This is a genomic window from Yersinia alsatica, assembly GCF_025133195.1.
In the GTDB taxonomy this organism is placed as follows: domain Bacteria; phylum Pseudomonadota; class Gammaproteobacteria; order Enterobacterales; family Enterobacteriaceae; genus Yersinia; species Yersinia alsatica.
This window is the reverse complement of sequence record NZ_CP104006.1, coordinates 2768227-2824921: the sequence shown is the minus strand read 5'-3', so window position 1 is coordinate 2824921 and position 56695 is coordinate 2768227. Positions and strand designations below refer to the sequence as shown.

Sequence of the window (56695 nt, the reverse complement as noted above, 5' to 3'; positions counted from 1 at the left end):
TCCCTTACGGGCAGGATCAGGTCGGTGATTACCCTGACTATCCGTCAATAATGGCCCCCAGCCGCGAAACTCTTCGACGTTCTCCAACATCAGAAAGCGTGGACGTACTGCCAGCGCCCAGCGCAACACCACCCAGGCTAAACCACGAATTTCTTTCTTAACTGGCGTGCCGCCCTTGGCTTTGGAGAAATGGCGGCAATCAGGGCTGAACCACCCCAGTAATACCGGCAGACCACCGGTAGATATCAGCGGGTCAACGCTGAAAATATCCTCAGGATAATGCAACGTGCGTGGGTGATTGATGGCATGCATCGCCATTGCCACAGGGTTATGATTCATGGCAATGTGTGGCTCATAGCCTAATGCTTGCTTAATGCCCTCACAGCTCCCGCCACCACCAGCGAACCCCACGACAACCAGACCATCCTGTAAATCAGGCCGCGCTACAGTGATTTCTTTACGCCGCGCCCATGCATGAGCCGCCTGTTGGATATGCTGCGGATTATCTCGATTTAAAAACATCTGGTTCATTTGGAGCAAAAGCTGTTGCTGGTGGTCGGGACTCAAAGCATGTACCGGTATAACCGATGAGGCACATTGATTTACTTCAGTCGGCCAGATCATTGAGCACCCCCGCCTTTAGTTTTAGCCCTGAGTATCGAATCCGCATAAAAACGCTCACTGACACTGTGCAGGGTAAATTCCGCTACCGGTTTTTCATGACGGGTAATGTCAACATGCGGCGATTTCATCAAGCCAATCATACGCATCTGCAACATGCGCAGCGTAATGCCGTGATCCGGATAGGATTTATCAAGCGCGGCAAGAATGCCGGTATAGGTCAATGTTTTACCCAGCATCACTGCCACCAGCTCACTGGCTTTTAGCCGCAGTGCTGATGATGTGTTAGATTTTTTGGCCGCTTTAAGCTTCTCTGATTTCGTTGCTGCCGATGTAGGAATTGCTACTTTTTTCGGCTTTACCGGCGGCGTGTAAGGTGCACGGCATCTGGCGCGGGCCGCCATTCCCCAGGCATCAATGATGCAGGACGAATGATCACATTTGTCGTCAATAACTGGCCGGCTGTCATTGATAAAACTATTGCAGTTGTTAATTTCCATTGGTCATACCTCGCTTATTTAACGTATCGGTTTCCTGCTGCTAGTTGCTGTGCCGGGGTTAATCCTGATGGTCGGTCAGGTGTTTTCAATTGGCGGCGAATGGGAGGGATTGGTGCACCACTAGCAACGCGCTTTTGCCACTTGGCCAGCTCGATACCTGCCTGTGTTTCTAGTCCGGTATCAGTAAGCCTTTTTTCAATTCCAAGGCGCTTAAGGTCTACGCAGATTTGATATAAAACCGGGTGGCGCCAGTTGAATTCCTCAGCACAACTGTATTTATAAAATTCATTCCGGTAGCGCTTAAGCTCGGCGAGAACATCAATCACGGTTAAGCCCAGATGACCGCCGCCATGTTCAGCAACGAGAGTGACAAACTCGGCAAAATCTGGAGGCCAAGAGTTACCAGATTCACAACGTTTCATGCATGCAGTGCAGACTCGCTGGAGTTGGTCACCGGTCATTGTGTTAATCTGACGTTCCCACAGTTCAGACGGGCGATTGCCATTCTTCGCAGTCCAGCGGTTCGCGTAGATTTTGATCATGAGATCCCATAGGTTCCATGCCTGTGATCTCCTGTTGTTGTTCCCAACTGAGGTATTGCTCAGAGTACGGTCGTGGGTCGCTCTGGTTGAATCTGAATTCCACATGATTTTCTCCTGTGCTTACTTGCCACTCATCGTCGAAATGCTGCGACGGTCCAAAAAATGTTTTCGCCTGTTTGATAAATTCCGTACCAACTTTCCCCGTCGCCTTAACGAACGCCGCATAGCGCCTCACCCCTTCCAACATCGCATCAGTCGTTACGCCGTCTCGCAGTCTGGCGTTCCAAGCTTTGAAAGCACCGTGTTTGTCAGGGCTTCCCGGTCGACGGGGATATATCAACCAAGCCGCCTCGAATTCTGGCGAGTACTCATGCCGCTTGTTTTTGCCACCGGCCTCTTGGGGATCCGGTTCGGAATTCGGAGGCAAATTATTTTCATTCGGTCCCGTGGCGTTATTTTCGCCATGGGACAATAGGGTTTTATCTTTTAGTTCTTTATCTTCTTCTAACTCTTCCTCTGGTAACGCTTTTTGATCCTGCTGTGTAACGCCGCCAGCGTTACCCTTAACGTTACGTTTTGCCTTGGAATCTCTGAATTCTGTAACACGTCTGCTTGTAACTGCCCGTTTTTTAGAGCCTTTTCCGTTATGGCGATCAAAGTCAGGAAAGTATATTTTCCCGCCGTCATGTTTTAACCATCCAACTGTTATCAGTGCATCAGCAAAGCCAGTCATAAAAGTGATACGGTCAATGCCAATTCTTGTAACGCTGGCCGCGTTACCATCTGCGTTACCGTCGATGGTCTGTTGATCAGCCCAGACCCAAACACGGATTAACTTTCCAAGTACGGTATCCGGGTCAATATTCAGGATTTCAGCCAGTTGAAAGATCTCCGGTTTATCTGGAGTTATCACTTCGACTTTTATCCAACTTGATGCCATACCTACCCCGACTCAGTGCTTTTCTGTAACGCTGAACACGTTACATTTGGCGTTACTAATATTAAAAAGAGCGTGAAATGCTCTCCGTTGGCATTGCATGGACTCGCGTGCAACTTGCCGTAAAACCACCCGTGCCATATTCGATGTAATAGGCATGTTTCCGTAGCGATAGCCATTGCACCAAGTGAGTTTTTTAGACATGTGGTGTCCTCCATGACTTATTAGGTTTAACCACTTTCTTCGCCGGTTTATCCCGAATACGTTTGTAAGGTTTGGCGTATGTTTTTGCCCAAGCTAAAGCACTTGAGAATGTGGAGTTAGGTACTTCGGTGTAATGCTTGCCTCCTTGAATTGCTGCTGATCTGGATACGGATTCCGTAAGCCCAGCCCTCTGCAGTTCATCTCGTAATTGTTGTTCGACTTGTTCTCTGGAAAATCTGGCCATTGGTCATACCTCGTTATGCAATCAACTGCTGTGTTACTGGGATCAATGCATGTATCGCCTCGGTAGCTTTTATTAACTTCTGTGACATATCAGAACAGCCCAAAAAAACTGCACTCATGGCTAGCGAGAAATCTCGCAATGCTTGTGCGGCTAAATAATTCACTGAATTTGGATTTTCTAATCTGGCTCGACGCTCTCCGGGCAATGCACGGAGGATTGCCGGGGTAAGCTCTGCGATTTTTGTCCTTGACCTGTCCGTGTCACTGTCAATCCATCTAAATAGGCGTTGCTTGTTGTTGTGCGTAGCGTGTTCATCGTTAACAGGTGTCAATGGAAGATCCCCTCCCCCCAAAGCGAAATAAGCCTGTGCTATTTCTGCCGCTACAATTTCCTGTTTGGTTTCCGCTGCCCAACCACGCAATTCCGCGCAGATGGCATCATGTTTTAATTTCACAGCTATCTCCTTGTGGAAACTGATTTTTAAAAATCAGTTCTTACTGGGCTGATGTATTAGATTGATAATCAACAGGTAACCCATCTGTTGGATTAGGGTAAATATCCGGTCGTAACTCATGCGGAGTAATTCCTGAAACTGCAAAAATTTCTAAAACTCGCGCATGAGGGATAATTCCCTTTCGCTTATTTTTCCATTTACCGATTGACTGCTGAGAGATTCCCAGCTGTTCGGCAAGGGATTTAGTGGAACCCACCGCATCAATTACGCGGTGGAGAGCATCTTTTGACATATTAGTTTCAATCCTTATCGTGGTTGCATTCAAATTAAACCATAGGGTTACATACAAATACAACCATAAGGTTATTCTTAAGGGTAAACCTTTGGGTTATAATGTTGAAATGAATAAAGAAAATAATTCAAAAGAACCGGCTATCGCAGGTCGTCTCTACCAGTTGATGAGTAAGACCGGAATAAACAAATCTGGTTTAGCTCGTATATGTGGGGTTAGCCCACAGGCTGCGGGGCGTTGGTTCACTAAAGGAAAAATGAGTAAAGATTCGGCTTTGAAGCTATCCGAAGCATTCGGTGTATCGCTCGCCTGGTTGCTTAGTGATGATAGTGAAGCCGAGGAGCGCTCATTAGATAACCCTATGGTTTTAGATGAGCAGCATAGAGAGCTACTTAACCTATTTGATAGACTTCCAGAAAGTGAAAAAGATAATCATATCGCCTCACTGAGAAGCATGATTGAAAATTACGATAGATTGTTTGGTGAGTTAGTAAAAACGCGTAATATCAAAGACATAATAGAAGCAAAGAATAATAAATAATCGTCTCTCTCCTATAGAACCGGCTTATGCCGGTTTTTTTTCGCCTAAAAATCAACAAATTAACCCATAGATTTAAATTAAAATAACCCAATGGTTGATTGTAGGTGTAACCCTGTGGTTTAATTGCTCCCATCAACGGCACAACAGCCGCTTAGGTAAGCAAGTTCTGACAATCTGAAAGCAGATAAAAAGGGATAGACGATGGGAAAACTATTGGATGACCACAATAAATACGTTGCACAAGCTAAAGCTAAGGGGGTGAATTTCATCACTCTTAGCTGCCCAATATGTAATAAAGAAATTGAAACACGCAGAGGAATAGATAACACAGTTTGGGATTCACTGGCGACTTGCCCTTATTGCGAATCGATTTATCTAAAAATTACTGATGGTGGGAAAGCAACTGCCGAGATAATTTAACCCTTAATATTCAGGAAATTTATGGAGCAACTACTATTCGCTTTAGTTGTATCGGTATGCCCTGCTCATGAAATTTGTAGAGATATTGTCTATGAAGTTTATGACACCCAACAAGAGTGTGAAAAAGTAATTTTCGAAAATAGGTTATTCAACGGCAACTGTTATCCAGTCGATGCCATGATTCATCAAAAATAACGAGGTATGACCAATGAAATTTAAAGAAATTAAATTATCTATTAAACCACTTCATGATGCTGTTGCTCAATTATCAACAGATAATGAAATCATCGGGTATGCAGTTAAAAATACAAATTCAAAATTACCTGCCGCATCTATTGTATTACCTAATGGTGAAACGTTGGGTGATTACCATTGTATGGGATGCGCAATTAAAGCTGCCGCCAAAAATTATATTGGCATTGGTGAAGATGAAGCAATTGAAGCCAATTTTAGTCTCGGTAAGAAACAAGTCCGTGATTTGTTATTAATCGCTTTGCTATCAAAATTTGTAAATGATTTAGCACCTCAGGAAAAACATTAACTTTAGTAGCTAACACCGTGAAACAGTCATCAATCTCAGCTAATTAAAGTGGGTAAAACGCTGCTAAATAGCGTGAGTGACAGCAACTCATTCTTGTCATTCTGCTTTGGGGATGTAAAAAAGCCCGCGCAAGGCGGGCTATCTTACCGGCTTAACGTCCCGGTGACGGCTGAGTCAGCGACCAAACCGACTCCAGCGAGGTATGACCAATGGCTTCCACCACTGGACGCCAAAATTATATAGGGATCTTTATGCAAAAGACAACATTAAGAATCCTGGCTGATTCTATTACTATTGTTAATACGGCTAAATCTCCAGCACTAGTAGAGGTTGGAGCAAACTCTGATGCCATTATGGGAACAGTTACGGACCTTATTGAAACAGGATCTGTTGATGTACGTGATTTAATTTCTCTCGCCTTAGAGCAAATTAAAAAGTGTGATTCTGAGACTTTAAGACACGTATTACCAACCGATAAATTAATCGAATTTACCGATTGTTATTATCAGATTAAAAATAATTAGCGAGGAATGACCAATGAGCTTATTTATATGTGGGTTTGTACCCAAAAAATCTGCCATGGCAAATGGTGCTGTCGCCATGGCAATTACTGTTGATGCCAAAAATCAAAAAATGGCAACAATGAAATCCACCATGTTATTAGAGGGTGAATTCCCCGGTTCAAGTGGTAATTTCTTTGCGCCTAAAGTTTGTGCTGATCGTGTCGGCTCCCCGCGCCCACCAGTTCATGATGACTCTGATGATAATGCCATATTTAGCACTGAATGGATGGAGCATAATCAGTGGAACGATGAGTCTAAAGAATTTGAACCTATCCCTATTCAAAATAATGATGAAATTGAAAACATAAAGGATATATTCAATTTACCAATAGAAGTGAGAGTTGCTTATATCTTGTTATACGGGGTAGAACCAGAAACAGTAGATAGCCATTTATTGTCAAATGCTTATGACTTAATTAATGACGATGAATCGGAACCTTTGTATCGAGCAATAATTGATGGTCTCCCGCGCCTACCCCAAATTAAACACATGTTGATTACTTCCTTGGCCCAGTTGATTGATGATATTCAGGGCCACACGCCCCCCTTTAAGTCATGGCCAGACGTCAATAAATTTGCTGAAAAGTGGATTATGTCCCGCCCGGATGAGCGTGAACACCCTACCAGCCAAGCTAATGAACCAGCCAATTCATCGCCTACGCCAACGGGTCATCGTAAACGCGATTATAAGCATGATTACGCCTCTCTCGATCTTGAAGTCGCCTGCGCCCTGTTTCCCGGTGATTATGATGTTTGGGAAGTGCCATCATCCATTTATCGGGGCGCTAAAGAAAAAGTAGAAAAAGGTGATGAGGCTTGGCGACGCTGGTCAACTGCTTTACGGATTATCCCTGCCATTTTAGCGGTTTCCCGTGATGATCTGTTTGCAATGATCCGTGGTGCTGAATTGGATATTCATAAAGACCCAGCCAAGCTGAAAACCTATATCAATCAGTGTTTACAGCTTGATGTAATCAAAGCCGATGATGTGAAAGTAGCAAACCTTGGCGATGGCAAATTTAGCGTTGATGGCTTGACAGCCGCAGCCAACGATTCACCGGCGAATACCAGCACAATCGAAAAACCAAAAACTGATACAAAAGTGCCAAAAGGCGCAACAGAACAACCAAATCATGCATCGAACATTGCCAATAGCACCATTAATGATGAAACAGCGAGCATTAATGCCGAGACACATACCAGCGAGCAGATAGAGCCTGAATCACCGCTTCTTGCTGCAGATGAGTTCCAGCAACGTGCATCACAGATTGATCAGGATATCTCTAAGTTACCAAAAGAGTCTCAGGATAATTTAAGTATCTGGAAATCAGTACAGCGCACCGATCCAGCACGTACCAAGCGAAAAGACACTACCAAAAATGGCAAAGTCATTCGCTCTGTGACCAGCATCAATCCTACCTATCAGACAATGAGAGCCACAGAGATTTTTGGCCCCTTTGGTAGCGGCTGGGGCGTGGATATTATCAGTGAAGAATTTATACCCGGCATTCCATTTATGGAGTCGGTTCTGGATAGCAACAATCGAGAAATCGGGCGTAAACCAATGCGTGATGGGGATGGCACCATTCTACGGACATCCAACCACACTATGCGGATTGAACTGTGGTACCAGCACGCAGGAGGTCGGGGTCGCTTCCCTGCTTTTGGTCATACCAAACATATTTATCAAAGTACCAACGGTTTCATTTGTGACGATGAAGTCAGTAAAAAAAGCCTAACGGACGCCACGACCAAAGCATTAGCACAGCTTGGTTTCAGCGCTGATGTGTTTATGGGGCTGTTTGATGATGCTGAATACACCGCCGACAATAATATTGAGTTCGGTATTAAAAATGCCAGCACTAAAGCTGATGATGTGGTTCGTCTACGTAAAGAGTTAGATGACAAATTCAAAGCCAATACCGAGACGATGAAAACAGCAGTCACGGCGAATGAAGTGACAAAAATCAGCACTTCACTAACACGCACCATCGGGGTTCATCTCAAGAATGCCGAATCATCCCATGATGATGAGCACGTCAAATATCTGACCGGACGCCTAACCCGTTTGAATCAAATCAAAGATGAGTGCCTGGCAAAATTTGTCACTGGGGGAGAAAAGGCATGAGCACAAGCGCCATATCATTAGCCACTGATTACCGAAAATTGCAGGAAATGGCCGATAGCGGTGATGAACTCACCCCCGAAATGGTCGCTGATACCCTCTCTGGCATTGAGGGCATGCTGGAAGATAAGTTCGATGCTTTGATGGCATTGGTTCGTAACACGCAGGGTCAGGCAGAGATATGCGCCAACGAAGCCAAACGGATGAGTGCACGCAAGAAAAGTTTTGATAATCAGGCTGAGATCTACCGTAAATATATATTGGAATGCATGATTCAGACCGGTAAAGACTCGATCAAAACGGCGTCCAATACCTTTACTGCCCGAAAAGGGGCAAAAAAACTCGTCATCACCGATGTGAATTTGTTGCCTGATGAATATGTGGACTCCGTTTCTCAGGTGCAAATTATCACCACACCAAAAGCCGATGAAATCAAAGCTGCCTTAAATGAGGGCCTATTGATAGCCGGTGCCAAGTTCGAAACTGGCGAACGTTCGTTAGCCGTCCGCTAACTGATTTTTAAAAATCAAAACTGAACCGGTCAGCGCGTTACTATGCTGGCCGGTCATATCGAGGTATGACCAATGGCTAAATTAATGACATTAACCGAATGGTGTGATGAAACGTATGCGACTGACAAGCCGACGATTCAAACACTCCAACGCTGGGCCAGAAACGGTAACTTTTACCCTGCAGCAGAAAAACACGGCAGACAATATCGCGTGCGGCCTGGCGCCATTTATATACAGCCCAAAAGCTACAGAATGGCGAAAGCGCTGAATATTTCACATTCTACGATACCGCCAATATTGGAGAAGATGGGTTATGGCAAAAAGGCCGGGAAAGTATGACGCTAATTTGCCCAAAAACCTCACCTTTAGGCGTGTTCAACAAACTTTCTATTGGCGCAACCCGCTAACTGGAAAGGAATTATCTCTCGGCAAAATTGCCCGACGAGACGCTATATCCCAAGCCATTGAGGCCAATAATTTCATTGAACAAAACTACACTCCTGTCGCACTACTAGAAAAGCTCAAAGGCACGCAGGAGTACACACTGGCAGCATGGCTAAAACGATATGACGTCATCTATAAGCGTCGGGAATTGGCCGAAAACACCTATAAAGTTCGCAAGGGACAAATAGCCATGATCAGCGAAAAATTGGGCAGCAATGTATTAACAAAAATCAGCACGCGCCATGTTGCTGAGTTTTTGGAGTTCTGGGTAGCGCAGGATAAAAAGACTATGGCTGCCACCATGCGATCGGTTCTGTCAGATATCTTTAGGGAAGCGATTGTCGAAGGTCATATAGAGAACAACCCGGTGACACCGACACGTTCCGCTAAACCAGTGGTAAAACGTGAGCGCCTGGAACTGGATCAGTATCTTGCCATTCGCAATGTTGCTAATACATTACCGGCATGGTTTGGGCTATCAATGGATCTGGCGCTGGTGACTGGCCAACGGCGTGAGGATTTAACATTGATGCGCTTTGACCAGATTGTTGATGGCAGATTACAGATAGATCAGGGAAAAACCGGAGCCATGATCTCCCTGCCCTTAGAACTTGAGCTTAAAGCCGTTGGCCTACGTCTTAGCTCCGTGATTGAAAGATGCAGATTAACCAGTAAAACAGATTTTATGATAAGTGCCGGTATCCGGAAAAATAGCCCTGATGGATCACTACATCCAGACAGCCTGACTAAGAAATTCGTAACGGCGAGAACAGGAACAGATTTTCGTTTTGATGAAAGTCCGCCAACTTTTCATGAGATCAGAAGCCTAGCCGGACGATTGTATGAAAAGGAAAAAGGTAAGGAATTTGCGATGAAACTGCTGGGGCATAAATCGGAGAAAATGACGAATAAGTACCTTGATACGAGAGGGAAAGAATACGTGATGCTATAAAAGACCGAATATCAGATTTCGATAAAATTTCGATAAATTTCGATAAACCCAAAAATTCACCTTTAAAATCAATAAATTAAAAAAAGACCGAATACGATTCCTATATTCGGTCTAGGGAAATGGCTCTTGGGAGAGAGCCGTGCGCTAAAAGTTGGCATTAACGTAGGCTTATTCAGCCGTACTCCTTAAGCGTAGTCGAGTACATGTGTTTCGCCAACTTAGCAGCAGAAGTAATTAATAACGGCTATAAACTAATTTGAGTGAGGGAAAGCTCGTCCCTATGCCAAAGAAGATAATTATCTGTTAAACATAGGCTAATACCGCTAAATACCCCGGCTCTGTGCTCGGGCTTACTTTTGACACAATGTCATGGCGCGTTGCTGGAAAGGCTCCAGACTCATCTTTTGACCCGGTTTTTGGCTGTCATCCAACAGCAGAATATCTAATGGTTTTGCCAGAACATAACCCGACTTCATCTGTTCAGTCGCAATATCATTTAGCGGATATTGCGCTAGTGTGCTTGGATTTATCACAAACAAGGCATTACCGGAGCGGCATTCCAGCATCACTTCTTCGCGATTAAATGCCCATTGTTTGCCAAACTCAAACTTGCTGACCGTGATAATCTTTCCGGCAGCCATAGCGTTAGCGGATAACATGAGTAACGACAACGTCAGCACAAAACCCTTCATCTTAATTACCCTTAATTAACTGATTATTTAGATTTTCTCTCATAGTGAGGCGTGGATGCAAGCTTGCTGGCGCTGTTTGTTAGATCTATCCCGCCCTATACCGGTGCCATCGTGGCAAAAATACTGACCAACAGCAGTACCCCTGCACCAAGGATTATCTCGACGCAGCTGTTAACCACCAGCCAATAGTGGCCTTTCACCGGCAACCTTCGCAGCATTGGGACAATCCAATAGCGGTTAATCAGTGCGACAACAATCATGAATAACACCAATATTACTTTGCAGAGCAATAACATCTGATAGGTGGATGTTAATGTTAAAGAGGTCTCCCGCAGTATAATAATGCTGTTAATAATACCGGTCACTAAAACCAAGGTTACCGCTAAATGCCCCCAACTGGAAAAGCGAATCAATGTCGTGATAGCTTCGCGTTTCACATCACTATGGCGGGTATAAGCAAGACAAATTAAGAGTGGTGGCAGACATCCCAGCCAATAACCCGCGCTGAGTAAATGTATCACTTGATTGATTTGATGAATCCATCCCAAGGCACCATCGTGCATCGCCGCATGCCCGGTAAAAGCCAGACTTGCCAGTAATACAGTGGAACACCCGGCCATTAACCGGTAATAAATACGGGTTGAACCCAGCAATACGATCCACATGCTCAAGATGGATAGGCCAAGATGCCATTGCCATATCTGACCAAAGCGGGTGCCAAATACTGCCCACCAAACACTCAGTCGGTAGGTATCGGCCCAGCCATCCCCCATCATACCGGCTTGAATCGCCAAAAGTCCGACAGCAGAAGCTAGCCCCAGAAAGGTACTGAAGATAAGCAGAGGCGATAAACGCGGTTTGAGTATCGAAGAAAAACGGTCTGGTGCTAATAAGGCGGTGAAAATACTGATGCCAAACATCAACATCACCGCCAAAAAGTGCAGAAAGCGACACAGAACGAATAGAGTCGCCAGAGACATATTATTTCACTGTGAAGCTGTATGTGCCTTTGGTTTTATGGCCATCAACAGAGACGACATGCCATGAAACGTTATATTTCCCTGCTTTTAACGCATCATCAATTGGTAAAATCAATTGCGTATTATTGACTGGGTCTAATTTTAGCTCACCAGTTTTTACCACATCATTATCCGGGCCAGTCACTTTCACACCACTGAAATTCAGCTCAATTCCTTCAGAGAACCCCAATGTCAGGGCTTCCGGCGCTGAACCTATGGTGGTATCGGCGGCAGGTGACTCAATTTTTAAATGTGCGTGGGCCAGCGCTTGCTGGCTGGATAACCCAACAAACAACACAATAAGCGCCGACAGCATGCGGCAAGAAGAACGTACTTTACGAATAAACATAATGTCCCTTAATCGATGGGGGAGAATAATCAATCTGCTACCAACCATATCCTATATTGGCAGCGTGAACCCCTATCACTTCCAGTGAATTGCACTACCTGTGAGGTAGGACACAAAATAAAACGCCAAATTCTGAATAGCGATTGAAATATCACCAATTGTCGAACAGCTATTAAGCTCACGAGCTTTTGTTGTTATTGCAAATGATAACGATTTGAATATGGCAAGTCGAGAAACCATAGCTAAACAACTCGTTATTAGCACGAAACAATAAAATGAGAGGAAGGAGTGCGGATAAATATCATGCGGTTACAACGAAAACCGCAGCTCCGAGTTCCACCAGTGGGAATCAGAAACTGCGGCAAATAGTCTGTCAGTGCTAATCAAGCCAAGTATTAAGCCTGAATGTGGCTCTGAGCCGCCATTGTTTTCAAATCTTTATCAACAAAGAACAATGAGTTACCGCTATTACCCACCAGTGCCAATTTATCCAGAATAGATTTGAACAGTTTTTCTTCTTCATGCTGTTCAGCCACATACCATTGCAGGAAATTGAATGTCGAGTAGTCGTGAGTGGTCATTGCTACATGGGCAAGCTCGTTGATTTGAGTCGTGATCAGTTGCTCATGCTCATAAGTCAATTTGAATACATCCGCCAATGACGCAAAATCGATTGGCGGCGCAGTGATGGTACCCAACACCGGCATAGAACCCGTGCCGCTGAGGTATTCAAACAAACGTTGCATATGTTGCATCTCTTCCTGAGAATGCTCTTTTAAAAATGCCGCCGCACCTTCAAACCCTTTATCGCTGCACCAGGCACTCATCTGCAAATAAAGATTGGCAGAGTAAAATTCTAGATTCAGCTGCTCATTGAGCTTTTGTGCCATTTCTGTCTTCAACATAAATGATTCCCTAATATTTATAATGCAGGTAAGCAACGATTAACTTGGCGTATTATGCCAAGTTAAAAACAAAATAAGAACACCCTATTCACATTAATACTTTATAAAAATAAGATAAACGATTAACACGATGATTTTAAACAAAAAAATAAATCTCGCTGGATTTATTTAATTATTATAGTAATCATTATCATTACCGTGCAAATACTAAAAAGAATGATTCCTATTTGAGTATTAATTAAATGAAAATAAGTCTTTCGCCTGAAGGTTAATATAATTTCCGGCTGAAAGTTTAGAAATAGACATTGCTTGATAATCCTCACCACTTGCCAATCACGACCGTCTGCATTACCTTTTGCGCCATAACCTCCCACCAGCCAAGAAGGAGAAAAGAATGGGATATAATTTGGCAGAGCTTTCTGACGAAGAAACAGCAAAAATGAACGTTGACCTGGCCGCTTCAGGGGTCGCATTTAAAGAGCGCTACAATATGCCGGTGATCCCTGAAATGGTGGCAAGGGAGCAACCAGAGGAGCTGCGCGACTACTTTTTGCAGCGTTTGGCGCATTACCGTAGCGAATCGAATAAATTCTCTCGCTTGCCGTATGAGCCGAAGATGAAGTGATGAACAAAATGCTCCCGCAAAGCTGGCTCTGCGGGAGTTAATCAGATGAAGTGCTAGGATTTACGCGCAAACTTATCCGTTGCCAGAATCAATTGATGCAAGATCCCCGGTTCATCAAAGGAGTGCCCTGCCCCTTCAACCAGATGCAATTCAGCCTCCGGCCAGGCTTGGGCTAAATCCCACGCATTCTGTGGCTGACAAGCCATATCATAGCGGCCGTGAATAATAACCGCAGGAATATGGCGAATACGTGTCACGTTATCCAGTAGCTGGTTATCGCTATCCAAAAAGCCCATATGGGTGAAGTAGTGATTCTCAATGCGGGCAAAAGCTAGCGCAAAGTCATCTTCACCGAAAGAAGCCGAACTCTTGGTGGGTAACAGAGTGACAGTCTCGCCTTCCCATAAGCTCCAAATTTTAGCCGCCTCGAGCTGCACAGCCTTGTCCGGTGATGTCAGGCGTTGACGATAAGCGGCAATTACATCACCCTGCTCTTCTGGCGACAAAATAGAGAGCACTCGTTGCCATTTATCTGGGAAGAAACGTGAAGCGCCATCCTGATAATACCAATACAGCTCTTTTTTGCGCAGAGTGAATATCCCACGCAACACCATCTCACTGACCCGGTCGGGATGGGTCTCGCCGTAAGCTAATGCGAGTGTCGATCCCCAAGAACCACCGAATATCAGCCACTTATCGACACCAGCCATTTTACGTAGCCGCTCGATATCATCGACTAAATGCCAGGTCGTGTTGTTATCCAGACTGGCGTGAGGTTTTGAACGCCCGCATCCACGCTGATCAAACAACAAGACTTTGTATTTTGTGGGGTTGAAAAGCTGCCGGTGATACGGCGCAATCCCACCGCCGGGGCCACCATGGATAAATACCGCAGGTTTACCCTCCGGGTTGCCACACAGTTCCCAGTAAATCTGGTGACCGTCGCCTGTGTCTAACAAGCCACTGTCGTAAGGTTCATACGCTGGATAAAGCCCACGTAACTGTTCCATTATTTTTCCATGTTTGTTAAGACATTAAAGTTATCAAAGCCTATACAGCACGCAGGGTCAACGATAAAACATTACATTTACGCCAATCAGTCAATTAATTCCATCAACTGGCGATAATTGCATCATATCTCAATGAGTTTTTAGAAGTAGCATCACAAAATAACAACTATTAAACACTAATAAGAGAGATTAAGGTTTAATAATACTCTTGCTAAACAATACATTAATCATAGTGATGCTTTCTTCCCTTGCAACTCGCGCTCATAAGGTGGTTAATAGGGGGTGCGTACCAACCTAACCGAAGGTAAAGAGAGGCAAGCCATGAGTAAGGGAATGGACAGCAAAAAGAACGCGAAGAAAAAGCCACTAAAAACGCCAGCTGAGAAAAAAGCTGAGAAACGCGCTAAGAAGTCATCTTCCACTAGCGCAGAATAACGGATTTTTCGTCTCGTTAGTCAACCCGCCACGATAGGCGGGTTTTTTGTTGCTAATATTTAAGGATTACAGGAGGTAAGCATGTACTTTCGTGTCATTGATACTGAGACCTGCGGCTTAGAGGGCGGCATCGTCGAAATCGCATCTGTTGATGTGGTTGATGGGGTATTGAACAACCCTATGAGTGACCTGGTCAGCCCTGATAGGCCAATCAGTATTGATGCTATGGTGATTCACCATATCACTGAGGATATGGTGGAGGGCAAACCACGGATTGCTGTGGCGGTGAGGAAGTATCAAGGCAGCCCTTACTATGTTGCCCATAATGCCCCCTTCGACCGTGGCGTGTTACCCGAGATGGGCGGCCAATGGATTTGTACTCTTAAGCTGGCGCGGATGCTTTATCCTGATATTAAGCACAGCAATCAATATCTGCGTTACGCTTTGCGCCTGAATGTTTCAGTACCGGATAACCTCTACCCACACCGCGCTTTATATGACTGTTATGTCACCGCCGCGCTGTTACAGCGTATCATGCAAGACTCTGGGTGGAACGCCGAGCAAATGGTGGAGCTAACCCAGCAACCGCTGCTATTGCAGACCTTTAAATTTGGGAAGTATCGCGGGAAGAGTATTGAACAGATAGCCCGAGAAGATCCGGACTATCTGCGCTGGATGTTAGCGTCAATCTCTGACCTTACGCCAGATATGCGCCATACGCTGACACATTACCTGACGTAATGTTCTATGTGAGATTATGCCAAAGCCAATATGAATGCATATTCCAAGGCAATATCTTCATAAGCTTTAAAACGCCCTGATTTTCCGCCATGCCCTGAATCCATATCAGTATAAAGCAGTAACTGATGGTCATCTGTCTTCAATTCACGCAGTTTGGCGACCCATTTCGCTGGCTCCCAATATTGCACCTGGGAGTCATGCAAACCAGTGGTGACCAGCATATGCGGGTAGTCTTGAGCTTTGACCTGATCATATGGGCTATATTGCTTAATATAATCGTAATAAGTCTTATCGTTCGGATTACCCCACTCGTCATATTCGCCAGTGGTCAGGGGGATAGATTCATCCAACATGGTGGTGACCACATCAACAAATGGCACTTGCGCGACAATACCTTTATATAATTCAGGAGCCTGATTGATTATCGCCCCCATCAGCAAGCCTCCGGCACTGCCACCCATGGCGAAGACGCGGTCAGCATCACCATAACCTTCAGCAACTAAGGTTTTGGTGACATCAATAAAGTCGCTAAAGGTATTTAACTTATTAAGCAATTTGCCATCTTCATACCACTGCTGGCCCAACTCACCACCGCCGCGAATATGTGCCAGTGCAAAGACAAAACCGCGATCCAATAGACTTAACCGACTGCCGCTGAATGCCGGGTCCATACTGCTACCATAGGAGCCGTAACCATAGACCAACAGTGGATTATGGCCTGAGACAAAGTGCTCGCGGTGATAAACCAGAGAGACCGGGACTTTGACGCCATCTGATGCGGTAACCCAAATTCGCTCGCTGCGATACTTTTCCGGGGTGAAATTTTTCACTTCTTGCTGTTTAAGCAACTGACGAGCACCGGTGTCCATATTCAGTTCATACATGGAACTCGGCGTGGTCATGGAAGAGTAGCCATAGCGTAGCAGTTCAGTTTCCGGCTCTGGGTTATACGCCAGCCAGGTGACATAAGTCGGGTCATCAAAAGTAATGGATTTCTCTTCATGGGTGACCCAATGAATTTGTCGCAGATGTGTCAGCCCTTCACTGCGTTCCTCCACCACCAGCCAGTCGCGGAATAGGCTGAACCCTTCCAACATCACATCAGTTCTTGGCGCAATTAATGAGATCCATTGCGATTCATCAGCAAAGTCAGATTGCACATGCCCTGCTTCGGCGATTTGGTACAGACCGAAATTCTTGCCATCTTTATTTGAGCGAATATAAAAATGCTGCTTATAGTGATCTAAACCATATTCATGATCTTTACGGCGAGGCGCAAACATCTGCGGTACTGGTTCGGGTTGATCGGCATCCAGCAATAAAATTTCAGACGTTGTGGTGCTGCTTAGGTGGATGACAATAAAACGCTCAGAAGTGGTCTTTTCCAAGCCGACATAGAAGGTATCGTCAGTTTCCTGATAAATCAGCTGGTCTAACTTAGGGTCGGTCCCCACAACATGGCGATAAACCTGATAGGGCAACAATGTTTTTTCATGCTTACGCACGTAATACAGCGTTTTTGAATCATTCGCCCACTCAAAATTACCCGACGTATTACTGATGACTTCTTCGTGCCAGGTATCACTTTGTAAATGCTTAACCCGAATATCATATTGACGACGTGATAAGAAATCCTCAGCCACCGCCAGCAGTTGGTTATCCGGGCTGACATCCAGCCCACCCAAGGTATAAAACTCGCTATCTGCCGCGCGCTGGTTACCATCCAACAGTGTTTCCCAACTGCTATCAGCCCAAACCGGCTGGCGCACATAAATGGCATATTCATTGCCCGGCTCAAAACGTGTTTGGTAGCGGTAGCCATTGCGCGTATAGGGAACGGACTCTTCCTGCGGCGGAATGCGGGAAACCATCTCCTGATAGAGGGTTTCTCGTAGCGGCTGCTGCGGTTTTAAAACCGCCTCAGTAAACTCATTCTCAGCTTGTAAGTAGTTCAGAACATCAGCGTCTGTGCGCTCATCATCACGTAACCAATAATAATCATCTGTACGGGTATCACCGTGTATTGTTATTGGATAAGGGCGTTTATCTGCCTTTGGCGGTCTGGTCATTAGTTGAGTTATCCATCTGTGTTCGTTAGCGCGAGAGTGACACGATTACCTGCTGATGCCAAGTATCTATAGATGCTTATAATTTAATGAACGATAGCTAATCAAATGATAAATAAGATGTTTAAAAAGTACCAGACCACTTTTAGACGTGAAAAAATAAACAGGCGCAGGAGAGTGAGCCCCTGCGCCTGTTTAGTCGAGATTCATTCTTCTCAATAGAAATTATTGAGGCCCATTATAAGTGATGGAGCCCGCTTTGCAGTCGAGTACCACTTGATAGGTTTTATCGCCCTTATTGCCACGGGCGGTTAATGGCACCTGCCAAACATCATCCTTGCCTGTAATGTCTACTGCGCTAATCCACACCACCGGGCTATCAGTACCCAATTGCTTTTTATCGGCTTCCCAACGTGTTATGCGGTTTTGCAGAAAGTCCCGTTTAACCTGCGTTGCGACCTGAGATTGATTTAAACCGGTACAAGCGGGCACTTTGGCTACCCGCGGCTCTTGGGCTTGCACACTATGGGTAATCCCTGCCAATGCAGTGACCAATATCAAGGCGATTCCTGTCTTTCTCATCATTCCTCCACATATTATTATTTCTATCCTATGGCAGGAACAATGATTGAAAGGTAGGTTACAGAGTGGGCCGCATTGCCAACCAGCAGGATGGATGCCGCTAAATTAACACCGAGTAAATTCAATCACGTAAAACTGTTCCAAGCCCGGATAGATATCCTTAATCACTTTTTTCAGCTCATCCAACGACATATTTTCTTGCTCCGCATGGCGTTCAGACAGTGCATCCAAGGTGACTGGAGTGACAGACTTGACCACGATGTTGCAGAAGAATACGCCGTCTTCATTACGACATACGCGCAGGGTTTCGCCCGGGCGAAAATCGGCTTCACTGCTATCCCGGATAGTGATCGTTTTGCGATCGGCCAGAATATCCGCCTCAAACCGGCGAAAGAAGGTGATTTCACGATTCATTTTAGATCCCTTTTGCACTTTCTGCCGAAAGTTGGCAGATTAAGCGGCTTGATTTTCTTCAGGTTTAGATTTCTTCTCTGGCGGGTGCTTTTCTGCTTTGGCTTTCGGCTGCACCTCTGTCGGGGTTGTCGGGCTGGCGCCACGCAAAATTTGCCCCAGCGCATCTTTGTTCTCTGCAAGGAAGAAGCTCAATGACTCACGTTGTTCTTCTTCAAGTGTTAATGGCGCTTGTGACAACCATTCAGACAAATTGTCAGCCAAATCCAACATTTTATCGTAGGCATCGGCTTCTTTTTTGGTTGTGAAAGTCATTTTTTCCTCACCCTGTCTTACTACGACGAATTTTATTTCAACGGCCATTGATATGCGTCCTTTTCACTTACAGGTTACTGTACATAAACACAGTATAAGGTGATTTATTGGGACGATGCAACCACCATCGCCCCACTGTGATTATTTTAATAAACGGGCTTTACAGTTTTTGCCTTTGATCTTGCCTTGCTGCAACTGTGCCAGAGCGCGTTTAGCGCAAGCCTTGCGGATCGCAACATAAGCATGGACCGGGAACATATCAATTTTACCTACATCCGTCGCAGTCAGACCGGCATCCCCGGTTAATGCGCCCAGAATATCCCCTGGCCGAATTTTCGCTTTACGCCCGCCATCAATACATAGTGTCACCATTTCAGGTTCGAGCATGACGTTCGTACTGCGGCTTACCTGCTCTGCTGGCGTCCATTTCAGTTTGATTTGCAGATAATCTTCAATGGCATGGGCGCGAGCCATCTCTTGTGGCGTACACAGACTCACGGCTAGGCCACTCATTCCTGCCCGACCGGTACGGCCAATACGGTGCACATGAATTTCAGGATCAAATGCCAGCTCGAAGTTAACCACCAACTCCAAGTCTTTAATATCCAGACCACGGGCCGCGACATCTGTGGCCACCAAAACCCGGCAGCTACGATTAGAGAAGCGTACCAACACCTGATCACGGTCGCGTTGCTCTAAGTCACCATGCAGAGCCAGCACGCTGATACCACGAGATTCCAAGGCTTCAAACACACTTTGGCAATCTTTCTTGGTGTTACAGAACACCACGCAAGAAGCCGGTTGATAGTGGCTGAGGACCGCAATCAACAGAGGTAGACGCTTTTCACGGGTGGTTTCGAAAAAGACCTGCTCAATGGCCGGTGCTTCATCACCATCTTCAACTTCAACATTGACGGGTTGGCGCTGAACCCCCGCACTGATGCGCTCAATACCCGCCGGATAAGTGGCAGAGAACAATAAAGTTTGGCGCTGTGGCGGGGTGTAGGCAATCACATCGTCAATGGCATCGGTAAAACCCATATCCAGCATGCGATCGGCTTCATCCAATACCAAAATCTTGAGGTCATCCAGTACCAGTGTTTTCTTACGCAAATGTTCCTGAATACGCCCCGGCGTCCCTACCACGATATGTGGCGCATGCACCAAAGAGTCCAGTTGATGGCCCATTGGTTGGCCACCGCACAGTGTCAGGATTTTAATATTCTGGGTGAAGCGAGCCAAGCGGCGTAACTCTTTGCTGACCTGATCAGCCAGCTCGCGGGTTGGGCACAATACCAGCGCCTGCGTGACAAACTCGCCGACAGCAATTTTATCTAGCAAACCAATACCAAAGGCCGCAGTTTTACCACTGCCGGTTTTGGCTTTTGCCCGGACATCCTGCCCATTGAGGATTGCCGGTAACGCTGCGGCTTGTACCGGTGTCATCTCGGTATAGCCAAGTTCATTAAGATTGGACAACTGCTCAGCAGGCAGTGTCAGGGAAGAAAAGGAAGTTGTGCTCACGGCAGTAACTCTTATAACTGGATGGAATGGCAGCGATGGCCTGAAGGCAAGCGCAAGATTTTAGCGCGATAATACCAGAGATGGGGCCATTGCCGGAACTATACTGTTGCGACCTGAATACGCAATCGTTTTCGTGGCTGATTTATCCTATACTACGCCGGTAAAATTTTCCCACTGATGTAGGTATCTAACTATGCTGACTATTGGAACTGCTCTGCGTCCCAACGCCACCCGAGTCATGTTGCTTGGCTCTGGTGAGCTGGGTAAAGAAGTGGCTATTGAGTGCCAGAGACTGGGGCTGGAAGTGATTGCTGTTGACCGCTATGCCGATGCCCCGGCGATGCATGTCGCCCATCGTAGCCATGTGATTAATATGTTGGATGGCGCAGCGCTGAAACAGTTAGTCGAACAGGAAAAACCGCACTATATCGTGCCGGAAATTGAAGCTATTGCCACTGATATGCTGGTCGAATTAGAGAATATGAGCCAGCACGTGGTGCCTTGCGCACAAGCCACTCGCCTGACCATGAACCGCGAAGGCATTCGCCGTCTGGCCGCAGAAACACTGCAATTACCCACCTCCAGCTACCAGTTTGCTGATACCGAGAGTGCCTTCCGGCAAGCCGTCAATGAGATGGGTTATCCGTGCATTGTTAAACCGGTAATGAGCTCTTCGGGCAAAGGTCAGAGTCTGATCCGTCATGAAGACCAACTTCAGTCTGCATGGGATTATGCGCAACAAGGTGGCCGCGCGGGCGGTGGTAGAGTCATTGTTGAAGGATTGGTGCGCTTTGATTTTGAAATTACGTTGCTCACCATCAGTGCCGTTGATGGCATTCACTTCTGCGCGCCTATTGGTCACCGTCAAGAAGAGGGTGATTATCGTGAATCCTGGCAGCCACAGGTGATGAGTGAAATCGCCTTGGCGCGGGCAAAAGATATCGCCTCTCGCGTGGTGACCGCGCTGGGTGGCTACGGGCTATTTGGTGTGGAATTGTTTGTCTGTGGTGATGAGGTGATTTTCAGTGAAGTTTCGCCGCGCCCCCATGATACCGGAATGGTGACATTGATTTCACAAAATATGTCTGAGTTTGCCTTGCATGTGCGCGCCTTTCTCGGTCTGCCGATTGGCACTATCCGCCAGTATGGCGCTGCGGCCTCCGCCGTTATTTTACCGGAATTAACCAGTCAGAATATTGCTTATCATGGTCTGGAAACCGCGCTGGTCGGTGATACGCAAATCCGCCTCTTTGGTAAACCTGAGATTGACGGGAAACGGCGTCTAGGTGTGGCACTGGCTGTCGCCGATGATATTGACACTGCCATTAAAGTGGCGAAACGCGCCGCCGGGGCCGTCGTTGTCAGTGGGAAATAATCTCTGCCCCCATAAATAAACCCGCCAGCGCGGCGGGTTTAAATGGATGCTCAGCAAGGGCTTAGCCCTCGTAGTGGTCTTCTATTTCGTCGGCATCCGGCTCATCATCACGGCGATAATCAGACTCGCCGTGGTCATCAAAGTCACTGTCTTCAAAGATAGGCATGGCTTGCGGATCGTCTTGGTGCCGCTCACGGATTTCGGCGGCAACCAAGGCAATCGCCTCACCACTGCTCATTCCTTCCGACATGAATTTGTGAATACGTTCGACAGCTTCTTGCTGTTCCTCATGAGAAAGTGAAGGCATACCCGCTAACATTGATTTATCTCCTGCATATAATTGATTAAGTATACCCGTTTATTCTGATTTCAGGTGAACTGACTGCCCTAAGTAAATGGGAGCCAAATACATGAGCGATTTATGCTAATCTTCCCCACTGCATGTTGTGAAGATGCCATTACGCCACCTAATATTGCTAGCCGAAACAAAAGAACAGTGACTCATGAGTGTGAAAACCCTGACCTACCAAACCTTACCTTATCAGCCTGACGCCCTGCTCCAGCAATTTGCTCCTCTCGCCCATCAAGCTTGGGCTATGCTGCTGCATTCCGGATTTGCTGAACATGCCCATAATCGTTTTGATATTCTGGTGGCCGACCCGCGGGTAACCCTCACCACCCGCGGCGAACAAACCGAGATTATCAGCGCGCAAGGACGGGAGCTCTCTCTTGACGACCCATTCTCTTTATTACAGCAACAGTTGGATAAATTCTCCCCGCCAATACCCTCCCACCCTGACCTGCCATTTCTGGGCGGCGCATTAGGGCTATTTGGCTATGATCTGGGGCGACGAGTGGAGCAATTGCCGGAACGGGCAGAGAAAGATATCGCCTTGCCGGATATGGCGGTCGGCTTGTATGACTGGGCGCTTATTGCCGACCATCATTTGCAGCAACTGACGCTGGTCTGTCACGGTGATGCTGAGCAACGTCTTTTGTGGTTACAGCAGCAGAAAAGTCCTGTCACCGCTGCGCCATTCAAATTGACTAGCCCATGGCAGGCCAATATGTCGCGTGAGCAATATGGTGAAAAATTCCGCCAAATTCAGGAATATCTGCACAGCGGCGACTGCTATCAAATTAATTTGGCCCAGCGATTCAGTGCAGAATATCAAGGTGATGAATGGCAAGCCTTTCTGTCATTGAGCCGCAGTAATAGAGCGCCTTTTTCAGCTTTTATTCGCTTAGCGCAAAATGCCCTATTGAGTGTTTCGCCAGAGCGTTTTTTATGGCTGGAACAGCATCAGATTCAGACTCGCCCCATCAAAGGGACGCTGCCACGGCTGAGCGACCCGGCGCAGGACCGTTTGCAAGCTGAGCGGCTCGCCAACTCGCCTAAAGATCGTGCGGAAAACCTGATGATAGTTGACCTGCTGCGCAATGATATTGGCCGGGTCGCACAACCGGGCACCGTGCGGGTACCCGAGCTGTTTGTGGTCGAACCTTTCCCTGCAGTGCACCATTTAGTTAGCACCATCACGGCAACCCTGCCCGCTGAATCTACTGCAACCGATTTACTTCGTGCTTGCTTCCCCGGCGGCTCGATAACCGGAGCGCCTAAAATTCGGGCGATGGAAATCATCGAGCAGTTGGAACCACAACGTCGCAATGCCTATTGCGGTAACATTGGCTATATTAGTTGCTGTGGCACCATGGATACCAATATTACTATCCGCACCCTGTTGACTGAAAACGGCAAGATATATTGCTCTGCTGGCGGGGGCATTGTGGCTGACAGCCAGGAACAGGCTGAATATCAGGAAACATTTGATAAAATCGCCCGCATATTACCTCAACTGGAAAATATATAATTAATGAGTGGGCCATTTGGTGAGTGACTTGTCTGTGAATCAATCTGTTATGAATAAATTACTGGTAAATAAATCGGTTGCCGAGAGCCCATTGTCTGAATTTATCAGCCGCTTTCAGCTACAACAGCCGCAGCCGGGGAGTTTTTCTAGCCATAACAGCCATGCCGCAGTATTAATCCCTATTATTTGCCGGCCCGAACCCACATTGCTGCTAACAAGGCGCTCGGACCATTTGCGCAAACATGCCGGTCAAGTGGCTTTCCCCGGTGGTAAAGCTGACCCACAAGATGGCTCGTTGATTGCCACCGCACTGCGTGAAGCCGAAGAGGAGGTCGCGATCCCGGCCTCATCTGTCCATGTGCTGGGGCAATTGGCCCCACTGGACAGCTCCAGTGGTTATCAGGTCACCCCGATTGTGGGTTTAGTCCCAGCCAATATCGCCTTTCATGGTAATGAAGAAGAGGTCGCCGGGCTGTTTGAAATCCCGCTACATGAGGCGCTAAGTCTGTCTCGCTACTATTCGTTGGATATCCATCGCGGGGGAGTCAATCACCGGGTCTATCTTTCATGGTATGAAGGCCAATTTATCTGGGGTCTGACCGCCGCGATCATTCGCCGCCTGGCACAGCAGGTCAGTATTTGACCCTAAAGTCACAGTCTCAATAGGGACAATGAGTGACAAACTTCACAGCATTACGGCTAAAGAGTCTGAATTGCAGCATAAAGCGATCCCTATCACCCCATCACATCGATTTTTACTCTACTTTCTCTGCACAACCATTTTAAAAAAACTGTAAACTGGCCTGTCAGCGTTATGAAATATCTGTAAAATATCTTTCATCACTATAAACCACTAAAAAAGTAAGGTTAAAAGCGGATAGTGATAGCAATAAATTGGTAGCGAAATGTCACTGTTGCGGTATCCAATTGATACCGCCAACACCAGTAGGACCCAAATTTACAGGGCCTGTGGTAGCAATACTTCACACAAAGTAACCTGCTGCTATCCACAGAGCTCTTATACTTAATACAGCGATCCTCAGCCAGAGACCGATGAACTGGAGATCACCAAAGGTTTTGTTAAGGAGTTTTAGCGTGATTAGTGTTTTTGACATGTTCAAGATTGGTATTGGCCCCTCCAGTTCTCATACTGTTGGCCCAATGAAAGCCGGTAAAGAGTTTGCTGATTTGCTGGTCACTCAAGGGTTGATGCCATCTGTCACGCGGGTAGCCGTTGATGTTTACGGCTCACTGTCACTGACAGGGAAAGGTCACCATACCGATATCGCCATTATTATGGGATTGGCGGGTAACATGCCCGATACTGTTGATATCGATAGTATTCCGGCATTTATCCGTGATGTTGAATTGCGCCAAAAACTGATGCTGGCTAATGGCTTGCATGAAGTTGACTTCCCTCGTGAAGGCGGGATGGTGTTCCGCAGCGATAACCTGCCACTGCATGAAAATGGTATGCAGATCCACGCCTTTGCTGGCGATGAGAAAGTGCTCAGCAAAACCTACTACTCAATCGGCGGTGGTTTTATCGTTGATGAAGAGCATTTTGGCAAAGCAGCGGTAAATGCGGTCAGTGTTCCCTACCCGTTTAATTCTGCGGCAGAAATTCTGGCAAATTGCGAGCAAACCGGCATGTCCATCTCCGGTATGGTGATGCAAAATGAACTGGCGATGCACAGCAAAGAAGAGATCGAATCCTACTTCACTGCCATTTGGCAGACGATGCGGGCATGTATTGATCGTGGCCTGAATACCGAGGGCGTGCTCCCCGGCCCGCTGCGAGTTCCTCGTCGTGCTTCAGCCTTACGTCGCCTGCTGGTCTCTTCAGATAAACTGTCTAGCGATCCGATGAATGTCATTGATTGGGTCAATATGTTCGCACTGGCGGTCAACGAAGAAAATGCTGCGGGTGGTCGAGTGGTCACCGCGCCCACTAACGGTGCTTGTGGTATCGTCCCGGCAGTACTGGCCTATTACGACCACTTTATCGAGCCAGTAACCCCAGAAATCTTTATTCGCTACTTCCTGTCATCAGGTGCTGTCGGAATTTTGTATAAGATGAATGCATCGATTTCAGGTGCTGAAGTGGGCTGTCAGGGTGAAGTCGGGGTGGCCTGTTCTATGGCTGCGGCCGGTTTGGCCGAATTGCTGGGGGCAAGCCCGGTTCAAGTGTGTATCGCCGCTGAGATTGGCATGGAACACAATTTGGGCCTAACCTGTGATCCGGTTGCCGGTCAGGTTCAAGTGCCTTGCATTGAACGTAATGCGATTGCTTCGGTTAAAGCGATTAACTCTGCGCGTATGGCAATGCGCCGTACCAGCGAACCTCGAGTCTCGCTGGATAAAGTGATCGAAACCATGTTTGAAACGGGCAAAGATATGAATGCCAAATACCGCGAGACTTCCCGTGGCGGTTTAGCTATCAAAGTGCAGTGTAATTAATATCTGTCACTGACCGCGTCACGCAGCAAAAGGGGAGCCGAAGCTCCCCTTTTTATTGGGCTTTGCCAGAGTTATTGCTCTTCCTGCTCATTACTCAGTTTCGTAATGCGCACCAGCTCAATGCGATAATCTGAAACTTCCATGACCTCAAAGCGCAGGTTATGCAATTCAATCACATCGCCCGCTGTTGGCATATGGCCTGAATGCGACAGCAGCATGCCGGCAAGTGAAGCATAATCAGCCGTTGGGCTCACCAGTTCCTGGCAATCCAGCGCCTGCTCCAGAGAGTGCAGATCTGCTCCCCCTTTCACCAGCCAACCATCACCATCAACAATGATATCCGGCGTTTCATCTTCATCTGGGAATTCACCCGCAATAGCTTCCAGCACGTCCAGCGGTGTTACCAACCCTTGTACCACGCCAAATTCGTCATTAACCACCACTAAGCGACCTTTCGCTTTACGCAATACACCCAGCAGATTAATCACATCCATGGTATCAGGCACCACTATAGGTGGTGTCGCTGCGGCAAACTCGCAAATCGACTCCCCGCGCTCAATCGCCACTAACAGGTCTTTAGCACGCACCACGCCAATTATCTGATCCAGTGAGTCGCGACAAACAGGGAACAGGCTATGCGGCGTATCCAATAACTGCTCACGAATCTCCGCTTGCGAGCGATTACAATCCACCCAAGAGATTTCAGTGCGCGGTGTCATCACGCTGCGCAATGAGCGCGATGCCAGGGTCAGCACGCCGCTTATCATATAGCGCTCTTCTTCAGCAAAAGCCTCGGTCGGCAATGCCAATTGCGAATCACCGCTTTGTGGTTCCTGCTGCTGACGCCCGCCCATCAGACGGATAATGGCTTCCGCCGTGCGTTGGCGTCTTGGCAAACGAGACTCATGCTTAATAAAGTTGCGGCGCGCAATCTGGTTAAACAGCTCAATCAGGATAGAGAATCCGATTGCAGCGTACAGGTAGCCTTTTGGAATGTGGAAACCAAAGCCTTCGGCAATCAGGCTCAGACCAATCATTAACAAGAAGCTCAGGCACAGCACCACCACCGTGGGGTGGGCATTGACAAAGTTAGTCAGGGTTTTCGATGCCAGCAGCATCACGCCCATCGCAATTACGACCGCAGTCATCATGATGGCTAAGTCGTTAACCATCCCAACCGCAGTAATGACCGCATCCAGTGAGAACACGGCATCCAACACCACAATTTGGGCAACAACAGCCCAGAAACTGGCATAACCTCGGTTTGCGCTGTCATCGTGCTGGTTACCCTCCAGCCGCTCATGTAGCTCGGTGGTGGCTTTAAATAACAGAAATAGCCCCCCCACCAGCAAAATCAGGTCGCGCCCAGAGAAACTGAAACTGCCGACACTAAAGAGCGGCGTTGTCAGCGTCACCATCCAAGAGATGACCGACAGCAAGCCCAAGCGCATAATCAATGCCAGAGACAGGCCGATGATTCGAGCTTTATCTCTTTGTTTAGGCGGGAGTTTGTCAGCAAGAATAGCAATGAATACCAGGTTATCGATACCCAGAACAATTTCCAGTACCACCAACGTAAGTAACCCTGCCCAGATTGAGGGGTCCATTAGAAATTCCATGTCAGACTCCGAGAATAAGAACACGATTCAGATGATGTGCGACCAACAACAGAGACAGCAAAACGCCGCAGCACGGTTGTCAGTATAGATACGCAGAAAGATCGGGTGATATTAGACGCAGCAAATGTGCGTGATTGGATAACCAGATTTAAACCCACTGGTTGGGTATTAACGCTAAAGAAACAGTAACTTCGGTGACAGTCCATAGGGAGAGCTGAGGCCCTTAACTCCTGACAATTAATAGAGCCGTTAACTTTATCAGGAATTTTTTTGTCAGCATAGTCAGATTTATTATCTGCTGCCTGACAAGCCATCCAGTCATGAGGCTAAAAATGGCTATCCGCCATGAGGCTATTTTTTCATGACTAAAATTTCTCCTGCTCAAAAAGCAGGCTAATTGTCAAATTTCACACAACTAGCACAAATAATAAACATAACAATCATATTGTGATGAGTGAGTTAGGGTGAAACATATCAATATTGTTCATCTATGTGTCTATTTATTATCCGAATGAGCTAAATCATTCATAACATGTCCCAATAAATGAGCATCGTCACATAATTTATTTTTTCACTGACTAAAATAAATCACATCCAGCACTTTACGGTATGTACCTGAATCGATTCATTGTGGTTGCGAATAAATCGTCAGCAGTGAGCTGACATTGTGACTATCATAATAGATTCAATGTGTACTGAAATGTTGTTGGGGAATACTGGTGTTTCTGTTACGTGCGAGAACTCAATTCTGAGTTAACAGAGGGGGTAGCGAGTGAGTATAGCTATTATCATTGGCACACATGGGGCTGCGGCAGAACAACTGCTGAAAACAGCTGAAATGATTTTAGGCGAGCAAGCTAACGTCGCTTATATCGATTTCGTCCCCGGTGAGAATGCCGAAACGTTGATTGAGAAATACAACGGTAAATTGACCGGGCTGGACACCAGTAAAGGTGTTCTATTCTTGGTTGATACCTGGGGTGGTAGCCCGTTTAACGCTGCCAGTCGTATTGCTATCGATAAAGAGAACTATGAGGTCGTCACCGGGGTTAACATTCCGATGCTGGCTGAAACCTTTATGGCCCGTGATGATAATCCATCATTTGCTGAATTGGTTGCAGTCGCGGTAGAAACCGGTCGTGAAGGCGTTAAAGCACTGAAAGCGCCTGAAGTTAAGAGTGATAAGCCCGAGACGCAACAAGCTGCTCCTGCGCCAAAAGCCAAGGCTCCGGCCGTCGCTTTAGGCCCGAACGATCATATGAAGATCGGGTTGGCGCGTATTGATGATCGCTTAATCCATGGTCAGGTCGCCACTCGTTGGACCAAAGAGACTAACGTAAAACGCATTATTGTCGTCAGTGACGAAGTTGCCGCCGATAAAATGCGTAAGACATTGCTGACACAAGTTGCTCCTCCGGGTGTGACTGCGCACGTCGTTGATGTTGAGAAAGCTATCCGCGTATACAACAACCCGAAATATGCTAATGACCGGGTTATGTTGCTCTTCACCAATCCAACAGACGTTGTACGTTTGGTTGAAGGTGGCGTGGATATTAAGTCAGTAAATATCGGTGGTATGGCATTCCGTCAGGGCAAAACCCAGGTGAACAATGCGGTCTCCGTTGATGAAAAAGATATTGAAGCATTTAATAAACTGAATGCCCGCGGTATTGAATTGGAAGTCCGGAAAGTGTCTTCGGATTCCCGGCTCAAAATGATGGACTTAATTAGCAAACTTAATAAATAGCTTTACTCAAAAACTACGTAGCAAGGTTATGCCCTGTTCTGTTTTGGGACTCGGTTATTTTTACTCAGCTTTTTTGGTCATAGGAGAAGTACAATGGAGATCACAACTCTTCAGATTGTGCTGATTTTCATAGTTGCATGTATCGCCGGGATGGGCTCCATTCTGGATGAGTTCCAATTTCACCGCCCTCTCGTCGCTTGTACCTTAATAGGTCTGGTTCTGGGTGATATGAAAACCGGTATCATCATCGGTGGTACCTTGGAAATGATCGCTCTTGGTTGGATGAACATCGGGGCCGCAGTGGCACCGGATGCGGCTCTGGCATCGATTATTTCTACCATCCTGGTTATTGCTGGCGGACAAGACATCGGTGCTGGTATTGCACTGGCGATTCCGTTGGCGGCAGCCGGTCAGGTATTAACCATCATCGTACGTACCATTACTGTGGCATTCCAGCACGCCGCCGATGGTGCAGCCGAACGTGGCAGCCTGCGAGCGATTACCTGGATTCATATCTCCGCACTGTTCTTACAAGCAATGCGTATTGCTATTCCTGCACTGATCGTCGCCCTGTCCGTGGGTACATCTGAAGTTCAGATGATGCTCAGCTCAATTCCAGAAGTGGTTACCAGTGGTCTGAATATCGCCGGTGGTATGATCGTCGTAGTAGGTTACGCCATGGTTATCAACATGATGCGTGCTGGCTACCTGATGCCATTCTTCTATTTAGGTTTCGTTACTGCCGCATTCACTAACTTCAACCTGGTAGCGTTGGGTGTTATTGGTGTGGTTATGGCCGTTCTTTATATCCAGCTCAGCCCGAAATACAACAAGTCTCAGGTTGTAGTTCAGTCTGGCCAGGCCAATAACGATCTTGATAACGAATTAGACTAGGAAAAGGTGAGAGAAATGGTTGATACAACAACTGTTACTACGACAACTACAGGTGAAAAGAAACTCACGCCCGCAGATATTCGCGGTGTGTTTCTCCGCTCTAACCTCTTCCAAGGGTCGTGGAACTTCGAACGTATGCAGGCGCTCGGCTTCTGTTTCTCCATGGTGCCAGCGATTCGTCGTCTGTACCCAGAGAACTCTGAAGAGCGTAAACAGGCAATAAAACGCCATCTGGAATTCTTCAACACCCAGCCTTTCGTTGCGGCCCCAATTCTGGGCGTAACACTGGCAATGGAAGAGCAGAAAGCCAATGGTGCCGAAATTGATGATGCAGCAATTAACGGTATCAAAGTCGGTCTGATGGGGCCTTTGGCCGGTGTGGGTGACCCAATCTTCTGGGGTACTGTACGTCCGGTATTTGCCGCCCTCGGTGCAGGTATCGCCATGAGCGGTAGCTTACTGGGGCCATTGCTGTTCTTCGTGCTGTTTAACGTGGTGCGCTTGCTGACTCGTTACTATGGCGTGGCATACGGCTATAAAAAAGGCGTCAATATCGTTAGCGATATGGACGGTGGTCTTCTGCAAAAACTGACGGAAGGGGCGTCTATCCTCGGCCTGTTTGTGATGGGGGCCTTGGTTAACAAGTGGACGCACGTCAACATACCGGTGGTGGTGTCCAAGATAACCAACCAGAATGGCCAAACCACAGTCACTACTGTGCAGACCATTTTGGATCAGTTGATGCCAGGCTTGGTGCCGTTGCTGTTAACCTTCGGCTGTATGTGGCTATTACGGCGTAAAGTTAACGCACTGTGGATTATTATGGGCTTCTTCGCCATCGGTATCTTCGGTTACTGGATTGGCTTCTTAGGGCTGTAATCCCGCGCGAGTATTAGATGTCACTAAAACCGGGAGCATGCTCCCGGTTATTTATTTCAGATAGGATCTCATCCTATGCCCTATCGGTTTAACGTGCAGGAAGGCGGCAAAGAGGTTTATTCCGATGAGCTTACACCGGCCGCGAACAGAGTTACCACCACACCTGCAATTTGGAAGATGACGGGTATACAGGAGTTATTGCATGTCGGTTACTGACCTTGTTTTGATAGTTTTTATTGTCCTGCTGCTTGCTTATGCCATCTATGATGAGTTCATCATGAATATGATGAAAGGCAAAACCCTGCTACAAGTCCACCTGAAACGTAAAAACAAAATCGACTGCGCAATTTTTGTCGGGCTGATTGCTATTCTTATTTACAATAATGTTATGGCGAATGGTGCAGCTTTAACCACCTATTTATTAGTGGGTTTAGCGTTAGTTGCGGTTTATATCTCTTATATCCGCTGGCCCAAGTTGTTGTTTAAAAATACAGGGTTCTTCTACGCTAATGCTTTTATTGAATATAGCCGAATAAAAAGTATGAATTTATCTGAAGATGGGATTTTAGTGATTGATTTAGAGCAGCGCAGATTACTAATCCAGGTTAAGCAATTAGATGATCTAGAAAAAATTTATAACTTTTTCATTGAAAATCAATCATAAAGCCGCACCTTTTGGGAAGTTAATCTATTGAACATTGAGTTAACTGATTAATTTCCCGACATTATCTCTCACCCCTTCCCCGCTTATTTCCACACCATTATTGATGCTTATATGTGCTATTTATCACTAAAACTTCGATAATGAAAATCATTATCAATACTGCCAAGTTGCCATATTATATTTGGGGTTGTCGATATTAGAATTTATATGTTAAGGTTGCGCCGTTCATGGGGAGTAGCCGGTTTCTGTTCGATATATTGAATTGATATATCGATATATAGAAACGCCCGTATCAACATACTCGTTCTGTTTTTGGAACGTGGTGCGGGCAGCCAGGTAAGGTTGGCGAGACCATAGACACGTAGCTCCGTCGTTAGGTTGGGGGTGGGTTACGTGTATATGGAGCCGCCCGGCCGAGACTATTTCTATGAATCTATCTGCAACTCTTGTTCTTGCTTTTGCCATGTCTATGGATGCTTTTGCTGCATCTATTGGTAAAGGTGCCAGTCTACATAAACCCCGTTTTAGAGAAGCACTACGCACCGGCCTTATCTTTGGTGTGATAGAAGCTATTACCCCCCTTATTGGGTGGTGTATTGGCCTGTTCGCCAGTCAGTATATTTTGGAATGGGACCACTGGATCGCTTTTAGCCTGCTGTTTATTTTAGGTTGCCGCATGATTTTTGAAGGCGCTAAACAGCAAGTTGAAGAAACTGAAAAAATGCGAAGCCACAGTTTTTGGGTTTTAGTTATGACCGCTATCGCCACCAGCCTTGATGCCATGGCTATTGGTGTTGGCTTGGCGTTCTTGCAAGTCAATATTGTTCACACCGCAATGGCTATTGGATTAGCGACCATGATCATGGCAACGCTCGGTATGTTGATTGGCCGTTATATCGGCCCACTGCTGGGTAAACGTGCTGAAATAGCGGGCGGTATCGTGCTGATTGCCATCGGCTTTAATATTCTTTATGAACACATTTATCGTGTCGCCGCATAATAAGCGCCATTTTATTCTCATGGTAAAATAAAGTCAGTGGCGCAGTATTATTAGCAGCCAAAAATAAACCCCGCATTCCTGAAGAATCGCGGGGTTTTTTATTGCTGAGATGCCCATCAATCAGACTGGCATTAACATCTGATTAGAAATCCATTGAGACTGATAATTTCAACTCACGCGGATTGCCTTGATACATATAAACACCACTATCTTCCACAGACTCCCAATAACGTTCATTGGTCACGTTCTCAACGTTGGCACGCCAGATTAAGTTAGTCTCTTTCAACGGCATAGTATAACGCATGCCCAGATCCAGACGAGTCCACGGCTTGAGCTTCAAGGTATTGGCTTCATTAGCATATTGTGAACCTGAGCGGGTCACAGTACCAGTAGCCGTTAAGCCTTCAACCGCTTTGATATCATACTCACCGCCAAGAACTAACTGGTAACGAGCTACACCGATAGCATAGTTACCATTATTCTTACTGTCTTGCGCTTGCGTCAAAGTTGGATCCAACCAGACCGCACTACCCAACAGACGAGTACCAAAGACGGGTTCACCAAATACATTCAACTCAACACCCCGGTTACGCTGTTCGCCACTTAAGGTGTATTTGTTGGTTACCGCATCAATAGAACCAGCAGGTCTGGTGATTTCAAACAGTGCTAGAGTACCGCCATAGCGCTTGTTATCAAACTTCACCCCAACTTCATTCTGTTTAGCATGCACAATACCGGTTACATTACCAGCATTAGCGGTGTACCAAGGCGCCACTCTCCCCGGAGATAATGCTTCAATGTGGTTAGCATACAGAGAAACATTTTCCCACGGTTTTACCAGCAGACCATACACTGGCGTCACTTTCATCGCATCTTGGATATTGGCACTATCGGGTACGCCATTGTTAAAGTTGCGGATAACCAGATCCTGACGGCGCAGCCCCAGCATTAACTGCACTTTATCATCCATCGCGGATAAGGTATCAGACACCGAAATACTACTGGCGCGAACCTGACTATTCAGCGTCGGATTCTGACTCGCACTGGTATAGCCTGGCAGAGTGGATGTAGGAGGGAAAGGAACAACGCCTGGATTATAAATATTGGTATTGACTGGCTCAGACATATTAAACGCTGATTTTGCAGTGCGGTAGTTGGCGGCATAACCCACGTTTACTTTGTGTGTAATAAAACCAGTATCAAAATGTCCACGAACGCCCCCCATACCAGCAATAGAATCAGAGATATAAGGCACATATAGACGGCTAATGGTGGCGTTGCCATTATTATCCGTCAGGATAGGTGAACCGTATTGCCCGGTCTCATCATTGTGGCTGGCACCAATAGTGCCGTAAACTGTCCAATTCTGGCTTAAATCATATTCGCTGCGCAGCATACCGAAGGTGGTTTCCATATCGGTATATACCCACTGCTGACCGTAGTTTAAGGTGGCTGCTGGTGGTTCCGGGATCACTGTTGCACTACCAATGCCGACATCAGTACGCATACCGTGTACAGTTTGTTTTTGGTAGCCAATATCTAAAGAAGTACGAGCGCGCTCGCCCCGGTAATCTAAACCAGTAGAGACTGCGGTAGTACGCTCTTTCTGGTCATGAATAGCGGTTTCACCTTCCCGGTGCAACGCATTGACTCGCACCCCGAACTGATCATTGTCACCAAAGCGGCGGCCTACATCCAGCGCCCCCCCCACCTTGGAAGAAGACGTATAATCCAAGCTAACGCGAGTCAGTGGCGTGTCACCTGCTCGTTTGGGTTCCAGGTTAATCATCCCGCCCACACCACTACCACTTGGCGAAATACCGTTTACAAATACGTTCGGGCCTTTAAATACCTCAACTCGCTCGACCATGCTGGTATCAATAACCTGGCGTGGCAATACACCGAACAAGCCACCGAATGAAATATCATCGCCATCAAGGTTAAAACCACGGATGCGGAAGTTTTGCGATGCATTACCATAGCCACGTACATTCTGCACTGACGCATCATTACTGACCACATCCGCTAGTGTCCGCGCTTGTTGATCTTCCACCAATTTAGAGGTGTAACCAATAACGTTAAATGGCACGTTACGGGCATCTTGTTGCCCAAGGAAGCCGATACGGCCGCCATTAGCTACTTGACCATCCAAATAGGTTGGGATTAAATCGTTGCCACCCGCCCGGAAAGTATCCTGCGTCCCGACTACAGTAATGGTGTCGGTTTTTTTGGCTTCATCAGCTTGTGCGCTATTCGCTACCGGGCTGGTTTTTTTTACACTGTCAGCCGCAGAATTAGTTGTTGTCGCCGCCCATGAAGAGGCTGATAGCGTGCCGAGAGCAGCACCGATCATCACGCACAAAAGACGCGGCGCCAGCCGTTTCTGATCCGCGCGGGTAGAGATAGATTTATTCATCGTCTTGATGCCCCTGAATTTTGCAAACTTACCACTAATGAGAATGCTTATTATAAAGATTCGGAATTATCCGGATAACACTTGCTGATGCAAGCATTTCTGCACTTCTGGGGGATTATTTTTGCGGTCGTAAAAGAATTAGATCTGTTATGTAATAAACCTGATCTCTGCTGGTAACGTTATTGATTCGTGTGAGAAAAATAATATTAGCGTGGCATTATTCTGTAAATTGACGCTGTTTGGCTCGGAATTAATTAACCCTCCCTACTTAAGTCATTATTTTTATACATTACCACGCCAATTTGCCCTTATTATTAATAAGGTAAATTATTATTTAGTGCCGCGATGCAACTGACTCAATAATCGCCGAAAGCCGCGTATTCAGTGGTCTGGTGCAATATGAAGACCCGTAATAGGATTTCTTTGACTTCCTTTTTATTTATTTTTATTGCTACCAAGAAAAATCTTATTACCTTGTTTTGCAGGTTAGCGATAGACTGGCCAATCATTTATATCGCGCCAACAGATTAAATTTTCTGGGCATAACTCTGTGCAGCGATAAGCTACTGAATAAAAATTCAAGGAATACAGGAATGGCTTTGCACCCGGCATCATTTGACGATCACATCTTTCGGCTATTAATTGAAGCTGTAGATGATTACGCCATATATATCATTGATGCTCAAGGACATATCCTGACCTGGAACAACGGTGCTGAACGCAATACCGGCTATAACGCCGAAGAAGTCATTGGTCACTCTTTCGAGCTATTTTACACGCCGGAAGATTTGGCTGGTGAGCTCCCGCAAAAAGGGCTCATTCATGCCAATCAGTTTGGTCATTATGAAACTCAAGGATGGCGAGTTCGCAAAAATGGCAAACGTTTTTGGGGCAATCTTACACTCAGTGCTTTGCACGATTCAGAGCAAAATTTACAAGGTTTTGTGCATGTTACCCGCGATTTGACCGATAAATGGCAGCGAGAAAATGCCCTGCGCAAGAGTGAGGAACAGTTTCGCCACCTGATCAGTGAAGTCGAAGATTATGCTATCTACATGATAGATACTCATGGCCGCATTCTGACCTGGAACAAAGGCGGGGAGCGCAATGAAGGCTATACCAGTGATGAAATCATCGGTGAACACTTTGCACTGCTGTTTACACCGGAGGATATCTCTGCCGGTCTGCCGGAGAAATCACTCGCAAAAGCTATCGCTGAAGGGAATTTCCAAACCGAAGGCTGGCATGTGCGCAAAAACGGTATTCGCTACTGGGCCAGTGTGGCGATTAATCCGATGCATGATGACAGCGGCAAGCTATTGGGCTTTACCAAAATTGTCCGTGACTTGACCGAGCGCCGCCAGCGGGAAGAGGCACTACGTATCAGCGAAGAGCGTTTTCGCCTGATGGTGGATACGGTGGAAGATTATGCCATTTTAATGCTGGACCCTTGGGGCCGGGTCAATACCTGGAACCATGGCGCAGAACGTAATATTGGTTATCCCAGCAATGAAATTATTGGCCAACACTTCGGCTGTTTCTTTTTACCTGAAGATATTGCTGCGGGCTTACCAGAAAAACTGCTGAAAACTGCCGCATCAACCAGTCGGGTAGAACGTGAGGGCTGGCTGGTTCGCAAAGATATGACCCGCTATTGGGCCGTTACCGTCATTACCGTGATACATGACCATAGCGGCAAACTGCTCGGCTATGCCAAAATCATCCGCGACATGAGTGAGCGGAAACAGCGCGAAGATGCCTTAAGTGCCAGCGAAGTCGCACGTTATGAAGAGCGTGAGCAACTGCACCGGGTGTTGTCATCCATTCAGGAAGGAATTATCTCTCTTGATAGTGAAGGCCGCGTGGAATTAATGAACCCTAAAGCTGAAGAGATGACCGGGCGCAGCCAGAATGAGTGCTGCGGTTTGCCCATTGAAGAAGTCTTTGTTCTGTGGTCCCCTTTACAAGATAAAAACCAATTACTTGCCATCCAGCAGTGCTTGAGTGAAGGACGTCATACTCTGTTGCCAGAAGGCAGCCAGTTGTTGTCGAGCCAAGGTGAGCGCCAGGAAATTCGCTGTTCGGCCTCCCCTATTCGTGATCGCGATAACCTCCTCACCGGTGCGGTGGTGGTGTTCCAGGATGTCACCCGCGCGCGCCATGAGCAGCGTGAACTGCAATATCAAGCCAATCATGACATGCTGACCGGGTTGATTAACCGGCGGCGCCTGGAGGAGCGACTAAATCAAGCCATCAGCCAATTGGGTCATGATGAACAGCATATTCTCTGCTACGTCGATTTAGACTATTTCAAGGATGTTAATGACAGTGCCGGTCACGAAGCCGGTGACATGGTGCTGAGGATGGTAGCGCAAACCATGCAGCAAGCAGTGCGTGAGAACGACTTGGTAGCACGGCTAGGCGGCGATGAGTTTGCTATCGTGCTGTTTAATTGCCAAAACAAGTCAGCCACCGAGGTGTTGGAAACTGTAGTCGCGGACATAGCCTCTATCCAATTCCATTGGCACGGTCAATCCTACTCCTTCACGGCAAGCTTGGGCGCGGTCTCTTTAACCCCACAAACTGAAAATGCCGCACAAGCGATGCGTCAGGCCGATATCGCCTGTTACGCGGCAAAACACGCCGGCCGCAATCGTTTATCACTCGCTCTTTGAGACTGACAGGTTAAGTGGGTGGCCTCCTTTGCCACCCACATGCTGACATCAGTATTTGCCATTGATCTGGCCCCGCATTGACACAACTTTAGCAAGGTTATTTTTGCTGCATTTCCCGCAATTAGACGTCGGTCAAAATATCGTTTCCTAGGGTGTGATATATAAATATCATCACTTAATAGATTGGAAAATAGATATGCCGTATTTTACGGTCAGTGTCGTTTTGCATAATGCCGTGGAAGGCGATTACGAGACCTTAAATAAGAAAATGGTTGATGCCGGATTTACCCGGCTTATCGGGCGAGAAAAAGTATATAAACTGCCGGAAGGTGAATTTAATTATGGTAGCGGTACATTAAACAAACAAGAAGTGGCTGATTTAGCACTAAAAATTGCCGAACAAATACGATTTATTCCCTCTATTTTGGTGACTGAATCCGGCGGAAGAACTTGGCGAAACTTAGATTTGAAATAGATAGCCTTATAATAAAAAATAACACACCAAAAATTTAACTTAAGTTAATAATATATTTTTGTACCAGGGAATAATTACGCAGCTTTATTATAATACTCTTTCCCTTAAGGGGATTTTACGCCCATAGCTTACAGCCAACCTCGATACGACATGGCCCGAAACTTATCAGGCCAAACCTGGCTGGGTATACATACGCCTTAGTTGCCCTCGACCGGTGGGTCCGCCACGACAGAATCTTCTTTGCGCCGATGTAAGGCGATGACAAAGTCGGTTTCACAGCTAAACTTCTGCCGCGCAGCCAATTCTTGCCCGGTTTCAATCGATGCGCGCCAGGCAAAAGGTGTCATTTGCAATAAATTGAAGCCCAGCTTACCGGTTAGCTGCATCTCATAAGCCAACTTTTCGCTGCGGACCAGCTCGAAACCGTCGAGATGCTCTGGGGTATCATCATGAAGCTGTACTTCAGCGTAAATCAGTGCTTTAAGCTGATAAAGATGACGAGGGCCGGGTGCCACGGTAACCACAATGCCGCCGGGTTTCACCGTTCGGGCCAGCTCCGCCGCTTTGCAAGGCGCATAAATACGTAATACTGCATCAAGGGATTGATTAGCAAAAGGTAACCGATGGCTGGATGCCACACAGAAATGTACCTGCGGGTAGCGTTTCGCCCCATATCTTACGGCGACTTTAGCCACGTCTAGCCCGAATACTGATACTTGGCGCTGCCGATTTAGCCGGTCAGCGACAGCTGCGGTGTAATAACCTTCACCACAACCAATATCAAGCAACATGTTGGCATCTTGAGGGAGTGCTTGATCCAGAATCTCACAGACTCGCTGCTGCAAAGGTTGATAGTACCCTGCATCCAGAAATGCCCGCCGGGCTTGCATCATCTCCGGGCTGTCACCGGGTTGTTTCGACCCTTTATGCTGCACCGGCATTAAATTGACGTAACCCTCTTTGGCGCAATCAAACTGATGGTTATTGCCGCAACGCCACTGTTGCTGGCTCTGCTGCATGGCCTGATGACAAAGGGGGCACTGATAAGACATGGTTGAATTCCAGATAACAAATTAATAACTGCCAGAATTAGCGGCAGACGCGGCGTTAGTCTAAAGAAGCCCTTGAACTGTTGCAAGCCACGGTTTAACTCGGTGAATTCACAGCCAATATCAACTATGCCGAACTATATCTGTGGGTATCGCATCGGGTTCCACATTCATGGTGCGCAGGATTTGCCCCATAATATCGCTAAATACCGGGGCCGAAACTGCACCGCCGTAATATTTGCCCCCTTGGGGGTTGTTAATCACCACTACCAAAGCAAATCGAGGATCACTGGCAGGAGCAACACCGGCGGTATAGGCCACATATTTATCAATATACTGGCCATTGGGCCCAATCTTTTTGGCGGTACCGGTTTTAACCGCAACCCGATATCCCCTTACCGCAGCTTTTATCCCGCCGCCACCGGGCAGTGCCACACTTTCCATCATGTGCTCAACCTGCTGCACTAACACCTCTGGGAATACCCGCTGCCCCAGCACCGGCGGATCAACTTTGGTAATCGACAGGGGCCGATAAATCCCGAAACTGCCAATAGTGGCGTAGACCCGGGCCAGTTGCAGCGGTGTCACCATCAGGCCATAGCCAAAAGAGAAAGTCGCGCGGTCTAAATCACTCCAACGTGGGCGGTGTGGCATCAGCCCACTACTCTCGCCGGTAATCCCCAATTGCGTCGATTTACCTAAACCAAACAGTGTGTAGGTTTCCATCAAAGCAGAGGCGGGCATGGCCAGCGCCAGGCGAGAAACCCCGACATCACTCGACTTTTGCAATACGCCAGTCAGTGACAGTGCCGGATAAAAACCGACATCTTTAATTTGATGCCCACTCAATATGTAGGGATGGGTATCCAGCACCGAGTCAGGTTTTACCAAGTGGCGTTGTAATGCCGTCATCACCACCATCGGTTTAACGGTTGAGCCCGGCTCGAAAATATCGCTAATGGCCCGATTGCGGAAATTCTCCTCCGGGGTGCCAGCACGATTATTGGGGTTAAAGGTCGGATAATTCGCCATAGCCAGAATTTCGCCGGTATGGACGTCAATAACCACTGCCGAGCCGGAGTCAGCCTTATTAAACATTACCGCATTGCTCAGAGCATGGGAGGTTTCCGCCTGTAGCCGCTCATCAATGCTAAGCTCAACATTTTGCCCCGGATGGCTGTCGGTGGAGGAAATATCTTCAACCACTCGGCCAAAACGATCCTTACGCACCACCCGACTGCCCGCGGTGCCACTGAGTAGCGAGTTAAAACTCTTTTCGATGCCCTCAATTCCCTGATCATCAATATTGGTAAAGCCCACCAGATTGGCCGCTACATCGCCAGAAGGGTAAAAGCGCCGCGATTCTTCTTTTATTGCAATGCCGGGCAATTTCAGGCGCTGAATATATTCGGCGACATCCGGCTCGACTTGTCGGGCCAGATAGATAAACCGAGCATTGGGGTTTTGCCTGATTCGGCGGTTAAGTTGATCGAGTGGCATATTGAGTTCCTGCGCCAATGCCTGCCAGCGTTCAGAAACACCCACCCCGCCTTTCTCCAGCACTGATGCAGGATCAGCCCAAATAGCTTCAACGGGCACACTGACCGCCAGTGGATGCCCATTGCGGTCCGTAATCATGCCGCGGGTGTTCGGTGTTGCGACGACCCGCACCGAGCGCATGTCCTCTTCTTTCACCAGCGGGTCCGGCTCAATAATTTGTAACCAGGCAACCCGGGCCACCAGACCAAAAAATGAAAGCAAAATACAACCGCATAGCAAGCTAAAGCGCCAACGAATAAAGTTGCTAGAGTCATTTTTTGGTTTAGAAATCACGGGGATCTATCCTAAAGGGCCGCTTGAATGATAGTGACCATTAAACCCTATCCACCGCGTAATAAGGTGCCAAAACAGTGATACAAGATGCGTTATTTTGCAACAATTCGCTAACGGCAGTTTAAAAGAAATGGCGACTGGTCAATAAGTTAAAAAACGGCTTACACTGAATGGCGTATTTTTTCTTCATTAGGTAAGTCCTATGACTGATTTTTCACCACAACTCAGCCGAATCACCAGTATCTGCCATGGCTTTGGCAATAAATCCACCCTATTGCCTGACTGTCTCCGGCCTTATCAAGCTTCTCAAGCCAATAAAAAGCAGGTTCATGGCACCACGATTGTTGATGTCATCACGCCGGGACAAGAGTGTGGCGACGCCGATGGTCTCTATACCACGCAGCCGGGTATCCTATTGACGGTACTGACGGCAGATTGCTTACCGGTTATCTTCAGTCAACGGCAGGGAAAAGGCATTGCGGTGGTGCATGCTGGCTGGCGCGGCTTATTAGATGGCATTATCTTAAAAATGGTTGAACGGATTGCCCGCGATGATGACCCAGCAAATTGGGTTGCCGCAATAGGGCCAGCCGCCCGCTCATGCTGTTACGAAGTCAATGAAGAGTTGGTGGAAAGGTTTATTAACGAGCTACCACTGGCGAAAAATATCATTTCACCCCGTTTTCGCCATCTTAACCTCGCCGCAATTGCTGAGCACCAACTGCATAATGCCGGAATTCATCAAGTAGATCGGGTCGGGAGTTGTACCATTTGCTCTACCGTGGCGCATGACGTGGATAATGATAAACCGCAGTTCAAATACACCAGCTTTCGTCGCACTAGCCAACAACAGGCTATAGACCCTACTCATCCCGGCATTAAAGGCCGCAATCAGTATTCCGGCTTAATTATATTGCCTTAATTTGCTGATTTAATTGGCTATAGATATGAAAAAACCCGCACAAAGGCGGGTTTTTAACAGCAAAAGAGCTGATTAGATTGCAGTAACGTTTACTGCAGACGGACCTTTCTGACCGTCTTGGATTTCGAACTCTACGTTCTGGCCTTCAGCCAGGGTTTTGAAGCCATTACCCTGGATTGCAGAGAAGTGTACGAACACATCTTTGCTGCCGTCAGCTGGAGTGATGAAACCGAAACCTTTAGACTCGTTGAACCACTTAACTTGACCTTTGATCTTTGCCATCTTGAGTATTTCCTTTGGATTGTTTAACTCGCCCGTGGGCGTTTACATAGACAAACTAGAGTCGTTACTGCTTGAGGCACTAAGATAAGGATCGGCAGAGAAGCGGTATTCAACGCTAACGTCTTTACTCAGAACTTCTTTACTGAAAATGCCACACATATACAGAACTGTACCTCGTTTTACCCATATGCGTTATCACATACTCTGTATTCGATGGCAAGCCATTTTTAATCAAGGGTGAACCTGTCGCACATATTTGAAACGGTTGCACATAAAGAATGCGTAAATATGCTAAAAATTGTTGAAGGTCATCGTATTTTCTGCTCTATTTTTTTATACTGTCATATCCGGCTTTCTTACTGGTTTTTAACATTTAAGCTAACTCTTTTTATAATACTGCTTACGTGATTTTTTCGTGGTTTCCATCCCAAACTGATGGCAGAAAACAGCATTGGTATAAAATTTATTAGCATTAAATATATAATAATTGAATATATCGTCGCTTCTGTTCCGGTAGCGCGCCTACCCCAGCCAGATGATCAAACCCTTTCACTCCACTAGGCTAACTCCTTACTTAGCCTCAGGTTATGCTCTCAAAATAATTCAGGGTAAAAATACATAAATATCTTATTTCTCGATTCACACCAGAGGCGAAAAAATGATCTTTTCACTAAGCTGCGGTTGAGCAATTCTCTAATCAAAAAGAACAAATCAAAATATAATATTCGAAGACGAAAAATACGTTATCTCAATAAGGCTTTATTGTGTCATATAGGTGCAATAAACCGGTCACATTGAACAAAATGCACCAGAGGAGTGCAATTACACTTTATTTAATCTATATAAATATACTAAAAACCCTCTTGTTTTAGTCAGTTTTATGCAGTGAAATCTTGTTAAATATGCTAGCAAATTGTGCTAAAAAAAACAGATTAAGACATTTCTTGATGTGCCAGAATTAAATTTTAATTACTCTGTCGCGCAGTTTAAAACTCTATATTAGTTACTCGTTATAGAATCGTTTAAGTTTGGCTCTATAACCTTACCACATTATAAATAACGCTTTATTCGTCATTAGTTTTGATAGGTACAAAGATTATCTGATGCCAAGAGATCTTATTTCACCTTATCAGCATCAGAGAGTTACACCATGAATTACAAACATATTATCAAGGCCGTATTTGTCAGTGGCCTATGGTTGAGCCAGACCTCAGTAGCTCTTGCTAATGACAAAGACTCCTCAGCCCTATCCCCTATAGATAGTAAGATTACGCCCTCTGCGGGCAATGACAGCCTATGGCAACGTTTGATGAATAACATCTCATTGACTTGGGATTCACCCAACCAGGAGCTGTATATCCCACTGAATACTTGGCATAACCGCTGGACCTATGATGATGACAAGATAGAGTCATACAACGAAAGGCCTTGGGGTATCGGCTATGGCAAATATCGCTATGATGAAGATAACAACTGGCATGCAGTGTATGCGATGGCGTTTATGGACTCGCACAATGAAGTTGAGCCCATTATAGGTTATGGCTATCAAAAAATGTGGATACCGGGGGAAATGGATGGCTGGCGTTTTGGTATTGGCTTCACCGCCAGTATTACCGCGCGTCATGAATATCATTACATTCCAATACCGCTACCATTGCCGCTTATCTCGATTGAATATAATAAGTTTGCGCTACAAACCACCTATATTCCCGGTACTTATAATAACGGTAATGTCTTGTTTACATGGATGCGCTGGCAGTTCTAATTGAATTTATTATATAACCCATTAACCATATTGTTAAAGGGGTTATATTGAGTTGTTAAGAATTAATCTCAATTAACAGACAATGCTTTATCATAGTTGATAGTCATAACCTATTATAACTTTTCAATTATTTACTTTATTTATTGCTGCGTATTTAAACAATAGATAATGATTTGAGCAACTTCATACAAAAAAATAGCCGGTTGAATTATTCCACCCGGCTATTTTACCATCACATAATAATCACATCAGACTGCGCTGGAATCATTCGCTGCGGGTTGATTGTTCTTATATTTACGGCGAGTAAGCATAAATCCGCACCACAGCAGTGCAATCCATGCGGGCATCATCAATACTGAAATTTGAATGCCCTCAGTCAGATACATGATGACTAGAATTAACATCAAAAATACCAGACACAGATAATTTCCGTAAGGGTACCATAATGCTTTAAAGCGCGGCTCGACGCCTTCTTTCACTTTCGCCGCCCGGAATTTCAAGTGAGCCAGACAGATCATGACCCAGTTGATGACCAAGGTTGAAACCACTAGCGCCATTAGCAATTCAAAGGCCTTGCCGGGCATGACATAGTTAATAACCACCCCTGCTGAGGTCGCCAACGCGGACAGTGCGATTGACAGAATAGGCACGCCGCGCTTATTCACTTTGGTCAGTACCTTAGGAGCATTCCCCTGAGAGGCCAGACCGAAGAGCATGCGGCTATTACAGTAGACGCCGCTGTTGTAGACGGATAGTGCAGCCGTCAAAACCACCACATTCAGAATGGTTGCCACCAGATTACTGTCCAGTGCATGGAAAATCATGACAAAAGGACTACCGCCCTCAACCACCTTCCCCCAAGGATAAAGGGAAAGCAGCACCGCCAATGAGCCGATATAGAAAATAAGGATGCGGTAGACAACCTGATTGGTCGCTTTAGGAATACTGTGATGCGGGTCTTCAGCTTCCGCGGCGGTAATACCGACCATCTCCAGACCGCCGAAAGAAAACATGATTACCGCCATTGCCATCACCAACCCACTAAGGCCGTGAGGCATAAAGCCTCCTTGCGCCCAGAGGTTAGTCACCGAGGCATTTGGCCCACCGGAACCAGACGCCAACAGATAGGCACCGAATACAATCATACCAATGATGGCTGCGACTTTAATGATAGCGAACCAGAATTCGGTCTCACCATACATACGGACATTAACGAGATTGATAGCATTTATCAGAACAAAGAATACTGCAGCTGAAACCCACGTCGGGATCTCCGGCCACCAATATTGGATATAAATGCCGACGGCAGTCAATTCAGCCATACCGACCAAGATAAACATGGCCCAGTAATTCCAACCAGATAAAAATCCAGCAAAATCGCCCCAATATTTATAGGCGAAGTGACTGAATGAACCCGCAACAGGCTCCTCAACGACCATTTCGCCCAGTTGGCGCATAATAAGGAAGGCAATAAAGCCGCCGATGGCGTAACCCAGTATCACCGAGGGGCCAGCCATTTTAATGGTTTGCGCTATTCCTAGAAACAGTCCAGTACCAATCGCCCCACCCAGAGCAATCAGCTGAATATGTCGATTTTTTAAACCGCGTTTTAGTGTTGAATCCTGCAACTGCTGTTCCATCCTGCCCTCTGCCGCACCTGTTACCCATTAGTGTAGTAACAGCGCCTTTCGTAAATGAATCTGCGGCGGTTTTTTAACACTTAAAGCTGATTGCATCAAGAATAAAGGTGGTTCGCGGACAATTGAGCAGCAATCAATCAGCTTACATTATATAAGCTGAGCATTGCATTGATGAGCCTTGAGGTAATACTCAGGGATGTAACGCAGATATGCCACATAACTTGCTCAAATTTCGAGCGCCAATCATTAATGTGGCCACATATGACTGACGTCGAGTGACAACCTCAACGGCAACACGATTATTTTTATAGCGGATAAGATAAGTTGAAGGCCAGCCCTGACGCCGCTCGCCGTAGGATTTTTGATGGTGGTCAATCGCTGCATGAGCAATAACCAGGTGTGATAAATTTGAATCCCCTTTAATGATACGTTTCATCATCAGCTCCACGAAAGTCGTCAAAAACTTCTTACCGTTTGTCACTCCCGTTACTGCCTACTCACGGGATATTCTGCTGAAAATCATCAACTCCGCTGCTCAAACTTCCTGGCTAAGCAGATAACAGATCATTGCCGCACGCAAAGGGCTTTGGCTATAAGCTTGCCACTCGCCTTGCGGATTAGTAATTCTGGCATTCCACTGATTATTATCATTAATTTCTGGCGAATAGAGGCCAATTTTGTTGGCGTAGATGATAGGCCATGCATCTGAGGGGTTCTTGCAATAGTCCTTACCTTTGATACCACCATAGGGATACCACTTATCTGGATCTTCACCGGTAAGTAATGCAATGCTTCTGTTCACTTCGCTGTCACTCTCTTCATACCATTTAATCATCCGAATCACCGTTCTCCTGAAAAGTTCTGGCTACATTACGGCGAAATTAAGACAAATTTATGACAGCTAGTAGGGTTTATTGTGGCGTGCGAAAGGGAAAATATAAAACATGCAGAGGGAGTTAGGGAAAGAGAGTACTGGCTCATCATTCTGACACTGCCGATGGGCAGTGTCAGAATGGCGATGAATGTTATCTCTCGGGAATAAAACCTTTAAAATCGAGGGGAGAAACGATATCGCTATCACTTTGCCCATCACTGACGCCCGTGGCGTTTTCCAGTAATGCTTTGAGCAATTCTGTTTGCTGTCTCTGCTGTTCAGCGATGTCTTGTAACAAGCGGATCTGTTCATTTGCTCGTACACTAGCACGGCTCAAAAAGAACCAAACTATCAAGAAAAAAATGACAGTAAATAGTGATAAAGCGATTGGGATGGCACCAAGTGCGCCCATAGTTGTGTCTGACATTGACTACCCTATTACCTATTACATGCGTGGCGAAGAGGCTATCTTATCACTCTGCCCACCACAAAGGTAAATCCCTGTGGTTAATTAACCGTTAATAAAGATAACTCATAGTAATAGTTTTCAACTGTTATTATAGATAAAATGAGTCGCCTATCCTTACCATGGAATAATCGAAGTAATAGTACAAATACCGGTAGAGAAAGTCCCCCCCTGATCACAGTAGCTATCAAGGGCTAATAGATAAAACAAGCAACAAACGGCAATGATACCTACCGTTGCAACAAGTTTCTTTATGTTCAAATCGAGCACCTTACTTAACATTTTTTTAAATTATACTGTATTAAACATCAACCATTTATAGCCAAGATGTAATTACTAATGTTTGTTATCGTCTTAAAAGAGCACTTTAATGATGGTTTATCCTATAAATCAAAATGATTTAGGATTTTTACTATTAACCGACTCATCATTACAAGTTAAACTGCTAAATATACTCGCTACAAAATAAGTAAAACTAATTACAGGGAGTGACTACATGAGTTTATTCAGGTTGTTCTTAGTCGCCGCAATCATATACCTTGGCTTGCTCTTTTCTGGCTATGGCGTACTTATTGGCAGTGAGAAGAACGCAGCAGGCATAGGTTTACAATGTAAATATCTGACGGCCAGAACTATTGCCACCGCCCAATTTATCAACGGTGAAAATGGCATTATTGGCGTCAGTAATTGCCCTTTAGTGAAAAAGATAGGCAATAACATACTTGAGTAATCAGTTTGCGGGTTAGTTATTAACCCGCTACTCACCCGACTGGCTTCTGGGTAGTTCTGTACCACTGGCTTTCGCCTAATGTACTCGTTATTTTTGCGTAAACTTCATATCGATCAGCGCAATGGCTTTCTCAATCGCTCGCTTTGTTACCGGGTCTGCACCCGCTGGATGGGTAGAAAAATCGATAGATTTAAGTTGATGCGACATCTTATCCCGCACTTCCGTGGGGGCAATGATATCGATCACATCCAGAATTTGTTTGATAACTAATTGGCAGGCGACCAGATCAGAGACCAGCTCTTGGTCATTAGTGAACATTTCAGACATGAATAATTCCTTCACAATAATATCGCGCAAGGATATCACGCTGATTAAAATATTTCTTTAGCCGACCGTGTCATATCCTCACCTTTACCGCTAAACCATTCTGCAATTATCTGTGGTTAATTAGCAACCTAGGGAGAGTTATTCAATACACTGTTTCAGTTGCTGAAAGGTTCATTGTTGTAAAAAAAGACAAATATGATGTGGAGGACTCACGAGGTATGGCAAAAATTAGGCATAAAAAAACCAGGTATGATAGTTATCAATCACCTGGTTCAAGGAAGAATTCATTTTATATATGCCGATCACAATATTCCTAACCTCACAGTTCATCACCTCCTGCGCCTTTACCTTTATGCAGAACCATTACTGGCATCTTTAGAAAGACGGTTACGCCCACAACCGCTATCAGAGTCATAATCACTGTTATCAACATGCGATCACCTCATCATTTTTAATTTCTATTTTTCCAAACTCAACCTTTTACCCTTGGGAAATTTCCCATTCAGATGGCACTACCCTTTTACTATGGCACCAGAAAGCTCTTTTGCAAGCATTCGCTGAAAAGTCTTTAGCGCTCCAGCCATTCGCTAGCGGTCAATTTGGTGTTTTGTGTTGTTAGATTCAACTTGTGTATACTGCACTACTCCTAACTAGAAAAAACAGACTAAATAATGTCACAAGAAAATCATCTCGCGTTAGTCTGCGCCCTCAGTAAATGGGTCGAAACCCATCTGGGGCGAGTCATCTACCTCGAAGAATTAGCCGTGTATTCGGGCTATTCGCTTTGGCATATGCAAAAAATATTTAAAGAAGTTACAGGCATATCGCTAGGTAAATACATTCGAGAAAGGCGCTTAGCAGGGGCTGTTTACCAACTCAGAAGCAGTGACAGCACTATTTTTGACATTGCGTTGGACTTTGGCTTTGGCTCACAGTCCCACTTTACTTATATGTTCAGAAAACGTTACGGCATAACCCCGTATGATTTCAGACAAAATACCGATATTGACCTTAATATTGCCTTGCCCTTGCATGCTATCCATCAGAAACTGGCATAACATCCCGCAATGCAATTATTCGCCTGAATGCAGACTAGCGCTATCCGGCGAATAAAGTTCTCAGATCTTTTTGTAGCAGTTTTGCACATCGATAGTTTGTACTTCGTTGCGTTGACGATCCGCCATATAGGTCATCACAAACATCGTACTCACTACAATAAGTGCCGCCAACAGTAAACCGATCAGTGCAATGACTTTATTGTCATCAAACAAACCCTTATCCATACATTCTCCCTAATTGCCATGGCGCATCAAATTAGCCATAGGATCACAATCAACGTTATTGCAATCAGCAAACATGATGTTGTCAGTAAAACCACGAGCGCAAATTGCGCATCGCCAATTCCCGTTGAATAATCGCTATTCTGGGTAATATTTTGTTGTTTTTTCAAAGCAATACCTACTGGTAAAAACACACCAGCCGTGACCCTGCATAAGAAAAACCGCGTTTTTTATTGGATATTTTTATCAAAAACCAAACCAACACTAACCTGATAGCAGGTTATTCCAGCGCGATCCTGTCGTAGTCTGTGTTATAGATCAAGCCCACCCATTGTAAAAATAGGGGAATTATCCGAACACATTAATACCAATAATGTATTGCAAGCAATATTCAGATTCCTTCGCCTCTGACTATCCTCACTTAATATAGCAATCTTATCACACCGCAATTATGCCTGTCGCAAGGCTGTAGAGTGCTACAACAGCGGCGATGAGTGCCACAGCAAACAGACATTTTTCAATGGCAGAAAAAACCGGTTTTTTCTGCTCACGTTTAGCAATAATAAACAATAAGGTTCCAGGACCGTATATCACTGCTGATAATAATATGTATTTCAAGCCTCCAGCATAGACCATCAATATGGCATATAACGTGGCTATTAAAGCAAAAACTAAATCTTTCTTATGGTCTGTTGAACCCACAGGGTATGTTTCTCGAGTCCAGGCCAATTTCAGCCCATAGGCAGCGACGAGAAGATAGGGAATCAAAACCAGCGAACTGGTTAACTCCAATGCCAGTTGGAAAGCATACTCGGTGAAAAGCGTAACAATTAAGAATAATTGGATAAAAATATTCGACATCCAAACTGCCGCTGAAGGTACGCCGTGCTTATTTTCGGTCGTGAATATCTGCGGCATGATGTTACTTTTAGCGGCGCTATAAAGCGCTTCCGCCGCTAACAACGTCCATGACAAATAGGCGCCCATAACAGAAATAATCAGCCCGATGCTGATAAATATCGCTCCCCAGCGGCCCACAATATGTTCTAGCACACCCGCCATTGATGGTTGGCGCAAAGCCGCAAGATCGGGGCGAAGCAACACACCATAAGAGAGCATAGTGACCAGCACCAACAGACATAAAACACCAATGAAACCTAAAACCGTGGCGATACCGACATGTTTTCTTTCTTTGGCATAGCGGGAATAAACACTCGCCCCTTCAATACCAACAAAAACAAATACCGTGACTAACATCGTGCTGCGAATTTGTGAAAATAGGCTGTCAGACCCAGCAGCTATTTCTAAGGCAGCATGGCCGGTATAACCATAATCATCCAAATGGGAGAGATCACCAACAGCCCCTAAAGATTGAGTGCCCCAAAAATTTAAGGCGAATGTATCGGTGTGAAATGCAAATGCCAAGACGATGATAAATATAAATATCGGGATGACCTTAGCAAAAGTCGCGATGGTATTAATCGCTGCGGCTTCTTTGATGCCACGCAACACCATGAAATGGAAACTCCACAGAATGAATGACGCAATTAAAACAGCCGATAATGTATTACCGTCGCCAAAAAGTGGAAAGAAGGCTCCCAGTGTTGATTTGATCAATACAAAATATGAGACGCTGCCGATACATGCTCCGGCCCAAAAACCAATTGCCGAAGCAAAACCTGCATAATCACCGAACCCGGTTTTAGCATAGATATAAACACCAGAATCAAGATCAGGTTTGCGCTGCGCCAATGTCTGAAATACAAAGGCCAGAGTCAACATCCCTCCCCCGGCAATAATCCAGGCAATAAGGGCACCAAAACCACCGGTTGCACGGCCAAATGTTGCAGGTAAAGAGAAAATACCGGCACCGATCATTGAACCTACGACGAGCGAAGTTAATGACCACAGTGACAATTTCTTATTCGATGAGGCCGCCATATTCATTTCCATTTGCATTGGTTAATCCCATATAAAACAGATTAACCTAATGAAAGACCAAGTCCTATGATGATATTCAGTGAAAATGTGAGTTTGCATCAAAAGCTGAATGTTTACAGCTTGAGTATAGCAAGATTAATAATGCACACAGTTGTGACGGAAACCACCTGGTACATTGTCGGAAGATGGTTAAACAGAAAACTTATCTATTGGAGAGAAAATAAATACACTCAAAATTTAATTTTTTGCGCCATAGAGGCACATTCTAGCTAATCAGATTTTTAGTTAAATAATAGCGATGATATTCATCCACGACATTTTCTAGCGTCATTTTCAATTGATAGCCGTGTTTTTCATAAAAAGGTCGAGCTTGAAAACTGAATGTATCGACTTGAGCAAACTTACACCCTCGTTGCAGAGCTTCCTGTTCAATTGCACGCATTAGTTTACTGCCCGCGCCAGAATGGCGTAATGCATCCGATACCCATAACAATTCGATGCTCAAACAATTACCTAATGTATAACCCGTAATCCCACCTAACTTCTCACCCTGTTCGCCAGTGATAAATACGGCTAATGGTTTGCGGCCATTGTCACCAACAAAATTACGATTAAAGGCTTTCAACCCCGCCATAATTTCTGCAACATCTTCAGTTGCCGGGGTATCAGTCAACGTCAACTTCATGGTTATTACTCCTTGCTATGATTTGATTAACAATACCCGATATTATCTTTGCTTCAATGCCTATTACCGTGGATAGGAATTCTATTAATTACAAAGAATGGGCAAAATGAATGCTATTAAGAACCATTTACATTTATAATGCTGCAAACTGATTTTTGATATTAATATCGATTTTCCTCTGTAATTGTAAGGATGCCTCAATGCTCCGCCGTTTCTTCTCTTATTACGCTCCCTACAAAGGGCTTTTCTATCTGGATTTTGGTTGCGCGATCCTGGCCGGGTTGTTGGAACTGAGCTTTCCTATGGCGGTAAAGCTGTTCATTGATAAGCTGCTCCCTAATCAGGATTGGGCACTCATTGTCTGGGCTGCAACAGGGTTGTTACTTATTTACCTGCTCAATACTGCACTGATGGCGGTGGTTAACTATTGGGGCCACGCCCTCGGTGTGGGTATCGAAACCGACATGCGCCGTCAGGCATTTAGTCATCTGCAAAAGCTATCGTTTAGCTATTACGATAATGTGAAGACCGGCCATATTATTACCCACGTCACGAAAGACCTTGAAGAGGTTGGGGAAATTGCCCATCACGGCCCAGAGGATCTTTTCATTGCGGTCATGACATTTATTGGTGCGTTTATCCTAATGGCATCGGTTCATTTGCCGCTGGCAATGCTCACTATCTTCATTGTGCCGTTTATGACCTATCTGGTCAGCCGTTACGGTGCGCAAATGACTGAAACCTGGCGCAAGCTATTTGGTCAGGTGGGTAACTTTAATGCCCGCATTGAAGAGAGTATCGGTGGTATTCGTGTGGTGAAAGCTTTCGCTAACGAATCCCATGAAAAGAAATTATTCGCCAAAGATAACGAAGACTACCGCACCACCAAACTGCGGGCTTATCGCATCATGACCACCAGTATGACCATGAGCTACCTTAGTACCCGTCTGGTACAGTTGATTGTGATGGTCGTCGGCACTTGGTACGTGGTTAATGATCAATTAAGTTACGGCGGCTTTGTCGGTTTTCTCTTGCTAGTTGAGGTCTTTTTCCGCCCAGTGGCTAAAATAACCTCCGTACTGGAAAGCTATCCGAAAGGGATCGCCGGTTTCAAACGATTCACTCAACTGATTGATACGTTGCCTGATATTGTCGATAAGCCAGATGCACGCCCAGTGGGCCACCTGCACGGTGATATTTGCTATCAGAATGTCAGTTTCGGTTATTCACCGCAGAATAAAATTTTCACTGATTTGAATCTGCAAATTCGTGCCGGTGAAACAGTGGCATTCGTTGGGCCATCTGGCGCGGGTAAAACCACATTATGTTCATTGCTGCCCCGCTTCTATGAACTTGATGATGGTGTAATCACTATTGATGGCATCAATATTCGTGATATGACTCAAGAATCACTGCGCAATAATATTGGTATTGTTCAGCAGGATGTTTTCTTATTCGGCGGATCTATCCGCGAGAATATTGCATATGGCAAGCTGGATGCCAGTGATGACGAAATCATGGCTGCTGCGCGGCAAGCGCGATTGGATGAGCTGATTGAAAGCTTGCCAGATGGGCTTGATACTGTGGTTGGTGAGCGCGGAGTGAAATTATCTGGCGGGCAGAAACAGCGGCTATCAATTGCGCGTATTTTCCTGAAAAATCCGCCTATTTTGATTCTGGACGAAGCAACATCTGCACTGGATACCGCCACAGAGCAAGCCATTCAGTTAGCATTGACTGAATTATCTCAGGGCCGAACGACTTTGGTTATTGCGCATCGCTTAGCCACCATTCAAAATGCCGATCGCATCATTGTGGTCGATAAAGAAGGCATTGTAGAACAAGGTGATCACCACGAGTTGCTCGCCCGTAAAGGGGCTTATGCTAAATTGCATAATGCTCAGTTTAGTACCACCTGAGGCCCGTAAAAACCCACCCGCAGATAGGCTCGAATGGTAAACTGGAGGAAAATTCAGCCAAAGCCATTCCATCGCGGGCTTAAATAGGGTACAAGGACGCCATGAAAATTCCAAAACGAATCCAACCGCTGGTTGATGACGGCTTGGTTGACGAAGTCATCCGTCGTTTAAAAAGTGGCAAAGAAGCTGATGTCTATGTTGTCCGGTGTGGGCAGGATATCCGCTGCGCTAAAGTTTACAAAGAAGCTGAGAACCGCAATTTCAAGCAAGCGGTGCAATATCAAGAAGGTCGTAAAGTCCGCAATAGCCGTGATGCTCGCGCCATGGCGAAAGGTTCTAAGTTTGGCCGTAAGCAACAAGAAGAGACTTGGCAGACCGCTGAGGTAGACGCGCTGTACCTGCTCGCAAGTGCTGGTGTTCGTGTGCCACAACCATATGCTTGCCTTGACGGTGTTCTGCTTATGGAGCTGGTCACTGATGAGGACGGGCTGGCGGCACCTCGCCTGAGTGATGTGCCGTTTAGCAAAGAACAAGCCCTGATTGACCATGCCATCATGATCCGCTATGTCGTTCGGATGCTGTGTGCCGGGTTGGTCCATGGTGACTTGTCAGAGTTTAACGTGTTAATTGATAAAGACGGGCCGGTCATTATTGACTTGCCGCAAGCCGTCAATGCGGCAGCCAACAACCATGCAAAAGCGATGCTGGAGCGGGATGTCGCGAATATGACGCACTATTATGGTCAATACGCCCCGGAACTGCTTAATCGTAAATATGCCAAAGAGATGTGGGCGCTTTATGAAGATGGCAAGCTGCATCCTGAAACGCCGTTAACTGGCGAATTTGCGGAAAGCACGCAAGCTGTTGATGTTGAAGGTGTACTGGAGGAGATTCAGGCCGTCATAGAGGAAGAGCAGGAACGTCTGCGCGAAGCTCAAGATCCTTATTAGCTAGCCCCTATCGCCCCATTCCTAATGATAATAAGAGTAAGTGAAATGCAGCGTAATGTTGTTTCACTTACTCTGTTTTGCCTGTTTCCCTTCCTTCAAGGTAATGAGTAAACCGATTTTTCTATCATATATCAGCCCAAGACAATCACCTCAGAGCGGCCGTCTCAACTCGGTTTTTCCCGGCAGTTTTAGCTCGATAAAGTGCTTTATCCGCAGCATCTGACAGCTCTTTTGCCGAAAGGTGTTCACCCGGCTCAGAGACGGATGCCACACCAATACTTATCGTCACTCGCCCTAGGGGGGACATCGCATGAGGAATATCCAACTCCTCAATGGAATGGCGCATACGTTCAGCAACCGCTTGCGCATCCGCCAGTGTACTCGGTGCCAACAAGACAATAAACTCCTCGCCACCATAGCGGGCCAGAATATCTGAGCCGCTACGGATAGATTTTGATAATGTCTCGACAATAGATTTCAAACAAACATCCCCCATAGCATGGCCATAGAGGTCGTTAAAGCTTTTGAAGTTGTCAAAATCAATCATTAAAACAGAGATGGCTCCGCCTTCGATGCGATTTTTCTTCCAAGCGCGCAGATAAAGTTCATCGAAATGACGGCGATTAGCCACCCCGGTCAATACGTCGGTTTGTGACAGAGCTTTTAGGATCGATTCAGACTGTTTAAGTTCTGTGATATCAAAAAACGAGCCATACCAGATGACGGTCCCATCATCCTGCCGGATTGGGAAAGACTCGCCATGGAGCCAATGTGTCCCTTTCTCGGGCAGCACTACGCGAAAATCACAACTCCAAACCGATAAGTCCTGCTGCGAAATAGTCACCGCCTGCCTTAACATATCCATGTCGTCGGGATGAACGCGGCTAAACAAAGGGTTTTTCTCGCGCGGTATATATAAAACATCCGCTGGCGCGAGATCGAATATCTTACGAACGCCCTCGCTGCAATATTTAAAATAAGACTCGCCGTCAGTATTTAAATAATAAGCATAAATCATCGCCGGCAAATTTTTGGTTAACCGGTCCATCATTTGCTTACTTTCTTCCAACTCGATCAGCAAGGATTTTCTTTCTGAAACATCAGCAATAACACTGATATAGCCAACAATGTCACCAGCGTCGGACATTATTTCGTGAACGCTGAGTGCTCCCCAGAAACGTTCACCGTCTTTACGCCGATAAGACCATTCACTGGCATTACGTCGGTTAAGTAATAAATAGTCCAGCTTAGCTTGATCGTCGCCATTTTCTGGAATATGTAATATATCCGATATAGGATGCCCTAGAACTTCTGCCTTAGAGTAACCAAACATCCGCTCTGCGCCCACATTAAATATCGTGATGCAGTTATCTAAGTCGGTTGTTATGATT

The 56695-nt window shown here is 46.0% G+C and carries 62 protein-coding genes, 1 pseudogene and 1 riboswitch (2 of these 64 running past the window's edge); of the genes and pseudogenes, 30 read left to right on the top strand and 33 right to left on the bottom strand.

All coding sequences use genetic code 11. The features are described 5' to 3' along the window. From N0H69_RS12505 to N0H69_RS12480, 6 genes and pseudogenes are all read right to left on the bottom strand, one after another. A pseudogene (locus N0H69_RS12505) lies at positions 1-624 on the bottom strand (DNA cytosine methyltransferase) (its annotated part extends 705 nt beyond the left edge of the window); the annotation flags it as partial. Beyond that, entirely contained in the window at positions 621-1121 is a 501-nt protein-coding gene (locus N0H69_RS12500) for a hypothetical protein (RefSeq protein WP_050152211.1), read from the bottom strand. The pseudogene N0H69_RS12505 and the gene N0H69_RS12500, both read right to left, overlap by 4 nt. Positions 1122-1135: 14 nt before the next feature. Beyond that, entirely contained in the window at positions 1136-1543 is a 408-nt protein-coding gene (locus N0H69_RS12495) for a replication protein P (protein WP_050152249.1), read from the bottom strand. Between the two features lie 64 nt (positions 1544-1607). Beyond that, positions 1608-2603: an LvrA C-terminal domain-related protein gene (locus N0H69_RS12490; protein ID WP_050152212.1), complete on the bottom strand. Its 996-nt coding sequence runs from the start codon at positions 2601-2603 to the stop codon at positions 1608-1610. A gap of 458 nt (positions 2604-3061) precedes the next feature. After that, on the bottom strand, positions 3062-3502 hold the full coding sequence (locus N0H69_RS12485; protein WP_050109150.1) for a toxin YdaT family protein: 441 nt from the start codon (positions 3500-3502) through the stop codon (positions 3062-3064). Between the two features lie 40 nt (positions 3503-3542). Next, positions 3543-3794, bottom strand: coding sequence for a transcriptional regulator (locus N0H69_RS12480; protein ID WP_050121139.1), 252 nt, complete (start codon positions 3792-3794; stop codon positions 3543-3545). A 109-nt stretch (positions 3795-3903) separates the two neighbouring features. Here N0H69_RS12480 and N0H69_RS12475 point away from each other — a divergent pair, with 109 nt between their 5' ends. The 9 genes from N0H69_RS12475 to N0H69_RS12435 all read left to right on the top strand — a co-directional run bounded on the left by N0H69_RS12475 (position 3904) and on the right by N0H69_RS12435 (position 9892). Next, positions 3904-4335, top strand: coding sequence for a helix-turn-helix domain-containing protein (locus N0H69_RS12475; protein ID WP_050152250.1), 432 nt, complete (start codon positions 3904-3906; stop codon positions 4333-4335). A gap of 201 nt (positions 4336-4536) precedes the next feature. Next, a complete protein-coding gene (locus N0H69_RS12470; RefSeq protein WP_050109147.1) occupies positions 4537-4755 on the top strand; it encodes a hypothetical protein in 219 nt (72 codons plus the stop codon). 21 nt (positions 4756-4776) lie between these two features. Beyond that, positions 4777-4950 (top strand): DUF1482 family protein, encoded by a 174-nt coding sequence (locus tag N0H69_RS12465; RefSeq protein WP_151419939.1) that lies wholly within the window; start codon positions 4777-4779, stop codon positions 4948-4950. A 13-nt stretch (positions 4951-4963) separates the two neighbouring features. Next, positions 4964-5296, top strand: coding sequence for a hypothetical protein (locus tag N0H69_RS12460; RefSeq protein WP_050152214.1), 333 nt, complete (start codon positions 4964-4966; stop codon positions 5294-5296). A 251-nt stretch (positions 5297-5547) separates the two neighbouring features. Then, on the top strand, positions 5548-5820 hold the full coding sequence (locus N0H69_RS12455; protein ID WP_151419940.1) for a hypothetical protein: 273 nt from the start codon (positions 5548-5550) through the stop codon (positions 5818-5820). A gap of 13 nt (positions 5821-5833) precedes the next feature. After that, positions 5834-7987, top strand: a complete 2154-nt coding sequence (locus tag N0H69_RS12450; RefSeq protein WP_050152216.1) for a phage-associated endonuclease — start codon at positions 5834-5836, stop codon at positions 7985-7987. After that, a complete protein-coding gene (locus N0H69_RS12445; protein ID WP_050109144.1) occupies positions 7984-8496 on the top strand; it encodes a siphovirus Gp157 family protein in 513 nt (170 codons plus the stop codon). The genes N0H69_RS12450 and N0H69_RS12445 overlap by 4 nt, the downstream gene beginning before the upstream one ends. Positions 8497-8568: 72 nt before the next feature. Further along, entirely contained in the window at positions 8569-8835 is a 267-nt protein-coding gene (locus N0H69_RS12440) for an excisionase (protein ID WP_050152217.1), read from the top strand. After that, positions 8810-9892 carry a tyrosine-type recombinase/integrase gene (locus N0H69_RS12435; RefSeq protein ID WP_050152218.1) on the top strand — a complete coding sequence of 361 codons (1083 nt, stop codon included), beginning with the start codon at positions 8810-8812 and terminating at the stop codon, positions 9890-9892. The genes N0H69_RS12440 and N0H69_RS12435 overlap by 26 nt, the downstream gene beginning before the upstream one ends. Before the next feature lie 350 nt (positions 9893-10242). On the opposite strand, the gene N0H69_RS12430 is transcribed toward N0H69_RS12435, so the two are convergent. From N0H69_RS12430 to ftnA, 4 genes are all read right to left on the bottom strand, one after another. Then, positions 10243-10584, bottom strand: a complete 342-nt coding sequence (locus N0H69_RS12430; RefSeq protein ID WP_050152219.1) for a YebY family protein — start codon at positions 10582-10584, stop codon at positions 10243-10245. Positions 10585-10679: 95 nt separating this feature from the next. Further along, entirely contained in the window at positions 10680-11564 is an 885-nt protein-coding gene (copD, locus tag N0H69_RS12425; RefSeq protein ID WP_050152220.1) for a copper homeostasis membrane protein CopD, read from the bottom strand. Position 11565: 1 nt separating this feature from the next. Continuing rightward, positions 11566-11952, bottom strand: a complete 387-nt coding sequence (yobA, locus tag N0H69_RS12420) for a CopC domain-containing protein YobA (protein ID WP_004709445.1) — start codon at positions 11950-11952, stop codon at positions 11566-11568. 395 nt (positions 11953-12347) lie between these two features. Beyond that, positions 12348-12857 (bottom strand): non-heme ferritin, encoded by a 510-nt coding sequence (gene ftnA / locus N0H69_RS12415; RefSeq protein ID WP_050109139.1) that lies wholly within the window; start codon positions 12855-12857, stop codon positions 12348-12350. Positions 12858-13251: 394 nt separating this feature from the next. Here ftnA and N0H69_RS12410 point away from each other — a divergent pair, with 394 nt between their 5' ends. Continuing rightward, complete coding sequence (locus tag N0H69_RS12410) at positions 13252-13482, top strand: DNA polymerase III subunit theta (RefSeq protein ID WP_050109138.1); 231 nt, start codon at positions 13252-13254, stop codon at positions 13480-13482. 53 nt (positions 13483-13535) lie between these two features. Here the strand turns inward: N0H69_RS12410 and pip are convergent, their stop codons facing one another. Continuing rightward, positions 13536-14492, bottom strand: a complete 957-nt coding sequence (pip, locus tag N0H69_RS12405; protein ID WP_050121131.1) for a prolyl aminopeptidase — start codon at positions 14490-14492, stop codon at positions 13536-13538. A gap of 282 nt (positions 14493-14774) precedes the next feature. Here pip and N0H69_RS12400 point away from each other — a divergent pair, with 282 nt between their 5' ends. Together N0H69_RS12400 and exoX are read left to right on the top strand one after the other, a co-directional pair. Further along, the gene (locus N0H69_RS12400) at positions 14775-14927 is read left to right on the top strand and encodes a hypothetical protein (RefSeq protein WP_155410770.1); all 153 of its coding nucleotides are present in this window, start codon (positions 14775-14777) and stop codon (positions 14925-14927) included. Positions 14928-15008: 81 nt separating this feature from the next. Continuing rightward, positions 15009-15668, top strand: coding sequence for an exodeoxyribonuclease X (gene exoX / locus N0H69_RS12395; RefSeq protein ID WP_050146197.1), 660 nt, complete (start codon positions 15009-15011; stop codon positions 15666-15668). A gap of 14 nt (positions 15669-15682) precedes the next feature. On the opposite strand, the gene N0H69_RS12390 is transcribed toward exoX, so the two are convergent. The 5 genes from N0H69_RS12390 to dbpA all read right to left on the bottom strand — a co-directional run bounded on the left by N0H69_RS12390 (position 15683) and on the right by dbpA (position 20566). Next, a complete protein-coding gene (locus tag N0H69_RS12390) occupies positions 15683-17737 on the bottom strand; it encodes a S9 family peptidase (RefSeq protein WP_050146196.1) in 2055 nt (684 codons plus the stop codon). A 222-nt stretch (positions 17738-17959) separates the two neighbouring features. Continuing rightward, the gene (yebF, locus tag N0H69_RS12385; RefSeq protein WP_050109134.1) at positions 17960-18316 is read right to left on the bottom strand and encodes a protein YebF; all 357 of its coding nucleotides are present in this window, start codon (positions 18314-18316) and stop codon (positions 17960-17962) included. A 105-nt stretch (positions 18317-18421) separates the two neighbouring features. Next, positions 18422-18730, bottom strand: a complete 309-nt coding sequence (gene yqfB, locus N0H69_RS12380) for a N(4)-acetylcytidine aminohydrolase (RefSeq protein ID WP_050121127.1) — start codon at positions 18728-18730, stop codon at positions 18422-18424. A 39-nt stretch (positions 18731-18769) separates the two neighbouring features. Beyond that, a complete protein-coding gene (locus N0H69_RS12375; protein ID WP_050121126.1) occupies positions 18770-19090 on the bottom strand; it encodes a YebG family protein in 321 nt (106 codons plus the stop codon). Between the two features lie 93 nt (positions 19091-19183). Next, on the bottom strand, positions 19184-20566 hold the full coding sequence (dbpA, locus tag N0H69_RS12370; protein ID WP_050152221.1) for an ATP-dependent RNA helicase DbpA: 1383 nt from the start codon (positions 20564-20566) through the stop codon (positions 19184-19186). A 193-nt stretch (positions 20567-20759) separates the two neighbouring features. On the opposite strand from dbpA, the gene purT reads away from it, so the two are divergent. Continuing rightward, positions 20760-21941, top strand: a complete 1182-nt coding sequence (gene purT, locus N0H69_RS12365; RefSeq protein ID WP_050152222.1) for a formate-dependent phosphoribosylglycinamide formyltransferase — start codon at positions 20760-20762, stop codon at positions 21939-21941. A gap of 61 nt (positions 21942-22002) precedes the next feature. On the opposite strand, the gene N0H69_RS12360 is transcribed toward purT, so the two are convergent. Further along, positions 22003-22260 carry a YoaH family protein gene (locus N0H69_RS12360; RefSeq protein ID WP_050109129.1) on the bottom strand — a complete coding sequence of 86 codons (258 nt, stop codon included), beginning with the start codon at positions 22258-22260 and terminating at the stop codon, positions 22003-22005. 184 nt (positions 22261-22444) lie between these two features. Here N0H69_RS12360 and pabB point away from each other — a divergent pair, with 184 nt between their 5' ends. The 3 genes from pabB to N0H69_RS12345 all read left to right on the top strand — a co-directional run bounded on the left by pabB (position 22445) and on the right by N0H69_RS12345 (position 26272). Further along, the gene (pabB, locus tag N0H69_RS12355; RefSeq protein WP_050152223.1) at positions 22445-23812 is read left to right on the top strand and encodes an aminodeoxychorismate synthase component 1; all 1368 of its coding nucleotides are present in this window, start codon (positions 22445-22447) and stop codon (positions 23810-23812) included. Positions 23813-23861: 49 nt separating this feature from the next. Continuing rightward, the gene (locus N0H69_RS12350; protein ID WP_050109186.1) at positions 23862-24455 is read left to right on the top strand and encodes a CoA pyrophosphatase; all 594 of its coding nucleotides are present in this window, start codon (positions 23862-23864) and stop codon (positions 24453-24455) included. A gap of 452 nt (positions 24456-24907) precedes the next feature. After that, positions 24908-26272 (top strand): L-serine ammonia-lyase, encoded by a 1365-nt coding sequence (locus N0H69_RS12345; protein ID WP_032911133.1) that lies wholly within the window; start codon positions 24908-24910, stop codon positions 26270-26272. 71 nt (positions 26273-26343) lie between these two features. On the opposite strand, the gene N0H69_RS12340 is transcribed toward N0H69_RS12345, so the two are convergent. Further along, the gene (locus N0H69_RS12340) at positions 26344-27891 is read right to left on the bottom strand and encodes a TerC family protein (protein ID WP_050109127.1); all 1548 of its coding nucleotides are present in this window, start codon (positions 27889-27891) and stop codon (positions 26344-26346) included. A gap of 772 nt (positions 27892-28663) precedes the next feature. Between N0H69_RS12340 and manX the strand changes: the two genes are divergently transcribed. The 6 genes from manX (at position 28664) to mntP (ending at position 33075) form a co-directional block, all read left to right on the top strand. Further along, on the top strand, positions 28664-29638 hold the full coding sequence (manX, locus tag N0H69_RS12335; RefSeq protein ID WP_050109126.1) for a PTS mannose transporter subunit IIAB: 975 nt from the start codon (positions 28664-28666) through the stop codon (positions 29636-29638). 93 nt (positions 29639-29731) lie between these two features. Then, positions 29732-30532 carry a PTS mannose/fructose/sorbose transporter subunit IIC gene (locus N0H69_RS12330; protein ID WP_050109125.1) on the top strand — a complete coding sequence of 267 codons (801 nt, stop codon included), beginning with the start codon at positions 29732-29734 and terminating at the stop codon, positions 30530-30532. A 15-nt stretch (positions 30533-30547) separates the two neighbouring features. After that, positions 30548-31411 carry a PTS mannose transporter subunit IID gene (locus N0H69_RS12325; RefSeq protein WP_050109124.1) on the top strand — a complete coding sequence of 288 codons (864 nt, stop codon included), beginning with the start codon at positions 30548-30550 and terminating at the stop codon, positions 31409-31411. Positions 31412-31486: 75 nt separating this feature from the next. After that, positions 31487-31627: a hypothetical protein gene (locus tag N0H69_RS12320; RefSeq protein ID WP_155410771.1), complete on the top strand. Its 141-nt coding sequence runs from the start codon at positions 31487-31489 to the stop codon at positions 31625-31627. Next, positions 31614-32075 (top strand): DUF986 family protein, encoded by a 462-nt coding sequence (locus N0H69_RS12315; protein WP_050109123.1) that lies wholly within the window; start codon positions 31614-31616, stop codon positions 32073-32075. The genes N0H69_RS12320 and N0H69_RS12315 overlap by 14 nt, the downstream gene beginning before the upstream one ends. A 217-nt stretch (positions 32076-32292) precedes the next feature. Continuing rightward, positions 32293-32492: riboswitch (yybP-ykoY riboswitch) on the top strand. 10 nt (positions 32493-32502) lie between these two features. After that, positions 32503-33075 (top strand): manganese efflux pump MntP, encoded by a 573-nt coding sequence (mntP, locus tag N0H69_RS12310; protein ID WP_032911140.1) that lies wholly within the window; start codon positions 32503-32505, stop codon positions 33073-33075. Positions 33076-33217: 142 nt separating this feature from the next. Here mntP and N0H69_RS12305 read toward each other — a convergent pair whose 3' ends face one another. Continuing rightward, positions 33218-35491, bottom strand: a complete 2274-nt coding sequence (locus N0H69_RS12305; RefSeq protein ID WP_050152224.1) for a TonB-dependent receptor — start codon at positions 35489-35491, stop codon at positions 33218-33220. A 593-nt stretch (positions 35492-36084) separates the two neighbouring features. Here N0H69_RS12305 and N0H69_RS12300 point away from each other — a divergent pair. Then, positions 36085-38166 carry a PAS domain S-box protein gene (locus N0H69_RS12300; protein ID WP_050152225.1) on the top strand — a complete coding sequence of 694 codons (2082 nt, stop codon included), beginning with the start codon at positions 36085-36087 and terminating at the stop codon, positions 38164-38166. A gap of 196 nt (positions 38167-38362) precedes the next feature. After that, positions 38363-38641 carry a hypothetical protein gene (locus tag N0H69_RS12295; RefSeq protein ID WP_050109120.1) on the top strand — a complete coding sequence of 93 codons (279 nt, stop codon included), beginning with the start codon at positions 38363-38365 and terminating at the stop codon, positions 38639-38641. A 197-nt stretch (positions 38642-38838) separates the two neighbouring features. Here the strand turns inward: N0H69_RS12295 and rlmA are convergent, their stop codons facing one another. Beyond that, complete coding sequence (gene rlmA, locus N0H69_RS12290; RefSeq protein ID WP_050152226.1) at positions 38839-39693, bottom strand: 23S rRNA (guanine(745)-N(1))-methyltransferase; 855 nt, start codon at positions 39691-39693, stop codon at positions 38839-38841. A gap of 120 nt (positions 39694-39813) precedes the next feature. After that, positions 39814-41523, bottom strand: a complete 1710-nt coding sequence (locus N0H69_RS12285) for a penicillin-binding transpeptidase domain-containing protein (protein WP_050146184.1) — start codon at positions 41521-41523, stop codon at positions 39814-39816. A 202-nt stretch (positions 41524-41725) separates the two neighbouring features. On the opposite strand from N0H69_RS12285, the gene pgeF reads away from it, so the two are divergent. Beyond that, a complete protein-coding gene (gene pgeF / locus N0H69_RS12280; RefSeq protein ID WP_050152227.1) occupies positions 41726-42445 on the top strand; it encodes a peptidoglycan editing factor PgeF in 720 nt (239 codons plus the stop codon). Between the two features lie 72 nt (positions 42446-42517). Here the strand turns inward: pgeF and cspE are convergent, their stop codons facing one another. Both cspE and N0H69_RS12270 read right to left on the bottom strand, forming a co-directional pair. Then, a complete protein-coding gene (cspE, locus tag N0H69_RS12275; RefSeq protein ID WP_002221949.1) occupies positions 42518-42727 on the bottom strand; it encodes a transcription antiterminator/RNA stability regulator CspE in 210 nt (69 codons plus the stop codon). 42 nt (positions 42728-42769) lie between these two features. Then, positions 42770-42886, bottom strand: a complete 117-nt coding sequence (locus N0H69_RS12270; RefSeq protein WP_002211058.1) for a DUF2627 domain-containing protein — start codon at positions 42884-42886, stop codon at positions 42770-42772. A 991-nt stretch (positions 42887-43877) separates the two neighbouring features. On the opposite strand from N0H69_RS12270, the gene pagP reads away from it, so the two are divergent. Beyond that, positions 43878-44492 carry a lipid IV(A) palmitoyltransferase PagP gene (gene pagP / locus N0H69_RS12265; protein ID WP_050152228.1) on the top strand — a complete coding sequence of 205 codons (615 nt, stop codon included), beginning with the start codon at positions 43878-43880 and terminating at the stop codon, positions 44490-44492. Between the two features lie 248 nt (positions 44493-44740). On the opposite strand, the gene N0H69_RS12260 is transcribed toward pagP, so the two are convergent. The 5 genes from N0H69_RS12260 to mgrB all read right to left on the bottom strand — a co-directional run bounded on the left by N0H69_RS12260 (position 44741) and on the right by mgrB (position 47733). After that, a complete protein-coding gene (locus tag N0H69_RS12260) occupies positions 44741-46132 on the bottom strand; it encodes an amino acid permease (RefSeq protein WP_050146181.1) in 1392 nt (463 codons plus the stop codon). A 190-nt stretch (positions 46133-46322) separates the two neighbouring features. Then, positions 46323-46568: a DUF4060 family protein gene (locus tag N0H69_RS12255; protein WP_005170540.1), complete on the bottom strand. Its 246-nt coding sequence runs from the start codon at positions 46566-46568 to the stop codon at positions 46323-46325. A 99-nt stretch (positions 46569-46667) separates the two neighbouring features. Then, the gene (locus N0H69_RS12250) at positions 46668-46967 is read right to left on the bottom strand and encodes a phage protein NinX family protein (protein ID WP_050121114.1); all 300 of its coding nucleotides are present in this window, start codon (positions 46965-46967) and stop codon (positions 46668-46670) included. A gap of 190 nt (positions 46968-47157) precedes the next feature. Next, entirely contained in the window at positions 47158-47433 is a 276-nt protein-coding gene (locus N0H69_RS12245; RefSeq protein WP_050109114.1) for a YebO family protein, read from the bottom strand. A gap of 156 nt (positions 47434-47589) precedes the next feature. Then, entirely contained in the window at positions 47590-47733 is a 144-nt protein-coding gene (gene mgrB, locus N0H69_RS12240; protein WP_005170546.1) for a PhoP/PhoQ regulatory lipoprotein MgrB, read from the bottom strand. A 235-nt stretch (positions 47734-47968) separates the two neighbouring features. Between mgrB and N0H69_RS12235 the strand changes: the two genes are divergently transcribed. Beyond that, complete coding sequence (locus N0H69_RS12235) at positions 47969-48202, top strand: YobH family protein (RefSeq protein WP_050109113.1); 234 nt, start codon at positions 47969-47971, stop codon at positions 48200-48202. 87 nt (positions 48203-48289) lie between these two features. Here N0H69_RS12235 and N0H69_RS12230 read toward each other — a convergent pair whose 3' ends face one another. After that, entirely contained in the window at positions 48290-48529 is a 240-nt protein-coding gene (locus N0H69_RS12230) for a DUF2766 family protein (protein WP_050097354.1), read from the bottom strand. Between the two features lie 671 nt (positions 48530-49200). Here N0H69_RS12230 and N0H69_RS12225 point away from each other — a divergent pair. Then, positions 49201-49587, top strand: a complete 387-nt coding sequence (locus N0H69_RS12225) for a helix-turn-helix domain-containing protein (protein ID WP_032898754.1) — start codon at positions 49201-49203, stop codon at positions 49585-49587. 60 nt (positions 49588-49647) lie between these two features. Here the strand turns inward: N0H69_RS12225 and N0H69_RS12220 are convergent, their stop codons facing one another. The 3 genes from N0H69_RS12220 to N0H69_RS12210 form a co-directional block, all read right to left on the bottom strand. Further along, positions 49648-49812 (bottom strand): hypothetical protein, encoded by a 165-nt coding sequence (locus tag N0H69_RS12220; protein WP_050152229.1) that lies wholly within the window; start codon positions 49810-49812, stop codon positions 49648-49650. A 435-nt stretch (positions 49813-50247) separates the two neighbouring features. Continuing rightward, positions 50248-51750 carry an amino acid permease gene (locus N0H69_RS12215; RefSeq protein ID WP_050146309.1) on the bottom strand — a complete coding sequence of 501 codons (1503 nt, stop codon included), beginning with the start codon at positions 51748-51750 and terminating at the stop codon, positions 50248-50250. 265 nt (positions 51751-52015) lie between these two features. Beyond that, positions 52016-52435, bottom strand: coding sequence for a GNAT family N-acetyltransferase (locus tag N0H69_RS12210; protein ID WP_050152230.1), 420 nt, complete (start codon positions 52433-52435; stop codon positions 52016-52018). Between the two features lie 200 nt (positions 52436-52635). Between N0H69_RS12210 and N0H69_RS12205 the strand changes: the two genes are divergently transcribed. Both N0H69_RS12205 and N0H69_RS12200 read left to right on the top strand, forming a co-directional pair. After that, positions 52636-54354, top strand: coding sequence for an ABC transporter ATP-binding protein (locus N0H69_RS12205; RefSeq protein WP_050152231.1), 1719 nt, complete (start codon positions 52636-52638; stop codon positions 54352-54354). Between the two features lie 101 nt (positions 54355-54455). Continuing rightward, complete coding sequence (locus N0H69_RS12200) at positions 54456-55304, top strand: PA4780 family RIO1-like protein kinase (protein WP_050152232.1); 849 nt, start codon at positions 54456-54458, stop codon at positions 55302-55304. A gap of 145 nt (positions 55305-55449) precedes the next feature. On the opposite strand, the gene N0H69_RS12195 is transcribed toward N0H69_RS12200, so the two are convergent. Next, a protein-coding gene (locus tag N0H69_RS12195; RefSeq protein ID WP_050135427.1) for a sensor domain-containing diguanylate cyclase crosses the window boundary here: on the bottom strand, positions 55450-56695 show its 3' portion. It continues 158 nt past the right edge of the window; 1246 of the gene's 1404 nt are visible here — the last part of the coding sequence; the start codon falls outside the window, past its right edge; the stop codon is at positions 55450-55452.

Coding starts and splice junctions, on each gene's coding strand:
- N0H69_RS12340 (WP_050109127.1), bottom strand. CDS start 27,891: ATGGAATTTCTAATGGACCCCTCAATCTGGGCAGGGTTACTTACGTTG.
- N0H69_RS12450 (WP_050152216.1), top strand. CDS start 5,834: ATGAGCTTATTTATATGTGGGTTTGTACCCAAAAAATCTGCCATGGCA.
- N0H69_RS12360 (WP_050109129.1), bottom strand. CDS start 22,260: ATGTTAGCGGGTATGCCTTCACTTTCTCATGAGGAACAGCAAGAAGCT.
- N0H69_RS12475 (WP_050152250.1), top strand. CDS start 3,904: ATGAATAAAGAAAATAATTCAAAAGAACCGGCTATCGCAGGTCGTCTC.
- mntP (WP_032911140.1), top strand. CDS start 32,503: ATGAATCTATCTGCAACTCTTGTTCTTGCTTTTGCCATGTCTATGGAT.
- N0H69_RS12455 (WP_151419940.1), top strand. CDS start 5,548: ATGCAAAAGACAACATTAAGAATCCTGGCTGATTCTATTACTATTGTT.
- pagP (WP_050152228.1), top strand. CDS start 43,878: ATGAATTACAAACATATTATCAAGGCCGTATTTGTCAGTGGCCTATGG.
- ftnA (WP_050109139.1), bottom strand. CDS start 12,857: ATGTTGAAGACAGAAATGGCACAAAAGCTCAATGAGCAGCTGAATCTA.
- N0H69_RS12230 (WP_050097354.1), bottom strand. CDS start 48,529: ATGTCTGAAATGTTCACTAATGACCAAGAGCTGGTCTCTGATCTGGTC.
- yqfB (WP_050121127.1), bottom strand. CDS start 18,730: ATGAATCGTGAAATCACCTTCTTTCGCCGGTTTGAGGCGGATATTCTG.
- N0H69_RS12445 (WP_050109144.1), top strand. CDS start 7,984: ATGAGCACAAGCGCCATATCATTAGCCACTGATTACCGAAAATTGCAG.
- N0H69_RS12250 (WP_050121114.1), bottom strand. CDS start 46,967: ATGATTAAATGGTATGAAGAGAGTGACAGCGAAGTGAACAGAAGCATT.
- cspE (WP_002221949.1), bottom strand. CDS start 42,727: ATGGCAAAGATCAAAGGTCAAGTTAAGTGGTTCAACGAGTCTAAAGGT.
- N0H69_RS12470 (WP_050109147.1), top strand. CDS start 4,537: ATGGGAAAACTATTGGATGACCACAATAAATACGTTGCACAAGCTAAA.
- N0H69_RS12235 (WP_050109113.1), top strand. CDS start 47,969: ATGAGTTTATTCAGGTTGTTCTTAGTCGCCGCAATCATATACCTTGGC.
- N0H69_RS12330 (WP_050109125.1), top strand. CDS start 29,732: ATGGAGATCACAACTCTTCAGATTGTGCTGATTTTCATAGTTGCATGT.
- pabB (WP_050152223.1), top strand. CDS start 22,445: ATGAGTGTGAAAACCCTGACCTACCAAACCTTACCTTATCAGCCTGAC.
- N0H69_RS12410 (WP_050109138.1), top strand. CDS start 13,252: ATGGGATATAATTTGGCAGAGCTTTCTGACGAAGAAACAGCAAAAATG.
- N0H69_RS12215 (WP_050146309.1), bottom strand. CDS start 51,750: ATGGCGGCCTCATCGAATAAGAAATTGTCACTGTGGTCATTAACTTCG.
- yobA (WP_004709445.1), bottom strand. CDS start 11,952: ATGTTTATTCGTAAAGTACGTTCTTCTTGCCGCATGCTGTCGGCGCTT.
- N0H69_RS12480 (WP_050121139.1), bottom strand. CDS start 3,794: ATGTCAAAAGATGCTCTCCACCGCGTAATTGATGCGGTGGGTTCCACT.
- N0H69_RS12500 (WP_050152211.1), bottom strand. CDS start 1,121: ATGGAAATTAACAACTGCAATAGTTTTATCAATGACAGCCGGCCAGTT.
- rlmA (WP_050152226.1), bottom strand. CDS start 39,693: ATGTCTTATCAGTGCCCCCTTTGTCATCAGGCCATGCAGCAGAGCCAG.
- N0H69_RS12350 (WP_050109186.1), top strand. CDS start 23,862: ATGAATAAATTACTGGTAAATAAATCGGTTGCCGAGAGCCCATTGTCT.
- N0H69_RS12390 (WP_050146196.1), bottom strand. CDS start 17,737: ATGACCAGACCGCCAAAGGCAGATAAACGCCCTTATCCAATAACAATA.
- N0H69_RS12435 (WP_050152218.1), top strand. CDS start 8,810: ATGGCAAAAAGGCCGGGAAAGTATGACGCTAATTTGCCCAAAAACCTC.
- N0H69_RS12440 (WP_050152217.1), top strand. CDS start 8,569: ATGGCTAAATTAATGACATTAACCGAATGGTGTGATGAAACGTATGCG.
- N0H69_RS12210 (WP_050152230.1), bottom strand. CDS start 52,435: ATGAAGTTGACGTTGACTGATACCCCGGCAACTGAAGATGTTGCAGAA.
- N0H69_RS12220 (WP_050152229.1), bottom strand. CDS start 49,812: ATGGATAAGGGTTTGTTTGATGACAATAAAGTCATTGCACTGATCGGT.
- N0H69_RS12490 (WP_050152212.1), bottom strand. CDS start 2,603: ATGGCATCAAGTTGGATAAAAGTCGAAGTGATAACTCCAGATAAACCG.
- yebF (WP_050109134.1), bottom strand. CDS start 18,316: ATGAGAAAGACAGGAATCGCCTTGATATTGGTCACTGCATTGGCAGGG.
- pgeF (WP_050152227.1), top strand. CDS start 41,726: ATGACTGATTTTTCACCACAACTCAGCCGAATCACCAGTATCTGCCAT.
- copD (WP_050152220.1), bottom strand. CDS start 11,564: ATGTCTCTGGCGACTCTATTCGTTCTGTGTCGCTTTCTGCACTTTTTG.
- N0H69_RS12295 (WP_050109120.1), top strand. CDS start 38,363: ATGCCGTATTTTACGGTCAGTGTCGTTTTGCATAATGCCGTGGAAGGC.
- N0H69_RS12320 (WP_155410771.1), top strand. CDS start 31,487: ATGCCCTATCGGTTTAACGTGCAGGAAGGCGGCAAAGAGGTTTATTCC.
- N0H69_RS12325 (WP_050109124.1), top strand. CDS start 30,548: ATGGTTGATACAACAACTGTTACTACGACAACTACAGGTGAAAAGAAA.
- N0H69_RS12200 (WP_050152232.1), top strand. CDS start 54,456: ATGAAAATTCCAAAACGAATCCAACCGCTGGTTGATGACGGCTTGGTT.
- N0H69_RS12225 (WP_032898754.1), top strand. CDS start 49,201: ATGTCACAAGAAAATCATCTCGCGTTAGTCTGCGCCCTCAGTAAATGG.
- N0H69_RS12465 (WP_151419939.1), top strand. CDS start 4,777: ATGGAGCAACTACTATTCGCTTTAGTTGTATCGGTATGCCCTGCTCAT.
- N0H69_RS12270 (WP_002211058.1), bottom strand. CDS start 42,886: ATGTGTGGCATTTTCAGTAAAGAAGTTCTGAGTAAAGACGTTAGCGTT.
- pip (WP_050121131.1), bottom strand. CDS start 14,492: ATGGAACAGTTACGTGGGCTTTATCCAGCGTATGAACCTTACGACAGT.
- N0H69_RS12205 (WP_050152231.1), top strand. CDS start 52,636: ATGCTCCGCCGTTTCTTCTCTTATTACGCTCCCTACAAAGGGCTTTTC.
- N0H69_RS12315 (WP_050109123.1), top strand. CDS start 31,614: ATGTCGGTTACTGACCTTGTTTTGATAGTTTTTATTGTCCTGCTGCTT.
- N0H69_RS12460 (WP_050152214.1), top strand. CDS start 4,964: ATGAAATTTAAAGAAATTAAATTATCTATTAAACCACTTCATGATGCT.
- N0H69_RS12375 (WP_050121126.1), bottom strand. CDS start 19,090: ATGGCCGTTGAAATAAAATTCGTCGTAGTAAGACAGGGTGAGGAAAAA.
- exoX (WP_050146197.1), top strand. CDS start 15,009: ATGTACTTTCGTGTCATTGATACTGAGACCTGCGGCTTAGAGGGCGGC.
- N0H69_RS12430 (WP_050152219.1), bottom strand. CDS start 10,584: ATGAAGGGTTTTGTGCTGACGTTGTCGTTACTCATGTTATCCGCTAAC.
- N0H69_RS12300 (WP_050152225.1), top strand. CDS start 36,085: ATGGCTTTGCACCCGGCATCATTTGACGATCACATCTTTCGGCTATTA.
- purT (WP_050152222.1), top strand. CDS start 20,760: ATGCTGACTATTGGAACTGCTCTGCGTCCCAACGCCACCCGAGTCATG.
- N0H69_RS12245 (WP_050109114.1), bottom strand. CDS start 47,433: ATGTCAGACACAACTATGGGCGCACTTGGTGCCATCCCAATCGCTTTA.
- N0H69_RS12495 (WP_050152249.1), bottom strand. CDS start 1,543: ATGAAACGTTGTGAATCTGGTAACTCTTGGCCTCCAGATTTTGCCGAG.
- N0H69_RS12255 (WP_005170540.1), bottom strand. CDS start 46,568: ATGAAACGTATCATTAAAGGGGATTCAAATTTATCACACCTGGTTATT.
- N0H69_RS12260 (WP_050146181.1), bottom strand. CDS start 46,132: ATGGAACAGCAGTTGCAGGATTCAACACTAAAACGCGGTTTAAAAAAT.
- N0H69_RS12305 (WP_050152224.1), bottom strand. CDS start 35,491: ATGAATAAATCTATCTCTACCCGCGCGGATCAGAAACGGCTGGCGCCG.